The sequence below is a fragment of the Paenibacillus sp. FSL R5-0473 genome (assembly GCF_038004565.1).
Taxonomy (GTDB): domain Bacteria; phylum Bacillota; class Bacilli; order Paenibacillales; family Paenibacillaceae; genus Paenibacillus; species Paenibacillus amylolyticus.
The window spans coordinates 3,806,313-3,863,983 of sequence record NZ_JBBORL010000001.1; the positions used below are offsets into that span (position 1 = coordinate 3,806,313).

58 protein-coding genes (2 of these 58 cut by a window edge) are annotated in these 57,671 nt (G+C 43.5%); 13 read left to right on the top strand and 45 right to left on the bottom strand.

Annotation, left to right across the window (positions count from 1 at the left end):
* Positions 1–788: the 3' portion of a methyl-accepting chemotaxis protein gene (locus MKY28_RS16510; RefSeq protein WP_100529464.1), read on the top strand. 931 nt of this gene lie to the left of the window's left edge; only the last 788 of its 1,719 coding nucleotides appear in the window; the start codon falls outside the window, past its left edge; it ends in the stop codon at positions 786–788.
* 179 nt (positions 789–967) lie between these two features.
* Here the strand turns inward: MKY28_RS16510 and MKY28_RS16515 are convergent, their stop codons facing one another.
* On the bottom strand, positions 968–1,939 hold the full coding sequence (locus MKY28_RS16515; protein ID WP_340936414.1) for a Gfo/Idh/MocA family protein: 972 nt from the start codon (positions 1,937–1,939) through the stop codon (positions 968–970).
* Positions 1,940–2,350: 411 nt separating this feature from the next.
* Here MKY28_RS16515 and MKY28_RS16520 point away from each other — a divergent pair, with 411 nt between their 5' ends.
* The 4 genes from MKY28_RS16520 to MKY28_RS16535 all read left to right on the top strand — a co-directional run bounded on the left by MKY28_RS16520 (position 2,351) and on the right by MKY28_RS16535 (position 5,947).
* Positions 2,351–3,982 (top strand): thiamine pyrophosphate-binding protein, encoded by a 1,632-nt coding sequence (locus MKY28_RS16520; RefSeq protein WP_340936415.1) that lies wholly within the window; start codon positions 2,351–2,353, stop codon positions 3,980–3,982.
* A 12-nt stretch (positions 3,983–3,994) separates the two neighbouring features.
* Complete coding sequence (locus tag MKY28_RS16525) at positions 3,995–4,363, top strand: carboxymuconolactone decarboxylase family protein (RefSeq protein WP_340936416.1); 369 nt, start codon at positions 3,995–3,997, stop codon at positions 4,361–4,363.
* A gap of 186 nt (positions 4,364–4,549) precedes the next feature.
* A complete protein-coding gene (locus MKY28_RS16530) occupies positions 4,550–4,900 on the top strand; it encodes a hypothetical protein (RefSeq protein ID WP_036609902.1) in 351 nt (116 codons plus the stop codon).
* Between the two features lie 54 nt (positions 4,901–4,954).
* Positions 4,955–5,947: a 3-oxoacyl-[acyl-carrier-protein] synthase III C-terminal domain-containing protein gene (locus tag MKY28_RS16535; RefSeq protein ID WP_076252338.1), complete on the top strand. Its 993-nt coding sequence runs from the start codon at positions 4,955–4,957 to the stop codon at positions 5,945–5,947.
* A gap of 263 nt (positions 5,948–6,210) precedes the next feature.
* Here the strand turns inward: MKY28_RS16535 and MKY28_RS16540 are convergent, their stop codons facing one another.
* The 8 genes from MKY28_RS16540 to MKY28_RS16575 all read right to left on the bottom strand — a co-directional run bounded on the left by MKY28_RS16540 (position 6,211) and on the right by MKY28_RS16575 (position 13,544).
* Positions 6,211–6,519: a hypothetical protein gene (locus tag MKY28_RS16540; protein WP_076327012.1), complete on the bottom strand. Its 309-nt coding sequence runs from the start codon at positions 6,517–6,519 to the stop codon at positions 6,211–6,213.
* Between the two features lie 194 nt (positions 6,520–6,713).
* Complete coding sequence (locus MKY28_RS16545) at positions 6,714–7,283, bottom strand: manganese catalase family protein (protein WP_101313332.1); 570 nt, start codon at positions 7,281–7,283, stop codon at positions 6,714–6,716.
* A gap of 98 nt (positions 7,284–7,381) precedes the next feature.
* Positions 7,382–7,657 carry a spore coat protein CotJB gene (locus MKY28_RS16550; protein ID WP_036609910.1) on the bottom strand — a complete coding sequence of 92 codons (276 nt, stop codon included), beginning with the start codon at positions 7,655–7,657 and terminating at the stop codon, positions 7,382–7,384.
* On the bottom strand, positions 7,647–7,886 hold the full coding sequence (locus MKY28_RS16555) for a spore coat associated protein CotJA (protein WP_338708277.1): 240 nt from the start codon (positions 7,884–7,886) through the stop codon (positions 7,647–7,649). The genes MKY28_RS16550 and MKY28_RS16555 overlap by 11 nt, the downstream gene beginning before the upstream one ends.
* A gap of 277 nt (positions 7,887–8,163) precedes the next feature.
* The gene (locus MKY28_RS16560; protein WP_017689527.1) at positions 8,164–9,516 is read right to left on the bottom strand and encodes a hemolysin family protein; all 1,353 of its coding nucleotides are present in this window, start codon (positions 9,514–9,516) and stop codon (positions 8,164–8,166) included.
* A 46-nt stretch (positions 9,517–9,562) separates the two neighbouring features.
* Positions 9,563–10,699 carry a radical SAM/CxCxxxxC motif protein YfkAB gene (gene yfkAB, locus MKY28_RS16565; RefSeq protein ID WP_155985059.1) on the bottom strand — a complete coding sequence of 379 codons (1,137 nt, stop codon included), beginning with the start codon at positions 10,697–10,699 and terminating at the stop codon, positions 9,563–9,565.
* A gap of 219 nt (positions 10,700–10,918) precedes the next feature.
* Positions 10,919–12,040, bottom strand: coding sequence for an HD-GYP domain-containing protein (locus MKY28_RS16570; RefSeq protein ID WP_338708275.1), 1,122 nt, complete (start codon positions 12,038–12,040; stop codon positions 10,919–10,921).
* Between the two features lie 73 nt (positions 12,041–12,113).
* Positions 12,114–13,544, bottom strand: a complete 1,431-nt coding sequence (locus tag MKY28_RS16575) for a bifunctional metallophosphatase/5'-nucleotidase (protein WP_338708273.1) — start codon at positions 13,542–13,544, stop codon at positions 12,114–12,116.
* Positions 13,545–13,664: 120 nt separating this feature from the next.
* Between MKY28_RS16575 and MKY28_RS16580 the strand changes: the two genes are divergently transcribed.
* Together MKY28_RS16580 and MKY28_RS16585 are read left to right on the top strand one after the other, a co-directional pair.
* A complete protein-coding gene (locus MKY28_RS16580; protein ID WP_036609923.1) occupies positions 13,665–14,411 on the top strand; it encodes a molybdenum cofactor biosynthesis protein in 747 nt (248 codons plus the stop codon).
* A 124-nt stretch (positions 14,412–14,535) separates the two neighbouring features.
* Positions 14,536–15,585 (top strand): HD-GYP domain-containing protein, encoded by a 1,050-nt coding sequence (locus MKY28_RS16585; RefSeq protein WP_036609925.1) that lies wholly within the window; start codon positions 14,536–14,538, stop codon positions 15,583–15,585.
* Between the two features lie 132 nt (positions 15,586–15,717).
* Here the strand turns inward: MKY28_RS16585 and MKY28_RS16590 are convergent, their stop codons facing one another.
* From MKY28_RS16590 to MKY28_RS16635, 10 genes are all read right to left on the bottom strand, one after another.
* Entirely contained in the window at positions 15,718–15,858 is a 141-nt protein-coding gene (locus MKY28_RS16590) for a hypothetical protein (protein WP_017689533.1), read from the bottom strand.
* A 150-nt stretch (positions 15,859–16,008) separates the two neighbouring features.
* Positions 16,009–16,728, bottom strand: a complete 720-nt coding sequence (locus tag MKY28_RS16595; RefSeq protein ID WP_338708271.1) for a M23 family metallopeptidase — start codon at positions 16,726–16,728, stop codon at positions 16,009–16,011.
* A 209-nt stretch (positions 16,729–16,937) separates the two neighbouring features.
* A complete protein-coding gene (locus MKY28_RS16600) occupies positions 16,938–18,287 on the bottom strand; it encodes a jacalin-like lectin (protein WP_340936417.1) in 1,350 nt (449 codons plus the stop codon).
* A gap of 301 nt (positions 18,288–18,588) precedes the next feature.
* Complete coding sequence (sufB, locus tag MKY28_RS16605; protein WP_036669904.1) at positions 18,589–19,986, bottom strand: Fe-S cluster assembly protein SufB; 1,398 nt, start codon at positions 19,984–19,986, stop codon at positions 18,589–18,591.
* Between the two features lie 20 nt (positions 19,987–20,006).
* On the bottom strand, positions 20,007–20,438 hold the full coding sequence (gene sufU / locus MKY28_RS16610; protein ID WP_017689537.1) for a Fe-S cluster assembly sulfur transfer protein SufU: 432 nt from the start codon (positions 20,436–20,438) through the stop codon (positions 20,007–20,009).
* Positions 20,428–21,648: a cysteine desulfurase gene (locus MKY28_RS16615; RefSeq protein WP_047842300.1), complete on the bottom strand. Its 1,221-nt coding sequence runs from the start codon at positions 21,646–21,648 to the stop codon at positions 20,428–20,430. The genes sufU and MKY28_RS16615 overlap by 11 nt, the downstream gene beginning before the upstream one ends.
* On the bottom strand, positions 21,645–22,949 hold the full coding sequence (sufD, locus tag MKY28_RS16620) for a Fe-S cluster assembly protein SufD (protein WP_237176150.1): 1,305 nt from the start codon (positions 22,947–22,949) through the stop codon (positions 21,645–21,647). Before sufD ends, MKY28_RS16615 begins: the two co-directional genes overlap by 4 nt.
* 25 nt (positions 22,950–22,974) lie before the next feature.
* Complete coding sequence (sufC, locus tag MKY28_RS16625) at positions 22,975–23,757, bottom strand: Fe-S cluster assembly ATPase SufC (protein ID WP_036609931.1); 783 nt, start codon at positions 23,755–23,757, stop codon at positions 22,975–22,977.
* A gap of 378 nt (positions 23,758–24,135) precedes the next feature.
* On the bottom strand, positions 24,136–24,711 hold the full coding sequence (locus tag MKY28_RS16630) for a DUF1802 family protein (RefSeq protein ID WP_017689541.1): 576 nt from the start codon (positions 24,709–24,711) through the stop codon (positions 24,136–24,138).
* A gap of 123 nt (positions 24,712–24,834) precedes the next feature.
* The gene (locus tag MKY28_RS16635) at positions 24,835–25,296 is read right to left on the bottom strand and encodes a Dps family protein (protein ID WP_017689542.1); all 462 of its coding nucleotides are present in this window, start codon (positions 25,294–25,296) and stop codon (positions 24,835–24,837) included.
* Between the two features lie 296 nt (positions 25,297–25,592).
* Here MKY28_RS16635 and mtnK point away from each other — a divergent pair, with 296 nt between their 5' ends.
* Both mtnK and mtnA read left to right on the top strand, forming a co-directional pair.
* Entirely contained in the window at positions 25,593–26,810 is a 1,218-nt protein-coding gene (mtnK, locus tag MKY28_RS16640) for an S-methyl-5-thioribose kinase (protein WP_340937953.1), read from the top strand.
* 24 nt (positions 26,811–26,834) lie between these two features.
* The gene (gene mtnA, locus MKY28_RS16645; protein WP_100529473.1) at positions 26,835–27,908 is read left to right on the top strand and encodes an S-methyl-5-thioribose-1-phosphate isomerase; all 1,074 of its coding nucleotides are present in this window, start codon (positions 26,835–26,837) and stop codon (positions 27,906–27,908) included.
* Positions 27,909–28,014: 106 nt separating this feature from the next.
* Here mtnA and MKY28_RS16650 read toward each other — a convergent pair whose 3' ends face one another.
* The 15 genes from MKY28_RS16650 to MKY28_RS16720 all read right to left on the bottom strand — a co-directional run bounded on the left by MKY28_RS16650 (position 28,015) and on the right by MKY28_RS16720 (position 46,598).
* A complete protein-coding gene (locus tag MKY28_RS16650) occupies positions 28,015–28,317 on the bottom strand; it encodes a YunC family protein (RefSeq protein ID WP_017689545.1) in 303 nt (100 codons plus the stop codon).
* A gap of 325 nt (positions 28,318–28,642) precedes the next feature.
* Positions 28,643–29,404, bottom strand: coding sequence for a hypothetical protein (locus tag MKY28_RS16655; protein WP_101313324.1), 762 nt, complete (start codon positions 29,402–29,404; stop codon positions 28,643–28,645).
* A gap of 627 nt (positions 29,405–30,031) precedes the next feature.
* The gene (locus MKY28_RS16660) at positions 30,032–30,292 is read right to left on the bottom strand and encodes a hypothetical protein (RefSeq protein WP_076327017.1); all 261 of its coding nucleotides are present in this window, start codon (positions 30,290–30,292) and stop codon (positions 30,032–30,034) included.
* Between the two features lie 146 nt (positions 30,293–30,438).
* The gene (locus tag MKY28_RS16665; RefSeq protein ID WP_340936418.1) at positions 30,439–32,397 is read right to left on the bottom strand and encodes a CBM96 family carbohydrate-binding protein; all 1,959 of its coding nucleotides are present in this window, start codon (positions 32,395–32,397) and stop codon (positions 30,439–30,441) included.
* Between the two features lie 11 nt (positions 32,398–32,408).
* Positions 32,409–34,439 (bottom strand): hypothetical protein, encoded by a 2,031-nt coding sequence (locus tag MKY28_RS16670; RefSeq protein WP_340936419.1) that lies wholly within the window; start codon positions 34,437–34,439, stop codon positions 32,409–32,411.
* Between the two features lie 49 nt (positions 34,440–34,488).
* The gene (locus tag MKY28_RS16675; RefSeq protein WP_340936420.1) at positions 34,489–35,727 is read right to left on the bottom strand and encodes an SPRY domain-containing protein; all 1,239 of its coding nucleotides are present in this window, start codon (positions 35,725–35,727) and stop codon (positions 34,489–34,491) included.
* A 58-nt stretch (positions 35,728–35,785) separates the two neighbouring features.
* Positions 35,786–36,892, bottom strand: a complete 1,107-nt coding sequence (locus tag MKY28_RS16680; protein WP_340936421.1) for a discoidin domain-containing protein — start codon at positions 36,890–36,892, stop codon at positions 35,786–35,788.
* 82 nt (positions 36,893–36,974) lie between these two features.
* Positions 36,975–39,236: a hypothetical protein gene (locus tag MKY28_RS16685; RefSeq protein ID WP_076318341.1), complete on the bottom strand. Its 2,262-nt coding sequence runs from the start codon at positions 39,234–39,236 to the stop codon at positions 36,975–36,977.
* A gap of 2 nt (positions 39,237–39,238) precedes the next feature.
* Positions 39,239–40,357 (bottom strand): discoidin domain-containing protein, encoded by a 1,119-nt coding sequence (locus MKY28_RS16690; RefSeq protein WP_340936423.1) that lies wholly within the window; start codon positions 40,355–40,357, stop codon positions 39,239–39,241.
* Between the two features lie 4 nt (positions 40,358–40,361).
* Positions 40,362–40,934 carry a hypothetical protein gene (locus tag MKY28_RS16695; protein ID WP_340936424.1) on the bottom strand — a complete coding sequence of 191 codons (573 nt, stop codon included), beginning with the start codon at positions 40,932–40,934 and terminating at the stop codon, positions 40,362–40,364.
* Positions 40,935–40,967: 33 nt separating this feature from the next.
* On the bottom strand, positions 40,968–41,639 hold the full coding sequence (locus tag MKY28_RS16700; protein WP_340936425.1) for a hypothetical protein: 672 nt from the start codon (positions 41,637–41,639) through the stop codon (positions 40,968–40,970).
* Positions 41,640–41,653: 14 nt separating this feature from the next.
* A complete protein-coding gene (locus MKY28_RS16705; protein WP_340936426.1) occupies positions 41,654–42,196 on the bottom strand; it encodes a hypothetical protein in 543 nt (180 codons plus the stop codon).
* An 18-nt stretch (positions 42,197–42,214) separates the two neighbouring features.
* Positions 42,215–42,976 (bottom strand): hypothetical protein, encoded by a 762-nt coding sequence (locus MKY28_RS16710; protein WP_340936428.1) that lies wholly within the window; start codon positions 42,974–42,976, stop codon positions 42,215–42,217.
* A gap of 146 nt (positions 42,977–43,122) precedes the next feature.
* Entirely contained in the window at positions 43,123–43,881 is a 759-nt protein-coding gene (locus tag MKY28_RS16715) for a hypothetical protein (protein ID WP_340936429.1), read from the bottom strand.
* Positions 43,878–46,598, bottom strand: a complete 2,721-nt coding sequence (locus tag MKY28_RS16720; protein ID WP_340936430.1) for a hypothetical protein — start codon at positions 46,596–46,598, stop codon at positions 43,878–43,880. Before MKY28_RS16720 ends, MKY28_RS16715 begins: the two co-directional genes overlap by 4 nt.
* 269 nt (positions 46,599–46,867) lie before the next feature.
* Between MKY28_RS16720 and MKY28_RS16725 the strand changes: the two genes are divergently transcribed.
* Positions 46,868–47,440: a hypothetical protein gene (locus MKY28_RS16725; protein WP_036609959.1), complete on the top strand. Its 573-nt coding sequence runs from the start codon at positions 46,868–46,870 to the stop codon at positions 47,438–47,440.
* A gap of 124 nt (positions 47,441–47,564) precedes the next feature.
* On the opposite strand, the gene MKY28_RS16730 is transcribed toward MKY28_RS16725, so the two are convergent.
* Entirely contained in the window at positions 47,565–47,951 is a 387-nt protein-coding gene (locus MKY28_RS16730) for a DUF423 domain-containing protein (protein WP_017689551.1), read from the bottom strand.
* 287 nt (positions 47,952–48,238) lie between these two features.
* Between MKY28_RS16730 and MKY28_RS16735 the strand changes: the two genes are divergently transcribed.
* Positions 48,239–48,709, top strand: a complete 471-nt coding sequence (locus tag MKY28_RS16735) for a hypothetical protein (protein WP_340389877.1) — start codon at positions 48,239–48,241, stop codon at positions 48,707–48,709.
* Between the two features lie 105 nt (positions 48,710–48,814).
* On the top strand, positions 48,815–49,663 hold the full coding sequence (locus MKY28_RS16740; protein ID WP_036609970.1) for a DegV family protein: 849 nt from the start codon (positions 48,815–48,817) through the stop codon (positions 49,661–49,663).
* 194 nt (positions 49,664–49,857) lie between these two features.
* Here MKY28_RS16740 and pdaA read toward each other — a convergent pair whose 3' ends face one another.
* Together pdaA and MKY28_RS16750 are read right to left on the bottom strand one after the other, a co-directional pair.
* On the bottom strand, positions 49,858–50,637 hold the full coding sequence (gene pdaA, locus MKY28_RS16745; RefSeq protein ID WP_036669871.1) for a delta-lactam-biosynthetic de-N-acetylase: 780 nt from the start codon (positions 50,635–50,637) through the stop codon (positions 49,858–49,860).
* Between the two features lie 97 nt (positions 50,638–50,734).
* Positions 50,735–51,145: a hypothetical protein gene (locus tag MKY28_RS16750; protein ID WP_036609973.1), complete on the bottom strand. Its 411-nt coding sequence runs from the start codon at positions 51,143–51,145 to the stop codon at positions 50,735–50,737.
* A 207-nt stretch (positions 51,146–51,352) separates the two neighbouring features.
* Here MKY28_RS16750 and cysC point away from each other — a divergent pair, with 207 nt between their 5' ends.
* Complete coding sequence (gene cysC, locus MKY28_RS16755) at positions 51,353–51,991, top strand: adenylyl-sulfate kinase (protein ID WP_017689556.1); 639 nt, start codon at positions 51,353–51,355, stop codon at positions 51,989–51,991.
* Positions 51,992–52,161: 170 nt separating this feature from the next.
* On the opposite strand, the gene MKY28_RS16760 is transcribed toward cysC, so the two are convergent.
* The 8 genes from MKY28_RS16760 to MKY28_RS16795 form a co-directional block, all read right to left on the bottom strand.
* A complete protein-coding gene (locus tag MKY28_RS16760) occupies positions 52,162–53,979 on the bottom strand; it encodes an ABC transporter ATP-binding protein (RefSeq protein ID WP_340937955.1) in 1,818 nt (605 codons plus the stop codon).
* Positions 53,979–55,112, bottom strand: coding sequence for a nucleotidyltransferase domain-containing protein (locus tag MKY28_RS16765; protein ID WP_340937957.1), 1,134 nt, complete (start codon positions 55,110–55,112; stop codon positions 53,979–53,981). The genes MKY28_RS16760 and MKY28_RS16765 overlap by 1 nt, the downstream gene beginning before the upstream one ends.
* A 52-nt stretch (positions 55,113–55,164) precedes the next feature.
* Positions 55,165–55,647 carry a lasso peptide biosynthesis B2 protein gene (locus MKY28_RS16770; RefSeq protein WP_017689559.1) on the bottom strand — a complete coding sequence of 161 codons (483 nt, stop codon included), beginning with the start codon at positions 55,645–55,647 and terminating at the stop codon, positions 55,165–55,167.
* A gap of 4 nt (positions 55,648–55,651) precedes the next feature.
* Positions 55,652–55,951 (bottom strand): lasso peptide biosynthesis PqqD family chaperone, encoded by a 300-nt coding sequence (locus MKY28_RS16775; RefSeq protein ID WP_017689560.1) that lies wholly within the window; start codon positions 55,949–55,951, stop codon positions 55,652–55,654.
* A complete protein-coding gene (locus MKY28_RS16780) occupies positions 55,948–56,895 on the bottom strand; it encodes an aldolase (RefSeq protein ID WP_340936431.1) in 948 nt (315 codons plus the stop codon). The genes MKY28_RS16775 and MKY28_RS16780 overlap by 4 nt, the downstream gene beginning before the upstream one ends.
* A gap of 139 nt (positions 56,896–57,034) precedes the next feature.
* Positions 57,035–57,172, bottom strand: a complete 138-nt coding sequence (locus tag MKY28_RS16785) for a paeninodin family lasso peptide (protein WP_017689562.1) — start codon at positions 57,170–57,172, stop codon at positions 57,035–57,037.
* Positions 57,173–57,225: 53 nt separating this feature from the next.
* Positions 57,226–57,360: a paeninodin family lasso peptide gene (locus MKY28_RS16790; RefSeq protein ID WP_340936432.1), complete on the bottom strand. Its 135-nt coding sequence runs from the start codon at positions 57,358–57,360 to the stop codon at positions 57,226–57,228.
* 65 nt (positions 57,361–57,425) lie between these two features.
* Positions 57,426–57,671: the 3' portion of an asparagine synthase-related protein gene (locus MKY28_RS16795; protein ID WP_036609989.1), read on the bottom strand. 1,686 nt of this gene lie beyond the right edge of the window; the window shows 246 of its 1,932 coding nt (coding positions 1,687–1,932); its start codon lies off the right edge, out of view; its stop codon occupies positions 57,426–57,428.

Consider the following 57,671-nt stretch of genomic DNA (forward strand, 5'->3'; position numbering starts at 1 on the left):
TTGCTCTTACGCAAACCATGGTAGCTGCGATGCAGCAATCCCTCAACGGGCTTAATCGTGTCGCCTCCTCGGCAAGTGATGTGGCAGGCCGTGCAGTTCGTACCGAATCCATTGCTGTGGATGGGCAACAGCGCATTGATAATGCTGTAGGTAAAATGAGTTCCATTGAGCAATCCTTCCTCTCTGTACAGGAAGCCATTAATGAAATTTCGAAGATGTCTGATCAAGTGATCAACATTGCAGATTCAATGTCAGGTATTGCGAGACAAACCAATCTGCTTGCACTTAACGCCGGAATCGAAGCTGCCCGCGCTGGGGAAAATGGACGCGGATTCGCTGTCGTTGCTGCGGAAATCCGCAATCTTGCAGACCAAAGTGCAACATCAGCCAAAGAGATTACAAGTATATTGGAAACCGTGGTAGCAGGTGTTCAAAGTACGGTGCAGGTGGTTGATGAGAGCACTCTACATGTGAATGAAGGATTGCGGACCATTGAGGATGCAGGTAATGCTTTTTCAACCATTACTCAGCATATTCATAACCTCAGTGGTGAAGTTCTGGAGGTATCTGCTGTTGTCGAGGAGTTAACTTCCGGTAGTGAGGCTGTGATGAAGTCCATTAATGAAGTATCGGCTGTTGTGGAAGATACTGCATCAGCCACGGAAGAAGTATCTGCGATGACGGAGGAACAACTTGCTTCTCTGCAGGAAATGTCTGACACGTCCAAGCAGTTGAATGAAATGTCCGATGCACTTGATCAGCTGGTTAAGCAATTCAAGCTGGCTTGAACTGAATCAACATACTGATCGAGTATCTAAATAGCTGTATCATGAACATATATCAAAGGAAAGAAGCATCGCAGACAGACTCACCCGAGCCTCTGCGATGCTTCTTTGTGTTAAGGAGAACTGAATCAGGAAAAGGTGCACCGGGCACCTCATATGAAAAAACCTAAGTACTCCTTTTCTTATCTCGATTGTTCCGTGTTCCGTAGCGCTTCAAGTATCAATTGTGCCTGATACCCATCGTTAAAATCATATATCTTAGCTGGTTTGCCTTGTATACGGGCAATGACATGTTTAAGAACCGGCAATTCACTGGCGGATTCAAGCACTTCCACTGGAGAAAGTGGCTGTCCCACCAGGCCCGTCTTCAATTCTTCCCAATTTTCCAAGGCAATCGTGCCCTTCGCACCGTACACCACCATGGATACACGTTCTTCCCCGGCAAATTGAGAGATGCCGTTCAGCTGAATTCGGGTTCCGTCTTCCAGTTCCATTGCAGCCTGTACTTCTAGTTCACAGTCACCATTCTCAGGATATTGAACCTGAGTGCTAACAACCCGGATGGCACCAAACACCTTTTGAATCATATGAATCCAGTGAATCCCTACTTCAAGAATAAATCCACCCTGTTCCCGGCTCGTAATCCATGCATTCTGTTGCCATGATCGTGGCCACTGCAGGAATTGCAAAATGAGATCTATTTTGCGAATTGTCCCCACTGTACCCTGCTCAATCATCTCTTGCAACTTCAGCACGGAAGGTTCATGCGGCATCGAGAAGTGGATGGCATGAACAACGCCCGCCTGCTCTGCTGCCTCCAGCATCTTTTTGGCTTCTTCTACACTATTGGCAAGCGGTTTCTCACAGAACACATGAATTTTGCGCTCCAGTGCTTCCATGACAATCGGATAATGAAATTTCGGCGGAACTGCAATATACAGCAGATCAATCTGATGTTCATTCATCAATTGCTTGTAGTCCGTATACGTCCTAACTCCCCGATGAGAAGCTGCAAAAGACGCCAAACCTTCCTCATTCGCATCACACACCGCTACAATCTCAATCTCCGTGTCCATCTTTGTATTCTCGATTAGATGAACCATATGTAATCCCATTTTACCCAGCCCAATCAGAGCCATCTTGATGACTGTCATTCCATCCCCTCCCAATTCCTTTCCAGTATAGCAGAAAGCAAAGAATTGCGAATGCGATGCATTGATACGAAAAAAGATAAATCTCTAGCTTTCAAGTCGCTATTAGAGTCTGAAATTCATCATTTACAGTCATTATTTTACATTATTTGTAACTTTGTTGCGATTGGGTAATTCGTTGCAGGGATATATAACCAATTATTTTTACTTTATCCAGCAATACTTAAAGCGTTACCAACTTAAGAATCAGGAATTTAGACTCACAAAAACAGGTTGACAAAAAACCACAAAAAAAGATACTCTTCCTAATAACAATGAATATTTCCTCTTACAACCTTAGACTGTAACTTGCATTCAATAAATGGAATATGCGTATGGTTCTAATAACCTATTTCATGAAGCGAGGTGTCCCGCATGAGAACAGTTGCGGACTATTTGGCAGAAACTCTGCGTAATCTAGGCGTTACTCATGTCTTTGGTATTATTGGTAAATCCATCTGTCCTGCTGTACTGAAAATGGTGGATTACGGATTAGAGTTTATTCCAGGCCGTCATGAATCCAGCTCAGGTTTTGCCGCATCCGGTTATGCATTACAGACAGGTAAACTCGGCGTTGCCTTTGCCACATCCGGTCCAGGCGGAACCAATCTGCTTACTGCAGCAGCCCATGCAAAGGCTAACAATCTGCCTGTACTATTTATTACGGGTCATCAATCCATTCAGGAACTGGGGCTCCCCCAGTGTCAGGATTCTTCTTCTTATCTGGCTGATCTGGCCGAAATGTTCAGGCCTGCTACGCTATTCAGCAAACTGGTTGAGCGTGGAGACCACTTCGGCACACTGCTGAATCATGCCCTTTCCATTGCACTCGGCCCTAATAAAGGCCCTGTTCACCTCTGTATTCCTTTTGACGTACAGACCGAATTGTTATCCCAATGCCGGATTGTCATTCCCGAACCGGAACCTCTGCTTAGCGTATCTAATCTGAATCGCATTTTTCCTCTCATTCAACAATCCAATCGCCCTTTAATTATTGCTGGTAAAGGTGTAAGTCGCGCCAGAGCCCATGATGAATTGCTTCAATTGGCCGAATCGTTCAACATTCCCGTCATTACTACTCCTGGTGGAAAAGGAGCGATTGCGTGGGACCATCCCCTGTACCATGGACCTTGTGGTGTTGGAGGTTTCCCACATGCAGACGACATGTTGAACCAAAGTGACCTTTATATCGTACTCGGTTCACGTCTAAGTGACATGACCCTCTGCAATCTGAAGCCTGAACATCACACGGCACACCTCATTCAATTTGACGCTGATCCTACATTTGTAGGCAAGATTCTGAGCGCTCAAACCTTACACATCACCGGTGATTTGAAGGACAACCTGCAATATTGGCTGGGCACATTAGAAGACCTCCCTACTCCTGTGAGAACCACGGCACCGATGGATTACACTGTCCCTTTACCAGATCTCCCCCAACTGTCTCTGGCTTCTGTACTAGACGGAATGAGCGATCTGCTTCCGTACGATCATAAGTTGTTTGTTGATGATGGCAGCCATGGATTTCATGCGGTTCAGCGATATAAAGTCAAGAAACCAGGAAGCTTTGTGTTTGACGCTTACTTTGCCTGCATGGGGAACGCCATTGGTATGGCGATAGGTGCAAAGGCCGCTTCTCCTGAAGAGACCGTTGTATGTATCACCGGGGATGGATGTTTCATGATGCTGGGGACGGAGATCAATACCGCAGTATGCAACAATCTGAACGTCATCTTCATTGTCGTTAACAACAAACAACTGGACATGGCACTCAAAGGAATGGAAAAAACAACAGGCAGAATTGATGGCACGTTATATGAAGTTCCTATGGATGCTGCCAAATTTGCCGAATCTCTCGGTGCGGTTGCGTTTCGAGCAGAAACTCTTGCTGAATTCTCATCTGCGCTGAACACAGCCCAGACGTTGAATCAGGTAACTGTTATAGAGCTTCTGACCGATCGAGATGAAATTCCACCCACAGCTCACCGCACTGTAAATTTGAATTAGGAGGAGCATATCATGAGTGAAAATGTAGCTCAGGGACTAGACCGTTTCGCGAAACTATCTGGTGAGTACGGCGCAAGAGCTCTAGCACCCATCAAAGAACATTTTCCCGAATTATCGGAATTTATTATGGGGACGGCGTACGGGGATATTTTTCAGCGCACCACGATTACGGATCAATGGAAGGAAGTTGCTATCATCTCTTCGTTGATCACCCAAGGACAGTATGAACAATTGGGCGTACATTACACGATGGCTCTAAGCGTGGGAGTGACGGTGGACCAGCTCAAGGGAATATTGCTACATCTGGCGCCATGTGTGGGTGCTCCACGCATTATAAGTGCATTTAATATTTTGCTTGCCACCTTGGACGAAATACAGTAATTCACTTTTCTACATTTTTATACATGATTCGACTTTTTTATTGATCTTTTTACATTCCTACCTTTATAATATGGTTAAATTATCCTTCGAACCAGCTCGCATCTTAGAAGCTTTCGGCAGAGGCCCAATGGGCTGTGTATCCACTAACAGGATAGCCTTAACTCATTTAAAGGAGAGAGATCAAACATGGGAAATTTCATTCTGAAGACTGACGTTCCAAACAAGGTGTTAAACATTGAACTGGAGGGTTCTTTCTCTCAAGAAGACGGTTTGCGTTCCATCTCGGCCTATCAGGATACGATCGCTTCTATTAACACCAAGGAGTATGACCTGAACATCGATTGCAAAAAGTTGAATGTTACTGCTCCGGAGATTGTTCCTCTTCTGGAAGGCTGCCTTCAATTGTTCAAAAAAGATGAATATAAAAAAGTCGTGTTGACCCTCGAGAACAACGCGATTCTAAAAATGCAATTGTCCCGGCTCGGCCGGTCAGTCGGTCTGGACAATCTCGAAATCATATCTACCGTTACCACTTAATAAACCAGGCGGACAAGCTGTGAATTCACCCTTCCGCTCAAGAGGAGAATGAAGATGGCCGGAATTCGTATTGTAGATATCGATATCTATCATCCAGCAACCAAGGTGCACAATGATTTTTATATTGAACATTTTGATGCAAGAGGTGTAGATATTCGTGGATTGTTACAGGCACTTGGTCGTGATACACGTTATAAAATTGACAACGATGACGAAAATTCACTAAGCATGGCCTATGAGGCAGCCAGTAACCTACTGGAGAAAACCGGACTCACCGGTGCAGATATTGATCTGATTGCTTATGCAAGCCAAACGCCAGAATACATCTTTCCTACGAATTCCCTGATGATCCATCGCCTGATTAACGGAGCTTCTCACACGATCTGTATTGACAGTAACGCGAACTGTGCAGGCATGACCGCTGCTTTCGAACAGGTTAGCCGGCAGATGCTGGGCAATCCTCGAATTCGCCGGGCATTAATCATCGGCTCGGATTACGTAGCTCCTCACGCCAGTCCCGATGATCCTGTGTACTTCGCCAATTTCGGTGATGCAGCAGCGGCGGTTATTGTAGAGCGGGATGAACATGCTGTCGGTTTCATAGATTCAATCTATCAGACGGATACCTGTGTGTATGGTAATTCTCTTTTTCCTGCACAAGGCTTGGCAAAGCTGGGCAAAACGGGTGTAGATGCGGGTGCTTTTCATGTGAAATTCATCCCATTTGATGATTCCATCTGTGTGGATGCTGCTTCAGAGTCCATTCGTACCTTGCTGATACGTAACGAGATTGGACCAGACGAGATCAGAGCCGCCTGCTTCTCCCAGCTATCCATTAGTAACATTCGGGCTGTATCCGCGAACGTCGGCATTGGTGATGATATTGCCGTCTATATCGGAGATGAGTTCGGATACACCTCAACCAGCAGTCCATTTATCGCATTACATCGAGCGGTTACAACCGGTCAGATTCAGCGTGGTGACAAAGTTCTGTTCTGGACCGTTGGAGCCGGGTGGCAAAATGTTGCCATGGTAGTTGAATATTAGGTATACACTTCAAAATCCAATAAAACCATCCCAGTAGTATACCGGGGATGGTTTTATTTTTTCCTTTTTCTCCCCTATCATTGGAGATTAAACATCTATAATTGTGAAAAGCACCACTTACATATTATTACACAATAAATATGATTTAAAAATGAAAAGTAGCAGTCCAAATTATTTTATCTTGGAACTGCTACTTTCAATTTTATTATAAATGCGTTGTTATAAGAATTTAAATACTAGAAGGTTTAATCTACCATTTCTGATTATCTGTAAACGGTCCCTTCGTATCTTGCAGCAACAATTCCATCCACAGTATGATAACTAACCAACACCAAGGTTCCTACATAGCCATCTGGCGTAATATAGTCCGTAAGATATTTCGGTACTCCAAAACCTACAGGGTAATAATGCACTACAGAAAAAAATTTACTTTCAAGCATAGGAGATACTACGTCTGATACATTTGTACTGGTATTCGGTTGAACTTTTGCCGCAGACACGCCTCCACTTGAAATGGAAGTGGTCAGAATAAAGGAACATGCAGTCAACATAAGAACTTTACTAAGTCTCAAAATGATCATCTCCTAAATAGAGTTTTTAACTACAATTTCATTGTATAGTATGCGAGTACATTTAACAACAATATTTGTAAATTATATAATTATATGTAATTTTATTTTAAAATGAATTATTTAGTAATACTATCTTTTCATACAAAAAAAGCAGCCCTACTGGACTGCTGAACTTCTGCCTCGATATCAAATATTCAGAAAATTTTCTTCGTATCCCGATCGTCTTTCAGAATCTCCACGGCTTCGCGGAATCTTAGAGAATGCACAATCTCCCGTTCCCGCAGAAACTTCAGACTATCCTGCAGATCCACGTCATCGGTCAGGTCGATCAACCATTGATATGTAGCCCGGGCTTTCTCTTCTGCTGCAATGTCCTCGTACAGATCCGCAATTGGATCACCCTTCGCAGCAATGTAGGCAGCTGTAAAGGGTACACCGGAGGAATTGGTATAAAACAAGGCAGAATCGCGTTGAGCATAGTTCGGCCCAAGTCCCGCTTCTTCCAATTGATCCACCGACGCGTCCTTGGTCAACTTGTAGATCATGGTGGCAATCATCTCCAGATGAGAAAATTCCTCTGTAGCAATATCCGTCAGCAGACCGATAATCTTGTCTGGAATCGTATAACGCTGATTCAGATATCGAAGGGCAGCGGCCAACTCTCCATCGGCACCGCCATATTGTTCCATCAGCAATTTCGCCATACGAGGATCACATTTACTAACCCTTACGGGATATTGCAGTTTTTTCTCATACACCCACATGTAAGACGCCTCCCTCTACGTTATTAAAATACAGCCCTTCTTCTAACCCTCGGGCTTCCTGTCCCTAAAGTCCTGCAAGGAAGCCTGAGGCTGATGTGTCACACTTGCCATGGCCAGGGTGTCTGAGACCATTCCCAAGGATACTTGGAGAAAGCATGCCCAAAGTTCATCAACGGTCCGTACAACTGCTGAAATTCATGGGCTACCCTCATTCGCTCCTGGCTGAACTTGTTGTACTGCTCAATGCTTTGGAAGTCTCCCGGATGGGTGTCCAGGTACAGATTCAGTTCCACCAACACGAAATCCAGCGCCTGAAGTTCTTCAAGCAATTCGTAGTATTTAGCGTCACAGGGTTTCGGCACTTCAGGTTCCATCCACTTGCACCTTCCTTCCCTTCGATCTAGCTGGTGTATAAGGGCTGTATAATGCAGGCCATAAGGTTCCCAATCTCAACGCTTCCGCCGGGCTGTACTGCGGCCAGCCCATGGGCTGAAATGGAATAAATAACTGCGGAGGTACCAGATACGTCCGAATCGCTACCGGCGGACAAGGATCAAACGGCCCCACAAAAGGGGCGTAAGCACGAAGCTGCGGATCTTTCACAAAACAACGCCTCCTTATTACATCGTTGGTGCATATTGAATAACACTGAGTTCTTTCCCGCTTCCCGTCTCTATATCCATATGACGCTGTCCCCGAAGTTAATCCGAAATTCGTTTCAACTATGTGCAGAATTTCTCCAAATTTTCTCTAAAATAAAAAAAGACCTTCGGTTCGTTCCCCTTTCAGGTAACGTCCAAAGGTCTTACATCCTGGCAGATCTTCGTAATCTGCATCATTTCATACTTTTACTCGTCTTATCTTACTCCTGCAACGAGTTCTATTCTGCTGGTTTTTCTTCCGAATTCATGTCTTGAGGGACAGATTGCTTGTACACTCGAACACGGGTAATTCGCAAACGAGTCGATTCTTCCACTTCAAAAACGTACCCATTCAGCTCCTGCGTTTTCCCCTTAGTTGGATTGCCCCCAAGCTCTTTAAACAACCATCCGCCGATTGTATCCACTTCTTCATCCTCAATGATGGCTCCAGTCCACTTATGAACTTCTTCAATAAGCGAACGACCATCAACGGAAAATGAATCTCCACTCCGTTCCATATGCGGACGCTCATCCTCAAACTCGTCATACAAGTCTCCAACGATCTCTTCCAGAATTTCTTCCGCGGTCAGCAATCCAGCTGTGCCGCCATATTCATCCACAACCAGCGTCATCTGTGAATGTTTCTTCTGCATGAGACGCAGCACATGGCTGATTTCCATCGATTCAGGAACGTTTAAGATTGGACGGACAAGTGAAGCCAGATCATGTTGTTGCTCCGGTTTAGCCAGCAACAGATCGGTGATGTGTATAAATCCAATGATCTCATCCTTGTCTTCTACTGCTACGGGATAACGGGAATGTTTGGTTGCATTAATGATCTCCAGGTTCTCTTCCAAAGACATATGTGTGTACAGACAATCCATGTCTGTGCGTGGCAGCATCACTTCACGTGCCAACATATCGGAGAAATCAAAGATGTTGTCCATCAGTTTGATCTCATCTTTATCGATGACACCACTTTTGGCACTCTGCTTCATCAAAATACGAAGTTCATCTTCCGAGTGAGCTTCGCCTTCACTGGCAGGTTCGATACCCGCCAGACGCAGCAATGCATTGGCCGATACATTCAGTACCCAGATGAACGGGAAGAAGATTTTGTAGAACAACAGCAAGGGCGCAGATAAAAACAATGCCACTCCGTCTGTTTTTTGAATTGCCAACGATTTAGGTGCAAGCTCACCCAGCACAATATGCAGAAACGTAATGATACAAAAACCGATAATGACCGACACGGTCGAAATAAGCCCTGTATCTCCTACACCAAGTTTAAACATGAGTGGCTCAACGAGCAATTCGGAGATGGCCGGTTCTCCCAGCCACCCGAGTCCAAGCGATGTCAGCGTAATCCCGAACTGAGTTGCCGATAGATAGGAATCCAGTTTACTATTCACCTTCAGTGCATAACCCGCCATACGATTTCCTTCACTCTGCAATTGAGTTAAGCGTGTCTGCCTTACTTTCACAAGCGAAAATTCCGCTGCGACAAATACGCCATTCAAAAATACGAGCAAAAAGACACAGACCAGATTAAATACCAGCTGCCCAAGATGAAATTCGGTATGAATATCCAAGTTGAAACTCCCCTTTTCTATCTATTTCAGGAATACACCTGGAATATCAACGTGTGATTGCCTTTCTCGATTTGAAATCCACACCCTTGTAATACATATCTGCCACCAGCAGGTTTGGTCCGCAACAGGATGCGATATCGCAATGGCAATTGACCGTTTGATTCAACGGATGTTCAGCTGACCATTCATGGAACACATCATCCAGTTTACGATCACGAATGTTGCCAAACGCCGGGATGTCCGCAAAATCCGTCACATATACATTGCCCGTAAACATGTTCACGTTAACGCGGTTGCGTCCATCCGGATCATTACGCACCGTCACATTTGGTTCGCTGTATAGTCGATTGATCAGTTCTCGATCCTGCTCTGCAGCACTGCACGCGAAGAATGGAAGAGTACCAAAGAGCATCCACATATCTTTGTCACGTGCATCAAGCAAACGATGTATCGCTGCTCTCATATGGTCCAGTGATAACACGGGCAACGACGAAGCAAAGTTCGAATTATACATTGGATGCACTTCGTGACGAACACAGCCCATCTCACGAATCAATTGATGAATACCATCCAGCTTGTCGTGTGTACGGAAGTTAATCATGGACTCGGCAGAGATAAACATGCCTGCTTCACTTAATTTGCGGGAATTTTCAATCATTTTCTCATACATCTTCACCGCGACTTCACGTTTCACAGGTCTGCCACTATTCGCAAATCCGACTTGATGGAAATCGTCAGCATTCAGGTAGTTGAATGAGATATGCATAACGTCCAGATACGGCAAAAGTTGCTCATATCGGCTGATATCCAGCGTTAAGTTGGAATTGATCTGAGAACGGATTCCACGTTCCTTGGCATATTTGAGCAGTGGGATAATCATCTCATCCACTGTTTTCTGGCTAAAGCTTGGCTCGCCACCCGTCAGACTAATCGTCTGCAGATGCTCCACTTCATCCAATCGTTTCAGCATCAGCGGTAATGGAAGAGCCGGCGCTTCACGCATCGTAAGCATATCTCCTACGGCACAGTGCTCACACCGCATGTTGCACAGATGTGTCACAGTCATTTCTACACTGGTCAACACATGGCGTCCATATGTACGCAGAGAGCCAATCGGATCCCACGGATCATTCGTCGGAGATAAAGGCATCGGTTGTACCGATCCTGAGTTTAGCATGGTCATTGTTCTTCACCTTATTCCTTTTATTAACCTAAAAAGTTTTATTTACATCATACTTGTGTTTCTCTTTTTGGAGTTATCTTTTATCATAGCACAATTTTGAATGCTCCGGCATACGTAGACCCTGTCCATTACATGACAAAAAACACTCAGGTAACTCCGGGCCGAATCACGAAACGGCCCCGATATTACGACATGAGCGCTAATCATTTCTAAGCTTGTTCAGCTTTCCAACCGTTCCCTTTGGGCAGATGAAGGTGTATCCTCCAGACCCTCTACACCTGTGATCATAACAGACAGTGCTGTAGACAGGTTAATTTCGTAGGGCGAAGATAAGGTCTGGCCGTCGGCATCCTTGAGCACCCGGATAAGTGGACGTTGAGGAACACGTGGATGAATCGCTGCGACCACCCCAACCTCTCCCGTACTGAGCGTGACCGATAGACCCACGGGGTAGATCGCTACACAATCCCTGAATCTCTCCAGCATTCGTTGTTCATAAAGTGTTCCTGAGCCCGTATACAGCACCTCTACGGCCTGATGTGGCAGCAAGGCTTGCTTGTAGACTCGATTCGTTGTCATGGCATCATACGAATCAGCAAGCGCAATCCACTTGGCATACTCATGAATCTCTTTATCCTTCAGCCCAAAGGGATATCCGCTGCCATCAATTCGCTCATGGTGCTGCAATGCACAATGTGCAGATAGAAGCGGTATACCTGGTTCGTCTTTGAGAATACGATGTCCATATGTAGTGTGCTGCTGAATGATTTTAAATTCCTCGTCACTTAATCTGGAAGGCTTATGCAGAATTTCTGGTGCAATCTGTGTCTTGCCAATATCATGCAATAAGGCACCCAGACCAATCTCCATTAATTGCTGGCGTGTGTAACCCGAAGCGACACCAAGAACCAGTGTATACACACATACATTCAGCGAATGATTATACAGGTCAAAATCACTGGAGTTCATGTCCATCAGCATAATCATGGCTTCCTTCTGACTGCCGATGTCTTCCAGAATCGCATTCATCACACCACTAAGCGCTTTACCGAAATGAGGAATCCGATTCTTCGTTTTCATTCCCGACATGCTCTGAAATTGCTGCTTGATCTCTACCAGTGCCTTCCTTCGGGTCTCTTCCTGCAACATTTCAGGAACAATGATGTCCTCTGTCGCAGCATCTTTAATATACACATAACCGACTCCGAGATCCTTAAGGCGTCCAATCAATCGACTGGTTAGCTCTACATCCTCACTAAGTAATACAAGGCCTTCTTCACTATAAATACGTTTCCCCAGCTTCATGCCAGGCTGCAATAAGTTTATATGTACTAAACGCACAGCCTATCCTCTCCCGCTCCGTAGATGTAATTACCACTAGCCGCCGCTTCAGCAGAAGGCGAGCACTTTAAATTTAGCTTTGATGCCAGCGGGCTCGCAGGCTGTCGTCCAGAGCCCCTGGTCGTTTTATTTCCGTTTCCAGCAAATCGCGTATGAATTCCGGAAGATGATAGAGCGTACGGGTTCCATGAGCAAGAGGAGGATACCCCACATTGAACGTAAACATGTCCAGTGTTCCAACGATATACTCACATTGTTCGTCCATAGGCTCTCCATTGATGGATATGGTCTGGATCTTCTGATAGGCTGGCGCATCTGGATTGTATTGAACTTCCATTCCGTCCATACATAACGTGCCTAGAATATAACCACGAAAACCAAATCCCACAATGGGCTTACCTGAAAACTCGTCCAACAAGGACTGCTCAAGTGCTTCACGAATATGACTTCCACTCAAGCATATTGTACAAGCATTTATAGGAGATGGACATAGGGAATGCAACATTCCTTTTGTAATATTACCTTGTGGAAGATCTCCGAGAAGCTGACCTGCATTCACCAGAGACAGCTGTGCCCCCGTGAAATGACGAACAGCTTGTGCAAGCAAGGTAGCAAACGGGGATTCCCGGTCGTACGTGATGGGCAGCACCCGATCCGTTATCACTGCCGTCTGATTGAGTGTCCTTTCAGCCTCCGTACGATTCGTAGCGATTGCCAGCGCGACCTGATCATCCAGTAATATACTCTTGGCAGCCATACAACCGCTACTTACCAGTTGGAGAGGTTCTCCCACACTTGTTCGTTCCAGAACCACTTTCCCAAGCCATTGGCCAAATTTTCCAGCTGCACCCAGCACGGTCTGACCAATGACTAAGGGTTCTTCGAGAACATGATGGGTATGTCCACCGAGAATAACATCAATTCCCGTAATCTGCTCCGCCAGTCTCCGATCTGTCGAAAGCCCCAGATGAGAAAGAATAACCACAACATCTACTTCATCACGTAATGCTTCCACTTGAGCTCTTAATGACTCCACAGGGTCCAGAACATCCCACCCGAGCAATTCATAGAACGTGGTAAAAGGGGCCGTTGCCCCCAGCAGACCAACGCGAAATGGACCTTTCTCCACAATCAGAGAAGGTTTCATCCACACTGGCGCAAGTCCAGTATCTTGCTCCACAACATTGCTGCATACCACAGGACACAGAAGTCCAGCGTAGGACTGCGAGAGCTGATCTGGCGTAAAGGTTAGTCCTTCGTTGTTACCGATTGTAATGGCATCGTAGCCCGTCAGGTTAATAACATCAACATTAGCCGTACCCAGTGTTCCCTCTGTTTCAACGGCCATCCGGTCCATATGATCGCCGATATCTAATACAAGGAAGTTGCCACCTTGGTCACGTTCCTCATTGATCATAGCGGCGATGGTGCTCATGGAGCCGAAGTGGCTATGAATGTCGTTGGTGTGCAGAATCGTTAACGTTTGCTTCTCCCTGGTGCTCATCACACCGCCTCCCCTGCTCTTCAATAAACGTTCATTCTTCTAATGGATAAGCATAACATTTTCCGCGTCGTTATGATATATTTATAGGGTTTAGAGATCAAAAAGAGGTGAGTCATATCTATGAAATTGACAATTCAACTATTTGCAGGCATTGCAGAACGTTTAAATACATCCCTTCTGGAGTTTGAGTACATTGGAGATATTCCAACCGCTGCCGATTTAAAAGAAAAACTGAGTCTGGCCTACCCAGAGGCAGCTTCTCAGATAAGGACATCCTTTTTGGCAGTTAACCAGCAGTACGCTCCTGCCGATACTATACTTAGCTCAGAAGATGAACTTGCGTTGATCCCTCCCGTCTCTGGAGGCGATGGTACGGATATATCCGATGAACAACTTCGCTCTACCGTTCCAGAGCATCGGACTGAAGATGGCTTATTTCTAATTACAGAATCCACTTTGTCCGTGGAAGCAACAACGGCGCTAGTGATTACCCCGAATCACGGGGCAGCTCTTACTTTTGTAGGTACAACTCGTGAAATGACCGGTGAACAGCGCACCGTTCATCTTGAATACGAGGCCTATGTGCCGATGGCTCTTTCTCAGATGGCAGCCATTGGTGTGGAAATCTCCGATCGCTGGCCTGGTGTGTTATGTGCAATCAGTCACCGAATCGGCAAAGTAGATGTGGCAGAGATTAGTGTAGTCATTGCTGTTTCCTCGCCTCATCGCAACGACTGTTATGATGCAAGCCGTTACGCCATAGAGAGACTGAAACAGACCGTTCCGATCTGGAAAAAGGAAATTTGGGAAGATGGATCTGAATGGAAGGGGCATCAATTAGGACCATGGAACCCCATGGAGAACTAAACAATGAGCCTTTACACCTTTTTAGACAGAGTGGGTTAATAGTAAATAAGTCGTTGTCAACCCATTTTTTTCTTGTTATTATAATTATATGTGTCGATATTAGTCGAGAAAAGGTGGTTTATACGTGAGAGTGCATGTTACTGATCTTAAACCGGGTGACCTGTTACAAAATGATGTATACAACAGTTCGGGTCTCCACATGCTGATGAAAGGTTCCACCCTCAGTGAAGATGACCTATCCAAACTGTTGCAACATGGAATCGAGTACGCAGATGTAGAACACACACCATCCGACCTACACTCTGATGCACAAACCTTACCTTCCGATCAAACCCGTCTGTTAACTAATTTGTTTAACGATACGATCAAAGGTACTGAATCTCTATTTCAACAAGCGATGGAGAAGGGTTTTATTGATGAGACACAGGTCGATGAGATTTTGTTTACCCTAACAGAACAGTTGGAAAAACAAAAAGATGTTGTCTCCTTGTTGCTTATGCTGGACGGGGATAGCGATTATACGTACAACCATTCATTGCAAGTCGGAATGCTCGCTTTTTATATCGCCGGCTGGATGGGTTACAACCCCGAGGAATGTCTAACTGTAGCCAAAGCAGGATATCTTCATGATATCGGCAAGTCCAAGATTCCTTCTGAGATTTTACATAAACCTGGTAAATTGACCACGGAAGAATTTGACGAAATGAAGAAACACACATTCTATGGGTACGATATCATTAAAGAATCCACGCAGGATGAAATTCTGGCAATGGTTGCACTTCAACATCATGAGCGCGAGGATGGAAGTGGTTATCCTCATGGACTGCGAGGAGACGAGATCCACCCATATGCCCGTATAACTGCTGTAGCAGACGTTTACAGCGCCATGACGACGAATCGGGTATACCAGACCAAACAGGAACTGATCTCTGTTCTGTGTGAGCTGTACAGCCTCAGCTTTGGTCAGTTAAATGCTGAAGCAACACAGGAACTGATCAAGCACATGCTGCCTAATTTTATCGGTAAAAGGGTTCTGCTCACCACGGGTCAGACGGGACTCATTGTCATGAATAATCCTGCGGATTATTTCCGACCACTCGTTCAGACCTCTACGGCCTTTATCGATTTAGCGAAAGAAAGAGATATTGCTATCGTTGAGATTTATGTACAGTAACTATTCATTGTACACAGCATGTATACGAAGAACCCCATAGTAACTGAAATAACCAACTTATAGGTTGGCGTATGACAAAAGGGAAGCCGTAATCGGCTTCCCTTTTGTCTATTCCGATTCAATCATGTTGGATTAGACACAGAATGCTTTTGTGATGATAACCAACAGAATGAACAGTACCAAGATTGCACCAGTGTTTGTGAACATATTGTATCCACCAACGCCGCCTACTCCGCCTACATTGCCACCACAGCCATATCCTACTTCGCTCATGTGATTGCCTCCTCTTCATCAGGTATACCCTAACATATGACGTTTCCGGTGGAATGAACCGGGCGAACAGGCAACATTCGATAAATGGTTATCTGTCTGCATCTACCTGAGTGCATCAGCCTTTTGTTACTCCCTGTCCTATGCAGGGATCTATATGTCGGACTCCGAATGAACCTGGATGCCTTTTTCCTTGCGGTACATGATAACAAGTAATCTCCAAAATTCATAACTGCCTTTGTCGTTCATAATAAAGGGTCGATAATAATCAAATGCTTGCTTCGCCCATGCGGGACAATCCATATTGGAAAGTTGCTCCTGTTGCTGAATCCATCCCCCTTGAATCTCTAGCGTTTTCTGCATAGCTTCAAACATTTTCTTCTGCTCAGTGGTCATCGGCGGTGCCTCCTGTTCCTGAGATGCAGTTCCGTATTCAGCCTGTAGATACGCACCCGGTTCCATCACACCATCTTCGCTAGCTGTGTACCCGTACGATGGTGCACTTGTTTTACGAATCTCATAATGTACATGCGGGCCGGTACTCTGACCCGTGCTTCCCTGATTACCGATAAGCTGGCCTCTCTTCACCCGCTGCCCAACGGTTACGGCAATCCGCGAAAGGTGAGCATAACAATGCAAGTAGCCACGATGATCTTGAAGGGCAACTGTAAGCCCGTAACCGCCGAATCCGGAGCCTGTAACTCCTTCTGAAGCAAAACGTACCCTACCTTCCATAAAGGCATAGACGGGGCCATTCCAGGGCTCTGTCACGAGATCAATTCCGCGGTGAAATGTCTGTCCACCATGAATAGGATGAATTCGATAGCCGAATGAACTTGTAATCCGATATCCCTCGAAAGGGTTCACGCTCATACACTCACATCCTTTTCTATCATTAAATGCTTAAATCTATGAAATGGCTTGTGCTATTGGTCTTATTTTATTCCACAAAAATACCGCTCAGAATATCATTAGGGAAACCTTATGGTCTCTCTCCAACGTATATTCCAAGCGGCGATGTGCTAATATGAACACTCTATGAAATGTATATATTATTATTTCATTTTAACCACTACTCACTTCTAATTCAGAGGTCTGAATATGACGCCTAGCTGATCCAATTCCTGTCCTGCTCTTCCATAAAATCCGGCAATGTACCACCCCGCTGGTGCCTCAAGTTTGATTTGATCCGATATCTTTTGTCCGCCTTCAATTTTATTTCCAAGATTGGTGGACAACTCCACGTAAAAGATCCGTTTATCTCCATTTCGTGTCCCCTGACCAATTGTTGCCTCGGTTAAGTATTCTCCGTCAGCCAGGTTCAGTGTGACAATGTTGGATTGACCACCATGTACCAGGTTCGTTCCATCCTTGTACAGCGTTGAAATGCCGTCTACACGATTACCCGAGTTGAGCACAACGGAGCTGGGTCTGGCATCGGGAATCTGATTCAGATCATTAAACCCAGTTCCTCCGGATCCTCCGATTGTTGAACTTAATTGGTACTGAGAAGAGGTGCTGTACACAAATTCTGCTGTAATCGGATAATGATCGGAGAGTTGCTTCCCACTCGGGTCAACAAATGTTTGATTTTCTACCCGATAGCTCTGTGCATTAAGGGACAATGCTTTACTTCCGCGATACAAAATTTTGTCCACTATCTCGTAGTTGGGTCCATTTAAATTGGTTGTATCCATAAGGGCTTCTCCATCAGCGGGAATACTCCCACCTCGAATCAAATCGATCCACGGATCTCTTAAACCATTCTCAGACATGAGTAGCTCTATATTGTCAGCAGCACGGGTGTACCGTGTATTGGTATCCCCAAATACGATAACTGCGTTCCCGTCCGAGTGCTCCTTTATGTAATTGGAGAGTTGTCTGATATTATCTCGTCTGGCCTCAAGCGATTTATCATCGCTACCTGCGTCCGCATGCAAGTTGTACACGTCCAATTTTACCTGAGGTGTGATCTCATATGTAGCTGCTGTAAATCCTTTTGGAGTCAATTCATCACTTCCATTGTCAAAAAGACCAGATCGCTTATCCCAGGTAATACGTTTCAAGTCACGGAATGGATATTTGGACAGACTGTTCAACCCACTACCAAACCCCGCAATTCCGCTTGTTGTCGTCAAATACGGCAGAGTGACCTGAGATATCAGCTCATTATGATAATTAAAATCCTCTTGCACATTAATGATGTCATAGTCATTTAATTTTGGGGAAATCTGAACGGTGTACTCCTTGGGATTGGAGCTGGATACCAGGTCTGGAAGACCACCTACATTGTAACTAAGTACGTTGAATGAACCCGATACCGATCCATCTTCTGCTGCACTCGCCGTTGATAAAAATAACGGTGAGCTCGTAAAGGCAACAACAGCAGACAATACCAAGGCTGCTCCTTTTTTAACTATACTTCTTCGCATCATATCCCTCCTCATATTAGAATCAATTCAAATATATGTAATATTCGTCAATGGAAGAATAACGCTGGTCTATTCATTTGTAAATATACAATTTGATCTAAAGAATATTTACACTTGCCACTCCGATAACAGAACAACCTTCTGATCGCTGTTATCCCCAGATTTTTTGAATAAAAATACCCCCTAGAGAGACTTGTTAAAAAGTCTGCTCTAGAGGGTATTCGATCACATAAAACGATATCTACCGCTTAACATTAGCAACTAGCTTCAGCTTTACGGCTTCGAAAGGCGCTGCATTGGATTAACCAATGGAGCCCTCCATTTCGAATTTGATCAATCTATTCATCTCAACAGCGTATTCCATTGGCAATTCCTTCGTGAATGGCTCAATGAAGCCCATGATAATCATCTGTGTTGCTTCTGCATCAGTCAGACCACGGCTCATCAGGTAGAAGAGTTGATCCTCAGACACTTTGGATACTGTAGCTTCATGCTCCAGCATGATGTTATCATTCATGATTTCATTGTAAGGAATTGTATCCGATGTGGACTCATTATCGAGAATGAGTGTATCACACTTGATGTTGGATTTCGCGCCCTCAGCTTGACGCCCAAAGGAAGCCAAACCACGGTACGTTACTTTACCACCATGTTTACTGATGGATTTGGATACAATCGTAGATGTTGTATCCGGAGCCAAGTGGATCATTTTCGCACCTGCATCCTGATGCTGGTTTTTACCAGCTACAGCGATGGAGAGTACGGAACCTTTAGCTCCACGGCCTTTCAGTACAACCGCTGGATATTTCATCGTCAGTTTGGAACCGATGTTACCATCGACCCATTCCATCGTTGCATTTTCTTCAGCAACCGCACGTTTTGTAACGAGGTTGTAGATGTTTGGTGCCCAGTTTTGAATCGTTGTGTAACGAACACGAGCATTTTTCTTACAGATGATCTCAACAACCGCACTGTGCAGTGAGTTCGTGCTGTAGATTGGAGCTGTACATCCCTCTACATAGTGAACGAAGCTGTCTTCGTCCGCAATGATGAGTGTACGCTCGAATTGTCCCATATTCTCGGAGTTAATCCGGAAGTAGGCTTGCAGAGGTACTTCACATTTAACGCCCTTAGGCACGTAGATGAAGCTTCCTCCGGACCATACCGCACTATTCAATGCAGCAAATTTGTTATCTGCTGGTGGAATAACCGTTGCAAAATATTCACGCAGGATTTCCGGATGCTCTCTCAGAGCCGTGTCCGTATCCATGAAGATTACACCTTGGTCTTCCAATTCCTTTTGCATGTTGTGGTATACAACCTCGGACTCATACTGAGCCGATACACCTGCAAGGAACTTTTGCTCTGCTTCAGGGATACCCAATTTATCAAAGGTTTCCTTGATTTCAGAAGGAACTTCCTCCCATGTTTTACCTTGTTTTTCAGAAGCACGAACGTAGTACTGAATTTCATTGAAATCCAATCCGTCGAGATCTCCGCCCCATTTCGGCATTGGCATCTTTTCGAATTGTTTCAGAGATTTCAAACGGAATTCCAACATCCATTCCGGTTCATTCTTAATCTTGGAAATCTCGGTAACCACTTCTGCAGTCAGACCTTTACCGGTTTGAAAGATGGATTTGTGCTCGTCGCGAAAACCATATTTGTACTCTTCCATTTCTGGTGCTTTTTTAGCCATCTTGCTCTACCTCCCTATCGTTATTGTACTTTGTTCTCTTCGTCAATCCCTTTGCGTAATGCATTCCAGGCCAGAGTGGCACATTTGATGCGTGCAGGGAACTTGTTCACACCGGATAGGGCTTCGAGATCTTCATAATCGTCGAAATCGACTTCTTCACCTTTCATCAGTGAGGAAAAACGGTTAGCGATATCGAGTGCCTGTTCCATCGTTTTACCTTTGACGGCCTCTGTCATCATCGATGCAGAGGACATGCTGATGGAGCAGCCTTCACCCGTATATTTGGCTTCCTGGACGATTCCGTCTTTCAGCAAAATTTGCAGTGAAATCCGGTCGCCGCACGTTGGATTGTTCAAATTCACCGTGACAGCGTCATTATCAAATGTTCCGCGGTTACGCGGGTTTTTGTAGTGGTCCATTATAACACGTCTGTACAGATCATCAAGTTGCATCGCCAAAATACTCCTTTGTCTGGATTAAGGCGCTGACAAGCCGATCTACATCTTGTTCGTTATTGTATAGATAGAAGCTGGCACGAGCTGTTGAGCTAACTTCAAGCCAGCGCATTAGCGGTTGACAGCAATGGTGTCCGGCACGAATGGCTACGCCACTCGCATCCAGCACAGTTGCCACATCATGCGGATGAACATCCCCCAGATTAAAGGTAACAACACCCACATGCCGCTTGGCTGGGCCATAGATGGTTAACCCATCGATCTCGGCCAGTCGTTCTGTTGCATAAGCTGCCAGCACACTCTCATGATGTGCGATCTCATCCATACCAATCTGCTCCAGAAAATCAATGGCAGCTCCCAACCCTACCGCACCTGCGATAATCGGGGTTCCACCTTCGAACTTCCAGGGAAGCTCTTTCCAGTTGGATTCGTACAGACCCACATCATCAATCATTTCACCACCGAACTCAATGGGTTCCATGGACTCCAGCAGCGCCTTTTTGCCGTAGAGTGCACCGATTCCGGTTGGTCCGCACATTTTATGACCGGATAATGCATAGAAATCACAGTCCAGATCCTGAACGTCCACCTTCATGTGAGGTGTGCTTTGTGCGCCATCAACAACGATGACAGCACCATTGCGGTGTGCAATTTCAGCAATTTGTTTCACTGGATGGATCAGACCCATAACATTGGATACATAAGCGATTGCTACAATTTTAGTATTGTTCGTAATCGTCTTCTCAACATCAGCCAATTCAATATGACCGTCAGGCTGAAGCGGAATGTATTTCAATGTTGCACCTGTCTCCTTGGCAACTTGCTGCCAAGGAATCAGATTACTATGGTGCTCCATTTGCGTGATAACAATTTCATCGCCTTCTTTGCAATTGGCGCGGGCGTACGATGAAGCCACCAGATTCAGGGCTGTCGTTGTACCGCGAGTAAAGATAATCTCCTGTGTACTACGGGCATTGATAAACTTGGCTACCTTCTCCCGTGCGCCTTCGTAAGCGTCCGTTGCACGGCTTCCAAGGGTATGAACACCGCGATGTACGTTGGAGTTCTCATACTCATAATAATGTTTGACTGCTTCGATCACAGCATGAGGCTTCTGTGAAGTTGCAGCACTATCTAAATATACGAGCGGGTGTCCGTTAATTTCCTGGTGGAGGATCGGGAACTGCTCGCGAATGGACGGGTTCATTGTCCCAGCTTCTTCTCAATCAGGGACTGCAATTGGGTGCGCAGTGCTTCCAGAGGAATATCCGCCACCACCGGAGCCAGGAAGCCATAGATGATCAGGCGTTCGGCATCCGTACGGTTAATTCCGCGCGACATCAAGTAATGAATCTGCTCGGCATTGACTTGACCAACAGAAGCCGCGTGACCTGCTGTTACATCATCCTCGTCAATAAGAAGGATTGGGTTGGCGTCTCCACGTGCTTTAGGACTCAGCATCAATACTTTCTCTGTCTGCTGTCCATCAGCTTTGGTAGCGCCTTTCTCAATCTTCGTGATGCCGTTGATGATTGCAGAAGCTTCTTCACGCATAACTGCACGTGTAATCATCTGGCTTGGCGTATTCTTACCGAAGTGACGAGCTTCTGTGGTGTAGTTGATTTTTTGCGAACCGGAACCTACAGCGATGACTTTGGAATCAGAACTTGATCCATTGCCTTTCAGCACGGTCATCGTGTTGCTCGCTGTGTCGCCATTGTTCATTTCGCCTACAATCCACTCGATGGAAGCATCATTCTCCAACACTGCACGACGGAATGAAACATCAGTTACATTTACACTCAGTTGATGAACCGATGCAAAACGTACTTTAGCACCGGATTTTGCGAATACTTCCACAACACCATTATGGAAAACAGGTGCGGACAATTCGCCAGATACATAGTTATCCACATAAGTTACGGAGCTGTTTGCTTCTACAACAACAAGCACGTGAGGTGCAAACGTTGCAGATGCGTCATCCGTAAGCAACACTGCTTGCAGTGGTACTTCGATTTCGACATTTTTCGGAACATACAGGAAGACCCCGCCATTCCAAAGTGCCGCATGCAATGCAGCGAGGGAATGCTCATCCGCTTTAACTGCTGTGTTCAGATATTGTTTTACCAGATCGCCATGTTCGCGAACCGCTGTAGCCAGATCCGTGAAGATAACTCCTTTTGCTGCCAGATCAGCAGACACCTTGGAGTATACCGTACCGGAATTGCGCTGGATAACCAGACTGCCTTCAGCTTGATCCTGAACCAGATCTTTGATAGAAGCAGGTACTTCTGTCAAAGAAGAAATGGCTTCACTTGTTTTATATGTTCCGTACTCGCTGACATTCCAGCGTTCGATTTTTTGTTTTTCCAGTTTAGGAAGCGCAAGCCCGCTCGCAAGCTTTAAAGCTTCAAGCCGCTGTTCGGTCAACCAGCCGGGTTCATTGTTGCTTTCCGACAAGGCGCGAAGCGCTTCAGATTCAACCGGAAGAATTGTTTGTGTAGTCATTAATTAATCCTCCTCCGTTTTGTCTTTACGCTTCTTGGCCTACAGTTTCGTCTGTAATTCCCAGCTCTGCCTTTACCCAGTCATACCCTTCTGCTTCCAGACGGTGAGCCAATTCAGGTCCGCCGGATTTCACGATACGACCTTGCATCATTACGTGAACATAGTCAGGCGTAATGTAGTTCAACAGACGTTGGTAGTGAGTGATGATCAGGAAGCCACGGTCTTCGCTCTTCATAGCGTTCACACCGTCAGCCACGATTTTCAAAGCATCGATGTCCAGACCAGAGTCAATTTCATCAAGTACTACGATTTTCGGATCAAGCAGCATCATTTGCAGAATCTCGTTACGTTTTTTCTCACCACCGGAGAAACCTTCATTCAGGTAACGGTGAGCGAACTCAGGGTTCATGTCAAGTTCTTTCATTTTACCTTCCATTTGACGAATGAACTTGATCAGAGAGATCTCGTTACCTTCGCCACGACGTGCGTTAATTGCACTACGCAAGAAGTCGGAGTTAGTAACACCTGCAATTTCACTTGGGTATTGCATAGCCAGGAAGAGACCTGCACGTGCGCGCTCATCTACAGCCATATCCAATACATCTTCACCATCAAGTGTAATTTTACCGTCTGTTACTTCATATTTAGGGTGACCCATCAATGCAGAAGCCAGAGTGGATTTACCTGTTCCGTTTGGCCCCATGATTGCGTGGATTTCTCCACCTTTCATTTCCAGGTTGATGCCTTTCAGGATTTCCTTACCTTCGATCGTCGCTTTCAGACCTTCAATGACGAAATTCGTAGCCATGTGTATTGTTTCCCTCCATTGATTAAATTGATGTTAGTTGTCGAAAACGAAAAAGCGCCTATTATATCTGAACAGGGCTTCCCCTGAATTTCTCCTGTACTCGATTCTTAAAGCAAGAACACTTTAGAATAATTCTAAACTGATTCTCAATGATAATCAAGTCATTTCCTAAGAACCTTTGTCCCTTGCATGAAACCTTATTCTTTCTGATTCTATAGTAAAAGACAAATTGAATCAAATCAGAAAACATCTTAAGCACAAATGCACAGTGAGAAAAATCACAGCAATTCAAGCTTTTATGCCATCTGCTGTACACTAATCTAAAAAAAGGACTCATCCATATTATGGACAAGTCCCTCCGTTAAATAATGTTACCATTTACAATTTGAGCATCTCGTTAATCTTCTGTACCTGTTCGTCAAAATCCGCAACGTCCACCACCGGCGTCATTTCGCGCGGCACCGGACCATTCGGAATAGAAATCCATGAACGGCAACCATTATATTCAGGCAGTACGGGGATTTCCATCGGTTCTTTCAAAAGGTACACACGTAAAATCAATACATGGAGCGGATCTTTGCGTTTCCATTTCAAACGGTCTTCGGCAAAATCCGCTGTCCACATATGAAAGTCAAGAAGTCGATCCAGCATCTCCTGATCTCGTATCTCCAGATCCTGCGTTACTTCGGCATATGCAGTAATACGGATTGTCGAAGCTTCGGGCACCCATTCGGCCAGTGATTCTTCAACATAGGATTGATCCGAGGACTTAATCAGTTCTTTACGCTGATGTTCATAAGTCGGATACAGATAAAACGCTGGACTTTTCAGCTCAAAATGTCGGGTTTCCTCTACAATGCCACCTTTGCGCATCACCATAATCTGGCGACCCGTTTCCAGTGCTTTGATTGCAGAAGCCCATTCTTTTAAAGCCGGTATCGTTGGTTCTAACATAAGCGGTCCCCTCCCCTATCGTTCTTGTCAGCAGTATAGACGCTCAGGGCATTTCTGACAACCGATTGGGGAGCAGAAGGCTTACGTAAGAAACCATTTGTATTAAGCAAAATCTTGGCTATATTAACCCAGGAAAGAGCGAAGCATCCACATGTGTTTCTCCAGGTCAGCCTTAAAGCCTGTCAGCATATCGGATGTTGGTTGATCTTCAGCTGCATCTGCAACTTCGATACCTTCCTGATATTCATTCGAAAGTGTAGCGAAGTCCTCGATCAGGTTTTGCACCATTGTTTTTGCGTCTTCTCCGCCTGCTGCTTCCTGGATAGAGGAAAGCTCCAAATACTCTTTCATTGTAGCCGCCGGGCTACCTTTCAGCGTAAGGATACGCTCTGCGATTTCATCCATTTGTACTGTAACTTCGTTGTAGAACTCTTCGAATTTCACATGCAACGTGAAGAAGTTAGGTCCTTTGACGTACCAGTGATAGTTATGGATTTTAACATACAATACGTTCAGGTTAGCTACCTGACGATTAAGTACTTGTTCCACCGATTTTGCTTGATCTGTTTTGTTTTTTGTAGCCATATTAATCCCATCCTTTATTTAAAATTAGTCTGTCATGCCATGATAAGCAGGTTGTCCCGCAATACATAACAGAGAGTTAATAGTGTGTCACCACATGTAGTGGAGAGGCTTGTTAACGGTGTTTCTCTCAACCGTCCGACCTATTTGTTTTTACCCTTGAACCGGAAGTTCGAATCAGGATCAACTTGACTTGTCTCAAAAAAAAGTTCAAAAACCGCGTTATTTCCGATATACTGACATATACCAAGCAAAGAAGTGGGTTTTCCTGTTTCTTCATATATATGGAGGTGGCACCTTTGTCCCAATATCGCCCGTTTACCCCCCAGTATGCAATTGAACTGGCCAAAACATTACCGGGTCCATTTGCGGCAGATGCGAATCTGGATTGTCACGAGATCGGCGATGGCAATCTGAATTTGGTATTCCACATCACGGATCAGAACTCCGATAAAAGTATCATTATCAAACAGGCGCTTCCTTATGCGAAAGTGGTTGGAGAATCATGGCCGCTCTCTCTGGTACGTGCCCGCATTGAACGTGAGATTCTGCAGGAAGAGTATCGTCTGTGTCCAGGGATGGTACCCGAAGTGTATCATTACGATGATGACCTCGCGTTAACGGTTATGGAAGATCTGAGTGATCATGTGATCATGCGTAAAGGCCTGATCGAAGGTGTTTCCTATCCTCTTTTTGCACAGCATATCGGGGAATTCATGGCAAGAACGTTGTTCTTCACATCAGACTTGGGCATGGATCAGCAATTGAAGAAGGAACAACAGGGCAGATTCATTAATCCGGACCAATGCAAAATAACGGAGGATCTGATCTTTGATGAACCCTACCGGATCGCTGAGAAAAATAATTATGATGTTTCCATTGAGGACGAGGCTGAAGCCCTTCGCACAGATGGAGTGCTTCACCTTGAAGTGGCCTTGCTGCGGGAAAAATTCCTAACACATGGGCAGGCATTGCTTCATGGAGATCTGCATACAGGCAGTATTTTTGTTACACCTGAATCAACTAAAGTCATCGATCCCGAATTTGCATATTACGGCCCCATGGGATTTGATGTCGGTGCAGTCCTCGCAAACCTGCTCTTAAATTACGCATCCCTGCCAGGATGGATTCAGAATGAGACTGCTTTGCGTGAGCGTGAGACGCTTTTACTGAATATGGTTCGTGATGTATGGACTGAATTCGAATCTCGTTTCCGTGCCCTCTGGGTTAACGACCTCGTTGATCCGATGGCAAAAACGCCAGGGTATCAGGATCTGTATGTGCAACAATTGTTCAGAGATTCGATCGGCTTTGCAGGTGCCAAAATGGTTCGTCGTATCGTGGGGCTCGCTCACGTGGCGGATATAGATACCATTCCAAATGCAACTGAACGTGAACATGCTCAACGTAAAGCATTGTCCATTGGTAAAGCGTTGATCAAGAACAACCGTCGCTTGAATACCATCGGCGAAGTATTGGATATTGTATCCACAGCTGTTACTACTACTAAGGCTTAACATAAGGAACGGAGGGAACCACCCATGACAACCCCTGAATATCAGCCTCTGTCCTCTCTCATCTGGAAAAAGGACAAGCTTGAAATGCTTGACCAGCGTCTGCTGCCCGAAACGATCCTCATGTTGAAACTGTATACACCCGAGGAAGTATGGGAATCCATCCACTCCATGAAAGTACGCGGTGCTCCGGCGATTGGTATTGCTGCTGCATTTGGTGTTGTATTGGGTGCCAAATCATATGACGGAACAACTGTTCAAGGTTGGTTGGACCACGTAAAATCCATATGTGCTCATCTGGCTACTTCCCGTCCTACAGCGGTGAACCTGTTCTGGGCACTCGATCGCATGATGCAAAAAGCAAATGAGATCGTTGAATCCGGCCTGAGCCTGGATGAGGGCAATGATGCTCTTGAAGTAGAAGCTCTGTTGATTCAGAAAGAAGACGAAGAAGTATGCCGCATGATCGGCGAGAATGCACTGCCTTTATTCGAAGATGGTATGGGTGTACTCACTCACTGCAACGCAGGCGGACTAGCCACGGCGAAATACGGTACGGCAACTGCTCCAATGTATCTCGCACAGGAACGTGGCATTCACCTGAAAGTATTTGCAGACGAAACTCGTCCTGTACTTCAGGGTGCACGCCTGACTGCATTTGAGTTACAGCAAGCCGGCATTGACGTTACGCTGCTCTGTGATAACATGGCAGGCATGGTCATGTCCAAAGGCTGGATTCAAGCCGTTATCGTCGGAACAGATCGTGTTGCTGCCAATGGCGATGTAGCTAACAAAATCGGAACCTACAGTGTGGCCGTGCTTGCCAAGGCTCACAATATTCCGTTCTATGTAGCCAGCCCATTGTCGACTATCGACTTGTCCACTCCATCCGGGGACCTGATTCCGATTGAAGAACGCGCTGCGGAAGAAGTGACCGAAGGATTTGGTAAACGTACAGCACCGCAAGGTGTTAAAGTATACAACCCAGCATTTGACGTAACGCCTAACGAATATGTAACAGCTATTATCACGGAAAAAGGTGTTGTTCGCGCACCTTTCCAAGAAAATCTGGCTGCCTTGTTCGCGAAGGAAGAAGCTTAATTTAATAGAAAGCGTTCGTGTGTATAGAGGTGGAAGTTACGATGTGCCAGGCTCTGTATTACGGCGTTAAATAAGGGCTTCCCATAGGGAGCCCTTTTGTTAGTGCTTAGATCATTTTCAACAAAGCCTCTACACCCGTCATGCCAACCGTAATGCCCATGGCCTCGGCTTCTGTTGTCACCGACTCCATAGGTGCATGCAACAATTGCTCCAGTGTACGCACACCAACCGCCCGAGCTGCAATAATTTTGCGATCCCCGAGCTTCTCATTAAGTAATCCCACGTCGAGTGCTCCGCACATGATATATCCTTTGGATGTGTTAATCGTCAGCAAAGTTGTTTTGGGCAGCTTGACTTCTACCCCAACTAATACATGTTCTCCAACTACAATAGGCTCCATCGTCACCATAATTTCCCGATCCACCTCCTCTTCCACAGGTCACGATAATTGTATGCCTCATTCTGGATTGTCGTGTGGACACCTGCCGTGTTTGAGAAAATGTAGGTACTTACAGTTCAAATATACTGTTGGTAAATCTTTTCGCAGACTTAGATAGTAGAACTATGCTTTAGTTGAAATATAAAAAGCCACCTCAGAAATGAGGCAGCTTTCTAACAGGACAAAAAATGCGATATAGTACGAAGTGGATCTTTTTTTTATTGGTAAAATTAAATTCACAACAAAAAGAAAAAATGCCCTATAACGGGCATCTCATTCTTATTCTAATATTAAACTATTTTGAATCTACCTCTAATCCAACAGCAGTTTTCGCTTCCATTAATTTCAAAATACCCTTCATAACAAATGAATCTGCCATAGAGATTTCTTCTTTAAATTTGGACATATGACTGGGCTTCTGATCGTCCAAGAACTCAAGAACTGCATCGAATGCTTTACCTTTAGAATAATAGGCTGTACTCAAGTTCGAGGCCGTTGCATTCAACATTTGTTTCACATCTTTAGGGAGATTTTCTGGAACATCTAAATTATAGAATTTGCTCTGCAAGTGTTTGGCGGCCTTCTGTGCATTTTCTGTTGCTTCATAGACAGTATAGATGTCAACCGTACCATTTCCTAAGCCTGTCATAGCTTCTTGATATGTATTCATAATTGGAGACATAGTCTCTTCTAATGCATAAACAGATTTTTCAAATGCTAATACTTCTTTTTGATTGGCTTTTTTAGCTGCAGCGTCAGTTTCGTTTTTCAGCTTAGCCTCTTCTTTAGCCTTTTGATCATCTTTTTTCTCGGTTTTTGTATCAACCACAGCAACTGCCTTTTCCACTTTTGGTGCTTTTTCCTGTGAGGCCACTGCATCTGTTTCTACGGTTGCTGTCACGTTTGGCTTTTCCTCAGTTGGTATCACAATTATCAATAATATAAAGCCAGCCCATATAGCACCGCCGATTTTCGCAACCTTGCCAAGCTTCTTCCATGAGACAAAAATCATAATGAAAGGAACGAATAACCAAGCTAAAATTCTTAACAACTTCAAAATACTACCTCCTAATGTACTATTTACATTGCTAATTATATAGTAAATAATGACTAATGTCTTTAAATAATTGCCATTTCATCCTGCTTGAAATAGGCCTTAAATATCAGTATACAAACAGACTTTCATTTTAAATCTATTTGTTTCTTTACGTCTATCTCTTTTGAATCATATAACTATTATTATAAGATTCAGGTAGACTCTCCTCTAACAACTTTAAGTACGAACAAAAAGACAAATCCTAAACATGGTTATGGATGTAGAAAACAACAAAAGAAATCACCGAAAAAAGACTGTAGTAGCAATAGAGAACCTGTTGTTCGTTCCTCTCCACTTTCAGATAAAGCTATTAGAAATAATCAATACATCAATATATCGCAAGAAAATAAAAAACAGAGGGCGCAAGTATATAATCACCACCTATCATCAATCTCTGTTTCAGGAGGTGGAGATGGTTATTTTTGACCCTCACCCAATTAGATTCAAAAGCAACCACATCGGCGTCTATATCTTTTTCTACGTCTTTGCTATCATAAATTTAACTGGTTAAAATAGACTATAAATGGAATTCACACCATATGAAAACGGATTAAAGCGTCGTCTAAAGTGAGCCAAATTGGGCCTACCTTAAAACGTATGCTCATCATTCTTTAATCGTCTTATCTCCGTTAACTCTCTTCTAATTCCCAGTACACGTCTATGCAGTACACTGCGGTCTATTGATTCAGCTACCGACTTTTTAAACTGGACATCCAAATCACTTAATTGCTCCTGAGCTAGTTTCTTTTTATGTATTGGTTTAACTTGAACTTTTGTAGTTTCAGGCTTGATAGGCTTCAATCTTTTCTGCTTCATAATCTGTTCAAATACACTGTCCTCTTGATGCATGGTCTTCATTCCTTAATGTGTGATGAACACATTGTATCATAACGAGAAGACGACTGTTACACAATAAAGTACAGATGCTTAGGGATGGACATGAGCCTAAACGCAAAAAAAAGAGGGCCAACGCCCTCTTTGATGATGTACTCATTTTATAAAATGTAAAAATACGCTTGATTTCCTGGACTCTTCACAATTACTGTGGTCACTAAATCACCGGCATCCCGTTTACGGATACTTGTGATCGAATCTAACTCTACATTCGCAATAACTCTTGGTAAGACATACGCGGCCAGATCAGGCTTGGAAATTGTCACTTCAGTAGCCATATCGACAATCTGTCTCACATCTACTGTAGACTGCATATCCTTCCAATCTCGCACCTGAAGATAGCTATCCAAGTATTCTCTTTCCTTGATACTAATGTGGCCGTCCAAAACATCCATATACTTGACCTCAATGCTGGAAAGCACATCAGGTCTGGAGATATATAATTGCCCAAGCTGTTCTTCCAAATAAGGAATCTCAAGACTGCCTGCCCTCTCATCATGATCTATTGCTCTGACTTGAAGATCACTATTCAGATCAGGCTTATTAACCTTAATCTCAGAAATCACAGTCGAATCATCGTCGTACATGACCGTTAGCAAAGACCCCAACGATGAAGTTACTTTTGTATAATTGGAGACTTCCAATGAAGTATGAAGATCAGGTATGGATACAATTAAACTCGTATCCCGTCCATCATCGAGCAGCTGTGATATCGTTAACGTACTGACTAGAGACATTTGTCTATCTACCGTAATGACTGAAGGCAAGTCAGGATGAGACACTGCGATTTCTACAGTTTTTTCGTCGTCTAGACCTGTTCTAACGGCAAGATTACCGTCTGTATCCTTAGTTGTTCGTATAGCAGTAATGAACTGCGCATGAAGCTCGGGCTTAGAAATAGAAACCCATGTTTCCTTCTCTTCTGTCCTACTTTCAGCAATAGAAATGTTCGAACCTAGTTCTGCATCTATACGTTTAGCTATTGTCAGATCTACATCCAGGTACGGACGGCTGACCGCGATTACTTGAGGTATATCATGATGCATGTGATCCTCATAACGGTGGACGTACAACTGAGATTTGAGCCAGTCCAGCCCAATATCACTGTGTACAACTAACGTTGAAGCTATATCCTTGCGACCTACACCATAAATAAAAACTTCACTTTCAATTTCGGTTCGACCGATGGAATAGATTTGAGAAGTGATATATTTGATCTGCAAAACAGGTGGTTTGGAAGACTCACGAGTGTTGAAATAAATCGGCGTGTTGCCGCTAGACTGAATAATCATTCCAATATTCGAAAGAATACCTTCTCTCCACATTCGAAGCAATGCCATCATATCAAACTCAACATAACGTTCAGTCGTATCCAGGATATAACTGGACGATAAGAGCTGAATGGACTGAGGTCTGTTCGCATACGTAATCCCGTACTCACGCCACAACGTATCAGGCTGATGCAGCTCAATGTGTGCTCCAGGTGCCAGGGTTCCTGTGTAATATAACCTCAATTTAGCGTCTTCCAGATATAACAGATCAGGTATTCTAATATCCAAATCACCGAAATGTATAAACGATTCGAATTGCTCTATCTCGTCTCTACCGATCATCATACGCTGTGTATCACCAAAGTTGAGCGTCTGCAGGTGAGTTTGGCTTCGTGTGGTCGCATCAGCAACAGGCTTAAGATTAACAGTTACACGCGGTGCTTCCAGTAATTCATATTTGCCGTGTGCACGGTTATGTGGGCGAACGTACAACATGCCTTCAAGATCAACTTTGGATGCCGCTTGAATGGTTGCGCCCAGATCTCCTTGCGACCTGTACATCACCGATAGCGAATTGCTCAATTCCTGTGACCGTCTGACACGTACGGATACACTAGAGACGATCTCGGACACTTTTCTTGTAGCAGCTATTAGGGTTGAAGACAGTTCTTCATCCACCTGATTGTACAGAATATACTTTGCTGTAAAACGATTTTCCGGACTTTTAATATGTATATAACTATCTAATAGAGTCTCCCCGTTATTAATTCCACTCACTTCCTGTCTCATTGTATTGAGAGCTACACCCGGTCTGCTGTGACCTTCATTTCAAAATTACCATTAGGATTCGGCTTGGCATGAATATCCGTTGCGATACGAATATAAAAATCGATGCTATCCTCCGGTTGAATCAGACCATAGGTCAGATAATCGATCGGAAGAAACGGGTCGGCCTGTCTGGATAATTGGACTTCAACACCATCCGTTTCGAATTTCTTATCCATCTCCAGGTAAACATGATCCACAGCATAACCAAGCAAGTTTTTGATTCTGACTTTCTTTGTTAACGTCGTCTGTCCGGCAATGATCACCCCATAATCAAGTTGTTTCAAAATACCACCAAAGGTATCTGAAAGAAAATCTCCAGACTCGTCCATAAACATTAATCCTGAATACGATCCGATAAACTTGATTTCCCGGGAGTCTACGGCACCCCAATAATCCTGAAATTCAATCTTCAATGTATTCTCTACGCCAAAATTAACATTTCTCTCGTCAATATTGAGTTCAATATTGAATGGAGATGCTGCTAGTCGTGTAAAATTGCCATCCGCCGGATAATACGTTTTACCGTTCAACAAGAAGCGGTATTTAACCTTGCCCTGATCTGCATCATCCAGCACACCTGTAAGTTTGTTTCCAGAGAAGGTCAGGTCGATTGTGGCTGTGGTGTTTAACAGTTGCAGTGACATATCTCTAAACTCCACTGCATGTCGCGGTGCATCAACGACCATCTTCACTTCGTCAAGCGAATAGCTGTTTTCATAGTGCTTACTGCTATCGAAGTAGTAGGCAATTCGAGTTAAAGCTATTAGATCCTTTTCAGGGATGGCGTTGAGTGTGTCCAGGTTCATTCCTTTTCTTTTGAATAACGTTGTATCCTGGATATCCAGATCAAGCCACTTGCTGAAACGGTATGTCTTCCATGTGAGCCCTGAGTCGAACGAAGCAGCCATTCTTAATATACCTTCCGGACTGTTCTCCGTTACTTTCGTAGCGACAACCTTTTTCACGTCTCCATATAACGCTATGTCTGTTGGTTGCACAATTAATTGCTCAAACGGTAGCGCGTTATACGTTAGCATTATGTCCCGATTTCCGGCGATTACCTCTTCATCATTCGTCCACGTAACCAAGTCAAAATCTCCCTCAAGTTCATCCAATGGGGAGTAGTTAGCCGTAATATTCAGTTCCGCTGATGTTTTGGATGGATCATCCGTGTAGTATAGAACATCTACACTGTCACCCAACTCGTCGTAGAGGGTAAACGGTTCGGTTTCGATTGTAATCGTTGATTCGGTTTGATTTGGGTTATCGGTGTATTCGATGATTTTGATCTCTTTGTCTTCCCACTCTTCGGCTAAAGTGAAAGGATCAGTTTCGATATTGAAAGATGCTTCTGTTTTGGTTGGGTCGTCCGTGTAGTAACATAGTTCTACTTCACCTTGAAGTTGTGACCATGCGGATTCAGGTATGATGGAGATGTCGTCCATACCATAGTTTAAATAGTCCTGCTCGGTGGGTGAACCTGAAATCACTTGCCATTGTCCACTTGCGTAATACTTATAGGTTGAGCTATTTTGCACTAAATACTTATTGTCATAGACCCAATCCATAAATTCAATCTCATGGATATTGATTACTTCAGAGGTGTTATTTCTTGTTACCCGTACTCTATAGTTGAGATAGGCTTTAGTGGGAGCGATATTGAAAGTGACTTTTCTATTGTTTGTCCATGATGCGACTACATAATCATTTCTTGTGTCAATTAGATCCCATGTAACTGCATCATTACTTGCTTCCAGAACCCAAGATCGAGGTGGCGAGTTGTTTTCCAAGCAATATATCGAGTACCCTGCCAATTTTATAGAGGTTGGAAACCTGTAAGAAACCCATGTATTAGTGACACGATAGGTTCCGTAGAACGTACCTTGACTTCTATCAAAGGCTTTATAAGCGTGATATGCACCATTTTGACCATTGTAGCTTACTACCCCTGAAGGTGAAGTATACGATGTCATAGGTGGTACGATATTCACAAGCTTTGCCATAATCCCATCTCCTTTCTAAATATAAATAAAACAATTTCATCTAACTGATTTAAATAATTGATGCTTTTTTGATTGATACTTTGTTAGTATTAATCTTTTGTTTGAAGACTTTTCCTGAACCGATTTTTTCACTATCTTTAACCAATGACCTTCTTTCGCTGAATTCATCCTCCAAATCAATAATCATTCCTTTGTTCATCCCATGTTCTAGAATACTTACTTCCGAACATTCCACGGAAGTTATGTACCTTTCGGATTCATACATGCCAAAATCACCAATCGCCAAGAAGTCTCCAGCGCCTTGGTTGGCAGTAACATTAATTCTATATTTCTTGAACCCAACTTTATTCTTAAACCCGTAGAGACGGAACTCTTCTACAGTAAAGTTAGGCTCATTTATTCTGGTGTCAAGGATAATCCATTTCGTTCCTTCCCATCCCTCAAATGTCCAGGTTTTTGGAGGTCTGTTGACTGGGGTTGTTCCAGACTTAATAGAATACGCAGTTATTAATTTGGCCTGCGGAAACTCATAGCTTAACCATCCGACCAAAATTCCACTAGCTGCAACCCATCCATTTGGATCAACAATTCTATCAAATGCTTTCCAAGGATAAAATGTTGTGTAAGTCGAACTTGCATCAACAACACCTGATGGAGTAGTGTTAGATGTCATTGCAGGAATAGCATTATCTTTGTATTTATTTGTAATGCTATAGTGCTTGTCTTCTGATGAAAATAAAATTTTATTAGAGTACACTAAGTTGTAAGCTTTAAATCCAGAAGGAACATTATGTACAAAGGGTCTTACACCAAAGTTAATTGTGACTGTTTTACTGTTTGAACTAAATGAGCCTAGAGTAGGATAAACTTCTCCTAATTCCTTTACATTAGTGTGACTAATGCCCATACTAACACCATTCTTAAAAAACTCTAATGTTCCATTGTCAAGATCAAGTGCGACACCCACAACTGTCCCAATATCCCAGACTGTACTGTATGCTGTATTTTCCGGATACTTGTTCCCGCTATTACCATAATAAGTTCTCCACATTGAGCTATCTGCAACAATATTCCCTGTTAAAAAGAATGATTTGTTGGATACTCCAATATGAACGTTTTTTACTCCAGCATCATATTTAACCTCCCAATACCATTTTCCATTTGACTTACCGTGTGTAGCACGAATAGCACGATAATCAGTTGAGGTAACTACGGTAAGGTTACCATTAGAAAAAGTGAACCCTGAACCCATATCGTTTGGGTTTAATGTAACTGGGATTGTTTCCATAAACGGAGCATCTCCTTCCCAAAAATAAATAGAACACATCTTATAAAGGTGTTCTCGATTAACCGAGGGTAATTTTATCTACTCGGCGTTTTGACATATCAATTATGTGTTCAAAGGTTTTTCCTGATCCAAGCACAGTATTTCCTTTTATTAAATTTTTCATTGTTTCTAAAATTTGATTGAAATAGTTTATATCTCCAACACCTCGATCCAGAAAATCCGATTCGGTTGCGGATTCCATTTGAACTAGATAAGATGGTTTTATTTCGAACATTTCAAGTTCATATATAGCTGGTAAAGTTACACCTGAGCTTAATGAAGTTATATAGAGTCTATAATGAGTATAAGATTTTCTATTCGGAATAACATAATCTAATACACCACTAGTTCCTCCAACAATTGAATGAAGAGTGTCATAGTTAACACCATCATTACTTCCTTGGAATTCATAGTTGCGAGGATAATATGTTGCACTTGTAACATAAAGCTTGTACTTTGCTATCACTTTTGGTTTTGTAAATTTATAACCTAACCATCTTGGCAATGAACCTGGGAGAGTGTTACCACCCCAATTCGAACTTTTATTACCATCGAATGCTTCCCACCCCCAAGTCATATTTCCAGAAGGCGTGTTACTGACAAGCACCTCGCCTTCTGGAGTTGTATTACTCGTCATTTTAGGTATAGAGGTCGTTTCTTGAATGCCATCATTTAATAGAGAATAAAACTTATCACCTGATGAAAGTAATAATTTATTTTGAATTGTTATTCTATACGGCATTAAACTTTCACCCGTAAGTATGTCAACTGCATCTATTCTAAAAGTTACATTAAAATCCTTGAGTATGATAGAGTGCTCACTTTCCCTGAGTCCATCAATCTCAAAATATACTACCTTATTATTGTTATTAACTGGACATGTATATGTTTTTCCATCTTGTTCTGAGTCAATAAAAACTTTAAAAGAAAGTGCGCTTCCTATTAATCCACCAATTAATTTGAGAGAACTTCCTACAAAATTAAATCTAATTTCTGTATTAGTTTGAATTGTTGAATAGGTTCCTCCATGGTTATTTGAATTGGTTGATTGTGTACCTATATTAAAATAAGTAATGTTTGTGTCACGTTCATCAATACGCAAGAATCCTGTAGCTGGATTAGCCAATACATCCCCAACTGCCATTTAACCATCCCCTTTCTAATTAAAATTATTGTTCTATAAACAAAAAGAAGTAGAGCATTTTACTCTACTTCACATTTACACTTGTTACTTCATAATATTTTTTCAGTTCGATTCTTCCTTTGAAAAACTTACCTGATCCTAGTGATCCCTTTACAGTCATAATCTGAACGAAATTTTCGTTTTTTCTATCTACAACAGATAGATCATCCATTCCGTCATTAATAAATGTGTCTACTGATGGTAGAGTTTCGGAAATTGTATTCCACATTGAAGGAATTGCAGGAACAGCAGTTATTCTTTCCATCAATTCGATCTGCCAAATTGAAACGTATGAGGTGTCTCCACTATTTAATGTAATTCTTATGCGATAGGAAAGATAACTGTTAATATTGGAGCAGGTGAACTTTTTCTTCTTATTCATTTCCCAACCTGTAACACCTATTACAGTGTCAATTGTAACCCACGTTCCATCAGAACCGTTTGTGCTATCATTACTACCTTCTATAATCCAATCTTTTGGACTTCTTGTTAGGACAGACGTATTATCTGAAGGTGGTAATATAGTATATTTTGTTATGACTTTTGGTATATCAAATCTATAGCAGATCCAACCGGTCCTTGCAGTACATATCCACGCCATGTTACCCGAAGGTGCATCGCTAAAAGCTTGCCAAGCGTCATATGTACTAAAATACGCGCTTGCACTCGCGAATCCAGAAGGAGAAGATTTTGATATCATTGGTGGAACACTATCCGTGGTTGCATGCGTTTCAGGTATTTCAGGAGTTCCAGCGTCAAACCTTTTATACGCCCCTTTATGATTAATAAACGATCTGTTCATTGGAAGCACTTCAACTTCAAACAAAGGTCTATATCCAGTGTTTGAAGTTGCATTACTACTAGCAGGAGCATTGAACGCATTGACTGTACTTAAACCTTTCCTTGCCCTATAAGTTGAATTGGCTGATGCAGTTGTTGTTGTCCAACTATACGCACTACTACTGTTCCAATTCCAAACACTATTATCTCCTGGCGAAGTAGTGTTATTTAACGTAGATGTTACAATGTATTTATACCATTCACTATAATCATCATTAGATGTTATACTACCTGTCAAAAGACGTGCAACGAAATTAAATTCTACCATGCCCATATCAACTGGAATACCGAAAACTCTACCATAACTATTTAATTGATCCCACGAAACAAAGCTTTGGATGTGTCTATCCGCAATCAGAATATTCTTGTTGTTGAATTCATCTGCCATAATAAAGTAAAAGTCACCTTTATTGATTGCAGGGACAGTAGGAGAAGTTCTAATGAAGTCGTCTGTTTCTTTCCCAAGACCACTGAACACACCTTCTCCACCGTTTGAAGTCACAGCATAATTACACCTGATTCGCTTGCCAATAGTGAGCTTAGAGACATCTTCTACTTCCTCTGGATGAAATAAACGACCATCGGAATCGATGTCGATTGCATCAAGAGCCATAAAAGTTGTCGTTGATCGACTGGATTTATTAACCATTTCTACTCGATGTCTTGCTTCGGGTAATCCAACAATTTCAACCTGAAGTACTTGTGCAAGCTCCGACCCTAGTTGTGAATGAGTTCCATGCAACTTTCCATCAACGTAAATATCAATTAAATCACTTCGATTGGTATAACGTGCTCCAATAATTCTTAGCTTAGTTCCTTCAAAATCAAAGACAATTTTGTCGCCTATCATTGAAGTGTAATTAGAGTATCCGTTGTATGCACCTGTACCAGCACCATTAGTGAAACTTCCAACATATTTAATTGAGGAAATATTGTCATCATATCTCTTCCATCCTGATTCTGGCGCTGTTAATCGAGATCCTACCACTGGTCTTACCAATCCAAGATCCCTATCTTGATCGATATCAATGGAGTCAAACAAAAGTCTTGTCCTAGTTGCCCCTGAAACGGATGTATAGGGTAAGACTTTTATTTCAACGCTATGTTCACGATCTTCCAAATCGTCTTTTTCATAAACGACCACAGTAGATGGAGTTCCGTAAGCAGTCTTAATGTTCCCCTGATTCACTCCATCAAGTATTAGTACAAATCCACTTGTATCATTATTTCCATATGCTTTCAAAATAAGTTTTTTACCAGTAAAGTTAAATTTCATTGTATCGTTTGCTGTGATAGAGAACATACCAACATTATCAGTAAACTGATAGGAGCCTATAGTTGTTTCAAATCTCTCCCAAGTTCCTACATAAGAAATTGCTGAGGAAATTGCATTGGATCTTTTCCATCCTGTTTGGGGCGTTGGTAATTGCTGTCCTACAGTTGCCATCATTACACCTCCTTATACTCAAATACAGGACGATACCCATATATTGTATGGATTGATGCCGCAGATAATATTAAGGTACCTTGAGGTGTACTCGATCCTCTTGGCATTCTGTAATTAGAAACACTGAAAGATATATTCAACTCTGGAGTGTCCTGTGTAAATGAATAAACGTTTTTCCAGTGAAAAACATCGTCTAAAGTTTTGCCAGCTTGAATTTTACCCATAGGGAAATTAACAATGTACTTGTCCCATTCGTTGATTTTAGGCCAAGCGCCAAAATTCAAATCTGTTTTTGAAGCAGACTTTTTACCATCCGAATCAGCAAAAGCAATTCCACCTGTAAGACTTCGAAATGTTCCAACAATATTATCCATCAACTCTAATTCAGTTAGAGCAACATAGCCAGCCATACCATTATTCTTGGTTATATTTAAACGGTAGTGAGTAAATTTTTCGGTGTTATTAAAGGTGCATATTTTTTTCTCTAATGTTGTAAAACTTTCGTCAACTCTTGTATCCAAAACTGTCCAATTAGAACCATCATTTGAACCTTCAAGCGTCCAATCTTTAGGATTGATTTGTAAAGAGAATTGTCCTGTATCAATTCCAGTCAAACTATACTTAGACACTCTTTTTCCTTCTAAAAATTTATATTGAATCCACCCTGTAGCTGCATTTGCTTGCCAAAATTTATTTCCAGTATATACTTTGTCAAAAGCTTGGTAAGCTTGCCTTGTACTTATTTCTGAACTTGCACTTGCTTCCCCATGAGGAGCAATATTGCTAGTCATCTTTGGAGTTAAAACGAATGGATTCCAATTCGCATAACCTTCTATCAGCCCTCTTGCATTAAGCGAATCCCAACTTACCATATTAAAAACAACTCGGTCAGCCACAAGAGTGCCTTTATTAACTTTGACAAGATAAAAAACTCCAGTTTGTTGAGTGGTTGCATCAAATCCAGTCAAAGCTACTTCATTTGAATTGGGATAACCAAGATCATAAAATGCTGTTGATGCGCTTATTGTTCCTAAACGTATAGCACTACATGAAATATAATCGCCAATCTCCATATCTCCTATATTTGTTCTCAACTGCCCTGTAGTCGCTGGAGCTGTCATAAAATCACCCCTTACTTACTCTAATTCTATCTAATTTCTTGAATTTCGTATTTTCAACCTTCTGACGTAGCACTATCCCTGCTGGAGTGTCCGATGCTCGTTCCATGTTCAATTGATATATTTTCTTTAAGCCTAGTGAACCAGATTCACTTTCAATAAAGGGATTACTGTATTTCCCCTTCTGATTAAATTCGTCTATGTAGAAATTCGAATATTCTTTCTCAGCAACAATCTCAATTTTCACCTTCATATACTTTGCAGGAGCTTTAGTAGCAGTCACATCTGCTAAAATTTCCTCATACGCCCCCCACTCAAACCCATCCTCAGATGTACTCCAGTAGATCTTGTATGCTGCGCCACCCGCAATATCTACGCTTGTAGCCACACCTTTAAATGAAGCAATCTTATCCTGAATCCGAATGGGAGTGGACTCCCAAGACCCATTAGCTGGATAGATTGAATTCCCGTCCGCATCCTGGCTCAACTCTCTTAATTTCAACTTCTGGGCCTGATATATCGTATCTTTGAAAACACCTATAGATAGATCTATATCCAGTGCTATTTCTTGAATCGCCATACTCTCACCACCTATCTCATCTCAAAATCCAACTCAACGAATGTCCCAGTTTATGATCCCTGCATGATTTGCCTTCAGAGGGGCTACGATTTGATCTATGACAAAGCCATTTTTACGAATAACTAATTGCCCAGGCAGGTCCTGATCTGAGGTAATTTTAATTTGGAGAAACGCAGTTTCTTTCAACGGCAGGGAACACACACATTGAAAGTTAATCTGCACATCGTTCAAATTCATCATTTTTTTGTAACCGAAGTTAAAACATTCAATCGTATTATGGAAAGCCCCCGAACTCCCATTACCTGAATGTCCACTCATATTCACATCTGAAGAAACATTCTTAAATTGAATGATGTCACTGTATAGAAAGGTCCTACCCGTTAGCGGGTATTCTTGTTCTTCACATACGTATGATATAGAGTACCGATCCGCATTAATATGAAATACACCGTTGGCAACGTTGTGATACACGTGAGATCCTTGCCCAATCAATCCAAAAGAGACCAACTTTTCCTTGTTAATTTTATAAAAACTGTTTGATTGTTGTGTCTGCAAATCGAATTCGCTTAAATAAGTACCATCATAGTAATCAGCAATCCATACATAAGCTTGAGATACAGGTGAGCGCGTAAATTGTGTATTACCTAGAATCACAGGACTTCCCCCTTTTAATAAAAAGGACAGGCTGCAATAGCCTGTCCACATGACTGTTTCTTTTTTTACACGTAACGATAAGAGATACGTTTCTTGAACTGTTGCTTGCCACTTTTCGCGTTCAGCGGCACTACACATTGAATGGATAGAGTTACATAGTTACCTGCCGCATCTTGAGGATTTCCATTGTTACTAACGCCCAGGATTTCTTTCGGTCCCGGTGCAAATGGTGTTGCATAAGGGGTTCCTGTATGATCTTTGGTTGTCTTGCCTGTTGTTCCGATAGGTTTGGAAAAATTCTTACCAATACGTGAACTTTCTTCTTCCAGGTCTGTCTCCCCCAAGGAATCAACCTGAACGTGGAACCAGTTATTCTTCACCACTTCTACATCATGAGCCTCCGTGTCACCAGTACCACCAGTCATATCTCGCGTTGTAATCGTGCAATCTTCCATTTTAGATACGTCCGAAGCACCATTTTTATTGTTCCATACATTGAAAATAAAAATATCACTTTTGCTATCCGCATCAATAACCTTGTAGTCAAAAGGGGTAATAATCTCATTACTATGTGTAGCATCCATCCATGAAATAATTGGTTGTGTCATTATAATCCATCTCCTTTTTTATGTTCTGATCGTTAATTGAATCGTAAGATGCTGAATGTTTGAACCTGCTTCGATGATGTTGATTCTGAAGATATCTCCAGCCTCCACTTTTTTTGTCTCAAATGTAGCCTCACCGTCATCTTGATGTTGAAATGCTTCAAATTTCAGTGGACTCCCCATCACATCCTGCCAGTGAATGAGATCCTTGGATCGTTCAATTCTTATTTCAGTCGCGGTATCTCCAGAAACTCCACAGTAGCCCTTTACATGTAAAATCTCGCCATCGAATGGAAATGGGGCTAAAATCCCCAGTACTTCCGGGTACACCCGTGATTCTTTGCAAAAGACTATAACCCGATCCTGTACTTCCAACGGAATCTCATTTAATTTCAGGTGTTCAGCTGTACTCATGAGCCCATCCATATCGGAATTAACGACCTGAAGGTTTTGACCAAATACATCAATCTCTACCCATGTCTGTCCATCAAAACGATATCTTTTCCCATCCTTATACGTCTGTACCGTCCAGCCTATTTCAGGAGAAGGGTACTGCATACTTAACTCCTCAAAATCAGCAACAGGACTCTGGTACACAAGTCGAGTCGTCTGATAAGCCTCTTTTGCTTTTCCGGCGGCCTGTAAGGCTTCGCCAGCAGCCTCCAGTGCCCGCTTGATAGCGAGTTCAGTTTCGCCAGGATCTCCTGGCTGCCCGGGACCGCTATGTTTCACCGCTTCTCTAATTAAAGACTCTACATGTGCTAAAGTTATCCCATTTGACATAATTCACCTACCTAAGCGTTATGTAGCGTATTTTCTTTATAAGACTGTTTCCAAGTTGATACCTCCCCCATAACTAGGAAACCTGTCTCTGGCTTATCATTAAAGAAATTCTTGAACAACCATGCAAAGCATTGCTGTGTCTGGCTTTAGAGAGGTTTTCTAATGAGACTAATGCCAGCTTTTTTGCACTCCTTGCAGTATTTCATTCGGTTCGATTTTGCCAGCATCCGTTTTCCGCATACGGTACAATTTTTAATATTTTCTCCTTTCCAGCGAGAGTACTCCAACACAAAGTCATCGAAGCGAACTAACTGGAAGGCAACCTCACCATGCTCCGCAGCGAACAAAACCTGTACATTAGTTGAATCGACGCGTTTACTTTCTTTGAGATACCCTAACTGAATAAGTTTGTGCACCAATAACCCCTGATCTTTTTTGCTTACCGCCATTTGACTATCACCGTAGATTTCTTTCCATTCATGATTAATCCAATACGTATCATTTTCATTAATTCGATTATTAATCTTGCTGTAGACCAGTAAAACAAAGGCCAATTTCTCGAGCCGTTTACTTTTAAGTTGTTTGATCTTTTGAAGTTCTTCGTGCGTTACAGGTACATGATCAATCTCGATTAGCGTGCTCTTGCTTGCCTCCTCCCTTATCTTGATATACTTCTGAGACTGCTTAATGATACGATTGAGAAATGTATCCCACTGGACAGCATTGTAGTCTGGATAATACTTGGTCATAAACTGATTTAACAACGCATATGCATCTTCGGCGTTCTTCCCTTGTTGAAGCCCGTATTTAGCTAAACAAATCAACGTTTTGGTTGGCTTCTTATCCATTTTCCCATGTGCAATTGCTTGCTCGGCATGATGACGTTCATTCAGAATGATTTTCAAGGGCGCTGCTCCTTCACATACATTTGGGTCATTTTAAAGGTTCTTCCTGCATACTCAATATCGCCGTCCGGCTCTCTAACCGGATAATGGATGATGTGATCATTGCTGAGCAATAGATTGCGAATAATCTGATCTCCTGACACATCCCATACAAATTGCTTTGATTTCTCCGTATTTCGATAACACATGTCCACAATCATATTGCACAAATCTTCTTCGTTATTGCAGATCTCCAGCGCCTGTTCCTTGAAACGTGAAACAAACAACTGCCATCGGGCAGATCTTTCTTCCTTTTTCACCTTACTCTTGCGCAAGTTAGTCATATAGCTACGTAGCTCTTCGTTATGCATCTGATATAAACGTTGAATCTCTTTGTAACGAGCTTGTGAGTATTTTTTGGTACTCATCAATATCGTATGATCAAATGGACTCTCGGACTGTTTTAGCTTTAACTTGTTGAACTCATCTTCCACTTGATGGCATAACCGGTTCATCACGGAAGGGGCCGTGGATACAGGCATTCTCTGTTCATACTGTGCAAGGAACTGTTCCTGATCCGGAGACAGCTCCTTTTTCGAATACAATTCATCCACAGTCATGCCAAATAACTGCAAGCACTTCTGACTCGTTTTTTCTACATAGGTGGTATATTCTTTTTTCTGCTCCGGGTCATTGTATATGAAAAAATAAGGTTTCTTGTTTGCTACCATTTTCAAGGCAGACTCGTCCGTTACCGCAGCGTGAATATCATACCAGTGCTTAGGCATTTTTTTACATTCAATACCTTTAGCCTGATCAATGGCATTTTGTTGATAATGCTGACCACATTGAATTCGGTACATCATTTCCTGATATTCTGCACTATGCTCCTCATAATTGGCTAATACATCAAACATCGACGTGATTTTGTTCGTTGTAAAACCGATCAGATCACCAAAGCTGTCTTTGTTGGCCTGAATCAGATCCTTTTCATCCGGAATTTTATGGGCTGAGGTTTTCTGTACACATACAATCGCATCAAGCTCCTGAATAGCCCCAAGAATTGTGTGGTTGTCTGTAGTTAATACCTGATCACTATCCATATCTGCACCATTTAAAGAATGTGTCGTCGTATCCCATGAATTTAAGATCGTGACCGTGTTCATATAACGATACCAATGCTGCATCTCATCTGTATTTTGAAAACGAAGCACCTTGATATTGTTATGACAAGTCATCGGAGCTCTGAAGCAAGCTACACGGTCCACATGGCGTTCATTCCAATATCTGGAGTAGAACTCACCTGAACTCAGTAATCCTGTTAAAGGCAAGCCAAATATGCTCTGACACAATGTATAGGGATCGCCAGATATAATGCTGAAATTGCCTTTCACTCTTAGAACTCCAATCTTGGCTTCATTCATTCGTTTACGTATTAAGGTATGAATTTTGTTGCGCACAAAAGGATCATCTATAAGTCGCGGCTCTACCATCAGCCCTTTAATATAATCATCTGGACTATTTCTATAATCGTTCTCATGGATGTGAATTCCTTTGAGAAATAACAGTGCCTTGCGATAGTCTTCACCTAGCACATTTTTAATCGTGTCTACCGTAGGCCGAATAAGTTCACCAATCTCGGTATCATCCAATTGGAGTGACTGAATGAACTGGTAGTTTAAATGACGCTCATCCTCCAGTTCTTCGGGTGTAACCTTCGTTACGCTGAACGTGTAGCCATAATAACCGCAACATAACAGGTAATCGTCGATACTGTTGTATGAGCTCCATAGTTTGAGCATAGACGTTGTGATGATCAGGTCTACCTCTCGAATATCCACAGGATTACCCCAGGCATCGTCCACCATATACTTGCCTGCAACACGATCAGCAAACTTGTGATAATCAAATGTAAAGACCATCCCTTTACAGAAGCTATTACGAATACAAAATCCACTCGGGATATATGCATGTCCCAGCTCGGTTGCCCATCGTTCACTAAGTGCAGGAGAGATAAGACCAAACCCATCACTCATATTCATCTGAATAGGTTCATTTTTCCTACTCTCAATGTGAGGGTATTCTGTCTCGGTATCATCAATCTGAATTATGTCTGCACCAAATTCAGTTATACAATCATGAACAACCAATACCCGCTCGGGATGTGACACAGGCGTGCTTGTACTGCAAGCCAAGGCCTTATATGCCTCCAGTTTGGCAGGAACCAGCTCTTTATTGGGATCTCTGCCGTTATTCAATCTTTTCTCCAACAGCGAATGAATATCCTTACTCACATAGATGACCGTCGAACTTTTGGCTCCACCTGTCGTAGCCAATAACCGCTTGTATTTCTTGCCGTTGATGGAGAAAGCTTTCGATGAATTCAGCCGATCATAGTCTTTATTATTTTCAATGACCACCAGCAAGTAATCATCGGCAAATTTCAGGTTTTTCAGTTCTTCATGCAATTTCTTCATTGTTCTTTTATGTTCAGCATTGGTTTTCAAGGCTTTTAATCGCTCTATTTCCAGCTTGATTCTAGCCAGATCTTGTTCCCTCTCTTTGTAGCCTCGAATACGATCGATAAAACGAAACACCTGATGGTTTCCAATAGATGCCACTTCTCCATTTACTGTCGCTTCTTGATAAGTAAGATGCAGATCATAATCCGCTTTTCTAATTCTGGAAGATGTAATTTTATAAACGTATCTCAATCGATCCTGATATGCATTGCCCATTCCCGATTCCCCCTGTTGCTTCCTGTCCTGATTAAATAAATTATAGAGTAGACCCGCACGACTGGCGCAGGCAAACAGGACGATCAGGGGATGAAAAAAGAAGAATATTTGTTCTATTCTGGGGAGAAATTATGGGGCACTCCGGGACTAGATACATCTCGAATCGGCATATTTCTGCGTCTCTAGCACTATGATAATTTCCTTTTTAATGATATAGTGAATTGAAGCGTTTTTTTGAGCTGACATAATTTTTAACGGGGCTGGGATGAATGAAAGAAACCTTATCCAATCAAGAGGACATCGGCTTTTTATTTAATGTCGATATACTTATTAAGAGCCGCTCAAATGCATTGGCACTGCAGTCCCTGTTGGAGTTCATAAACAATGAAGAACAAATTGCGGACTTTCGGATTCAATCCGGCATAGAGCTAGGCAAAATTATTGAAGCGACACTCCAGTCCAAGAAGGACTCTTTCGTCACACTTCACAACGAACGCAAAAAAGCCAACGCAGCACAGAAGGCGTCCACTGCAGCTCAGACACCTGCCTCACCTGCTCCAGTCAAAACACAGAATCAACAAGAACAACCGGTTAGCGAGAAAAAGCCTGCCACCCAAACATCCAATGTATCCGATGGAAACTCGTTTGATGCGTGGATTGACACACTCATTAAAGAGAATAAACTCACCCGTATTGTTGTCAATAACAAGAACGGTAAACATCAGAGCATTCCTTGCCGTATTCTGAATTTTGATCGTGATACCAGTATTGTGAGCATCTACCATGTCGATGAAAAACAGGTGTATACGTTCCGAACCAATGAAATCGATGAGTTCCTGTAACTAACTTCATCGGATTAAAACAAAAAGCAACTTGCGTTAGAATGACGGTACATTCTAACGCAAGTTGCTTTTTTAGTTCTATGTTTCATGTAGGATTGAACCCTCCGAGATTTGTTTGGACCGATCAGGAGCGATCCTTACCTCGCTGCCATACATCTAATGCCAATAGCAACCATCCGGCAATGAAGGCTACCCCACCAATCGGTGTGATGGCACCCAGAATCTTGATGCCAGAAATACTAAGCACATACAAACTGCCCGAGAACACGATAATTCCGATAAACAACAGACGCGCTGCCCACTTCAGTTTTGTCGATGCTCCAAGTTGACCAGCCGTCAAACCAATAATGAGCAAAGCCAATGCATGAATCATGTGATATTGCACACCTGTCTCATATGTAGCGATGGCCGCCGGCCCAATCGTATCCTTGAGCATGTGAGCACCAAACGCACCAATCGCCACCGATAGCATGGTCATTACAGCTCCAAGCATCATCCATCTTCGTTGCATATAAGTTCTCTCCCTTAATTCAACTACACTTCACTCCTATTATTGTAGCGAATCCACTCCTCCTTTACCAGTCGGGGTGGAGCTTCATAGATCATATGTCTGTTTATACTTACTAAACCTATCCCTACCCTAAATATCGTAGAAAACTGGCGTAAATCCTTGATTTTTATCGATAATTATGGAAAAGTAAACAGGTATGTAATCGTTGTATTTTAAAAGGAGAATCATTACTCATCGATTAGGTTAATAACACTCAGTACGATGATTAAGGGAGGCAAGTCAACATTATGGATAATCGCGATTCCTATAATTCAGGTTATAACAACACGGATCAGAATCCTGGCCATGCAGATCCATACAATAACAATGGGTATGAAGCATACCCGCCAGATCATGAGAGGCAACCAATGGCACCACTGAAACATTCCGGACCTGGGATCGCCAGCTTTGTCATTGGGTTGGTTGCAATCTTGGGTTATATTCTGATATTCTTTATTGCCACCATGGCTGTAAACGAGTCCATCGGAGTTCTAACCCCGTTGCAGACAGAAGAGATCGCCTTGCATCCAGCAGTGGCTCTGGCTTCATTAGCCATCCTGGTCTGCCTGATTCTCAATCTGGCCGGAGGCATCGTCGGAATTATTGGTCTTGTCCTCAAGAATCGAAAGAAAGTTTTTGCCATTATCGGAACCCTATTAAATGGGATCATGATTCTGTTATTCGTTGGACTTATCTTGGTAGGCATGACGCTGATGTAACGCTTTGCATCAGCGTCATGTTTCCTTATAATTAAAATGAATGGGTTTACACATAAGGATAATCTATATTTTTTGCCAAAATTATTGTTTTCAAAGGAGATTGACATGTCACGAATCAAAATTTTTGCGGACAGCACAAGTGATCTGGCTCCAGAATGGATCCAGCAGCACGATATCGGTATCATCCCTTTATATGTCGTGTTCGGTGAAGAATCACTGAAAGACGGTGCTGAGATTAAGCCTGAACAGCTATATGAACGTGTTAGCCAAGATGGGCGTCTTCCCAAAACAGCTGCACCTTCCCCCGCTGATTTCATAACGGCATTTCAACCTTACATAGATCAAGGGGATGAGATTTTATATATCAGCTTATCTTCTGAACTTTCCTCTACCTATCAAAATGCACGACTAGCGAGTTCCGAGTTCCCGGAAGGTCGAATATCGGTCATTGACTCACAGAATCTCTCATCAGGAATTGCACTGATGGTGATGAAAGCTGTTCATGCTGCTGATAAAGGACAAAACCTGACTCAGATTACACACCTGATTGAGGCGATGAAATCAAATGTACGCACGGAGTTTGTTATCGATACACTAGAGTATCTGCATAAAGGCGGACGCTGTTCGGGCATGCAGAACCTGATTGGAAGCCTGTTGAAGATTCGTCCTGTCATCCGGGTAACAGATGGCAAGATGGCACCTGCCTATAAAGTGCGCGGCAAACGGGAGAAAGCTCTGGAACAAATGCTGAATAATACGCTCAGCCAGAAGGATCAGATCGATCCAGACCTGCTGATTGTTGTGCACACCATGGCTGAAGAGGATGCGCTTGACTTGCAGAAGTCTTTGCAGGAACAGACGGGTGCCCGAGTTGAACTAACCACTGCTGGTTGTGTAGTATGCAGTCATTGCGGCCCGAAAACGATTGGAATCATCTATAATACTGTTTTATAGTATTACACGTAACATCGTATCGTATTACCCAATCCTTTCTTCTAGATCTGTATGTGGTACATGCAATACTTGGACTGGCATACCGTTATAACTAAAAAGGGCATTCCGAGCTTAATCGCTCAGGATGCCCTTTAATATTTTTACTAAACTTTTGAATGACCTACACTTGGTCCATTGCTCATTATGATAACGGATCAATAACTTTTGGTCCGCAGATCATCCAGACTTTTGAATGCGTATCCTTGCTTGCGGGCCTCATCAATAATGGAACCAAGAGCCTCCGTGTTATCTTTGGATACCGAATGAAGCAAAATGACAGCGCCCGGATGGAGTTGTTTCAACACCTGTTGATGAGCATATTGTGCGCCACGCTGCACATTGGTATCCCAATCTTTATAAGCAACAGACCAGAACACATTCACATACCCTTGGGCATGACTCTCTGCAAGCGTACGATTGTTAAAAATTCCACGCGGTGGCCGTAAAAAGGTCGCTTGTTGACCGGTCAGCCGATTGACCTCCGTCTTGACCTTCTCAAGTTCCTCTCTAAGCTTTTCATTGGAGATGCGGGTCATATCCGGATGACTCCATGAATGATTACCGACAATATGACCTTCAGCCGCCATACGTTTGACCAACTCAGGCTGATCTTTCAGATAATGACCTGTCACAAAGAAAGCAGCTGGCACCTTCTTGGTACGCAAAACATCCAGTATGGCAGGTGTGAATCCATTCTCATACCCGTTATCAAACGTGAGATACAATTCCTTCTGTTTTGTATCCCCCAGGAAAATGGCATCGTTATGTTGTAAGATTGATTTAAAGCCTTCCTGATCAATGGAGGGCAGTTGACCGTTTTGACTTTTTTTGAAGCCAAAGTGATACGCTCCGGTAACCGGTGATGCTTCAGTCTGTGCCGGTACCATACTGATGGATAACAGTCCCAACAGTATATATAGAACCATTCGCTTCATTCTATCCGCTCCTGTTCCTGAAAAATTCGGTTAGTCGTTTGCACACACGAACACCTTCAGGTAATATGCCACAGGAACGGCTAATGTATGTAAATCATTAACGATCGAAACGTTTATTTTCAGGTTGTGGCGGAGATTGATGGAACAATTCAAGTAAGGTCTGAGGTTTGCCACTGGAAGCAAGCCATTCCCTCACGGTCTGTATGGCACGGGTCTGTCCATCTCCCCGATCACGCCATGTAAGCAACTCGATAACTTTGATAATCAAGGCCGACATATTGTGATTATCCAGTTCGGACCGCTCTGCCCTCAGCTTGTGATACAAAGCCTCCTGCTCCCAATCCAGTAGAATCTCATCACCGATGGTTGGCTTCAAAAGTGTATACGCTCTGTCACAACCTTTACAACGAACCGTGCTGACCTGTTCATCTATAAATTCCGCTCGGATATCTTGCTGGCAATCCGGGCATTTGAACCCAACTTGTATGTTTTGTATGTTTTTGTTCATGACATTGTTCCTCCTGCGATGTGAGCATTTTGCATCATTTGATTCAAAATACTCCTTGGATATATGCATAATGCTTATGTATGTACTACATCTATACCCGATATTTTGTCGATTCACGCTTATTTTGAAGAAATATGTAAGGTGCTATAATCTTGTAAATATGTTAAAATATTATACATATCATGGTAGGGAAAAGGCGGGATACTCATGTCGAAGGAAGAGCGCAACATAACCTGGCAATCATCCAGCATCAACAGGCAAGACCGGGAGAAGCATAATGGGCACCATAGTCGTGCCATATGGTTTACCGGGTTATCAGGTGCAGGAAAGTCATCCCTTGCATTTGCCCTGGAGCAGTATCTCTACGATCAAGGCGTACGCTGTTATGTTCTGGACGGGGATAATGTACGTCATGGACTGAACCGTGATCTCGGTTTTACAGCAGGGGATCGTCAAGAAAATCTGCGGCGAATTGGTGAAGTATCAAAGTTAATGGTAGATGCCGGGTTGTTTGTACTTTCGGCTTTTATCTCTCCTCATGAACAGGATCGGGAGATGGTTAGACAGTTATTTGAACCAGATGATTTCATTGAAATCTATGTGCGCTGTTCAATTCAAGAATGTGAGCGTCGTGATCCCAAGGGTCTATACAAAAAAGCACGCAATGGTGACATCCCGCATTTCACAGGTATTTCCGCCCCCTATGATGTACCCAAATCTCCTTCATTTATCATCGATACAGAGCAATGGTCCATTGAGGAAGCCGTGCAAGAGATCGTACAGCATTTGGAGCAGATCGGTGCTCTTCAACTGCCGCTTCCTACGAAAACAGCCCTCGTTCATTAATTCTTGCTCATTATACGAACTACTTACATGAAAGGCGCGCCCATCGTGGCGCGCCTCTTTACGTGATACCATTGCTGGGGTTATACCATCGATAAATGAATAAATAGAAGAAGATACACATGCTTTATCATCGCGTTTGAACGTCTTCTTATATCCACACACTCACTCACTTACTGCCCCACAACACCCGCTTGCATGTTAAGAAGCTTGCTGAACGTCCCTACCGGATCAGTTGATAACTGCTGGTACCCGCCCTCTTGAATCACCCGACCTTCATCAAGCACAATTACACGATCTGCCGTCCGAATCGTGGACAATCGGTGTGCAATCACGATAATGGTCACATGTCCTTTTAACCGTTCCAGCGCCTCATGAATGTACTGTTCATTCTCACTGTCCAGCGCACTCGTTGCTTCATCCAGTACCAATACAGAAGGATTACGTAGCATAGCCCGGGCAAGCACCAATCGCTGACGTTCGCCCCCGGATAGACGAATACCCCGATCACCAATAATCGTATCCAGACCCTGAGGCAGCTTCCGTACAAATGCTGCAGAGGAGGAAAATTGCAAAGCCTGCCACATCTGTTCTTCACTTGCATTTGGATCAACCAGACGCAGATTCTCACGAATACTTGTGTGAAACAGGAATGGGTCCTGGGAGACATATCCGATGGAACTTCGCCAGCTCAATAATCGTTCTTCTGACAGAGGCACACCGTCAATCAAAATACGACCAGTTTCAGGCCTCACAAGGCCCATAATCAGATCTATTAGCGTGCTTTTGCCTGCTCCGGATTTCCCCACAATTGCGGTCATACCCCTTGCTGGAATCGAAGCTTGCACATTTCTCAATGAGTAAGCATCACTTCCCTCATAGCGATAGCAGACATCCTCACAGGTAATAGATTCCTTCAGTTCCATAGGTTGAATCCCATCAGTTCCAACGTCTCCTGCCGAAGCAATCTCTTCACTAATCTCACGACTCTTCGCCGTCTGCGCTTGCAGTTCTCTGACTACCCGAAATGCAGGCAGCATGGAGCTGATGTACTCCAGATTGGACTGAATTGCCGTAAACCTTGGCCATAATCGGGAAAAGATTAGGATGATGAGCAGCAGACTTGCTGGAGGCACCGTCATTACACGGAGAGAAAGATAGATGAATGCCGCAATAATGATTGCCGCGGACATCCGGTGAATCAGCTGTGTTCCACTGTTCAATTGGCTAAACTGAATAACATTGCGTTCTATCTGTCTGCACATGCGCTCAAACCAGTTCATGTGTGAGCGCTCAAGCATGTTACTCTTAATATCCTTAATGCCGTTGAAATGCTCGGTAATGCCGTTATAATAACTTTGCGAGAATTCAGAGGTCTGATCCCCGATCTGCTTGGCGCGCTTGACGAATTTTCTCAAGACAAAAAATAATAACAATCCACAGACCAGCACAAGTGCCGTCAGCTTGGCGGATAACCAGAAAGCAAGACCGATCTGAATGCCCGTAAAGATCAGAGAGGCTGCCATTTGCAGCATAATGCTCGTTCCCTGGCTCACACGTGCAAGTTCAGTCGTTAATATATGGTTAAAATCGGATTTTCGTTTTTGGAGAAAAAATGACCATTGCGCCATAATAATAGCACCATAGGTTTCCATGCGCAGCGTTCGTACAAATTGCTGTTGGATTCGAGTATTACGGATCGTCTGGAGACGCTGCATCCAGGCCTGTCCGGAGACAATCAACACAAAGGTGAACAATACGAGTAACAATTGGCTATTTTCAGAAAAACGATTCAACACGTCGCCAATCCAGGGAATGTTTAAGCCTGTGGAGCCCATCTCAAATATGCCAATCAGACTCAGCATCGGAACAAGCATGTAGATACCGATCCCTTCCATGAGACTGATACAGATCATCCCTAGCAGATTCCAATATAAAATGGGCCCCGTGACATGATGCAACTTTCGCATGAAATACCTTAATTCCGAGATCATACTTTACCCCTTTCCGTCACCGTATACCTTTTAATTCGCCGCCAGAACCAGAGAAACGGACGTAACGGAAAGTACAGAAAAAACAAAGAACGCGGAAGCGGCAATTGATCCACATCCCATGTACTTGGATATAAACGTTCAATAAAGAAAAACCATTTCTGTTTTGTACTTCGAAGTTTAAACAAATACGATTGATAAGACTTCATATCAGCCGGACTTTCCAGCATGTCGTTCATGAACTTTGCGCCTTCGTTGGCTAATCGCTTGCCTGTACGGTCACTCAAGGACATCAAGGACCTGTACTCTACATCCAGCGGCGTATTCAGCAGCTCCGAGGCCAGATAAAGAGCCTGTGAACCAATGGATAAACGTCCCTCGGCTTTCAGACGTCTCTCTAATTTCTTCACATCAAGTGGCATGCTGCGGATCATCTGGTCGATATCCAGTAACCAGCGCAGTCTGAACCAGCCGTGTCGTGCACCATGGGTTACGAGATAGGCCCATAGGTCTTCTTGTTCGAGCATACGGACAGGTGTCTGTGTGTATGAACTGAACCGGCTGCGTTTCCACAGCAATTCAAAATCGGTTTCTTTGCCCGAATCCGGGTTCAAGCGCCAATGGATCTCCACTTGAGTCCTTTTGACCGGATGGGTGTAACAGATATGATGTTCCCGCCATTTCCAGCTGCGCACCGTAGGTGCCCGCTCCCCTTCCTTGGATACATATCCGAGGGTAGTTAGAATGCCTTCAGCCGCTTCCACATCATCAAACGGAATCAGGATATCCAGGTCTTTGGAGGTTCGCATCGATACATCGCCATAGAGATCATGGGCGAGCGCTGGTCCCTTTAGTGTAATATTGCGGATACCGCGTTCACGAAAAGCTCCACACACCTGCTCCATTTCAGCTGTCAGATGTAACATGCGGAACGTATTGACCGTATATTGTTGTCTCAGACTCTCCATAACATCTGCAGGAATGATTGCAGAGTTGAATTCTTTCATTTTCACATAAAGGACAGAGTATAAGCGGTGATGATAGACAAGCCGCAGAAAAAGCTGCCAATCGGTTCCTTGCAAACCCGCCTTGAGTTCTTCAGGGGATAGAGCCGTCAGATCACCTCTAATCATGCTCAAAATCAGCTTAAGCTCCTTCGGAAACCCTGATGAATAGAGTTCACTTTCATGTATCATAGACAATCTCCCCAGATCCCTTCTCCGGACACCGTTTGCCAAACACACCGACAACCGTATATTGGTCCATAGTATCAGCTCCGGTCACGATCAATTTACCACTTCGCAGCCAGGCATGAGCCATCATATGTCCTTGCTTATTCCGTGCAGTCCCCATGTATAACGTACTCTCTATCTTGCGTCGCTCAAGCATCTTCATCCCGGCAATCGCCATTACAAGGCAGCGGCTTTCCCATAACGTATATTTGCTGGCGAGCGAAATTGCTTTGGAAATATTCCGTATAGTGATGACCTCGCTGCGTTCGAGTCCTGTCATCGGTGTTTCTACCATAGGCGTACCCAGCCCTGGCGCGATTTTGGCAAATGGCATAGCCTTCTGTATGCGTGCCCAGCCAAGGAGGATATAGGCCTCCCATACCAGTCGACGCATCGACCGCGGGAGCGAGAGATAAGCCTTTATTTTTCGCAACATCATTCTACACTCCGCGAGTAACGTCGATTAAACCTTCACGGGACAGATGTTCCAGGAATTGTACTACCTGCTCACGACATACATCTGGCTCAATCTCATACTCCGCAGCAAGTACCTCAACAACTTCACCCAGCGTGCGTTCTTCTGCGATCAGATCCCAGATTCGTCCACCGGTACTCCCGAGATTATAGTATTTTCCAGAGCTAATGCTCATCATGACTTTCTCACTGCCCATATCACTGACCAGATTGCCTTCCTTCCGGGTTACCCGGTCTTCCACATTCATCGGCGTAGTCGCTGTCATTGTCCTGTATGCACTCCTTTACGTATATGATCTGTGATCCGATTCACCATCTCAAATGCTGTAAACTCAGCACCCGTTCTGACCAATCTGCCAATCTCCACACTTGCTGAAAGTCTTGAAGCCGTCTCAAACAACCATTGTGCCAGTCCCTGTCTTGCAACGAGCCCACCACGGAACGTATGCGAGCATAACAGATGCAGTCGTTCTAGCCCCGTCACTTCCACCAGTTGAACAGATGTATGGTTTGCCTCCGGTTGGGGAGCAAGTTCAAATATTCCACCTAGTGGTACGGCCATCTCATGAAAATAGTGCTGAACAGGTATCGCATACTTTGTAATCTCTGCGTGAACCGTTGCATAATCCTGTTCCTTCATGCCGAAGCCGTCCAGACTGGGCTGCCATAACTTCTGTTGCGGGTAACCAGGTGATACGATAGCTCTTCCTCCGGCATCCCAGGTCAGTGCAACAACATCATCGGTGAGAAGTGGATATCCGCGTGATGCCAGTGCGGCCGACAGTGTCGATTTGCCTGCTCCCGAATGTCCGACAAATGCGTAAGCCCAGCCATCAATAACCACTGCACTACCATGCAATGGAAGAATGCCACGCTGCATCATAATGACCGCCATACAGGTGCCCAGGATGAATAATCTGACCTTTTTCTCATCTGCACCCGGTATGGGGGATACAACAATGCGCTTTCCTTGTTCCATTAGAAACAGACCTGTATCTTCGATTTTGAAAAAAAGACTGCCCTCTCGTGCCACAAAGTTGTCGTTGCCTACATCCCAATCCTCCCACAATGGGGTCAGATCTGAAGACTCGATGTGCACTTCCACGACATCAAAATCAGTCCCCGCATCCTTGGGTGCGATCTGTAGTTCAGGCATTCGAATTTGGCTCGACCAGCGCAGACCATACGCCACATAATGCACAGGCAACAATGAACGACGCCTCCTTCGTAATAAAATGTAAAAAAAAGCCCTTATATTCATGTTGCTCAATATAAGGGCGGAGGCGAAAAGCTGGATTTGTTGCATTTCCGCCCTTTAAGTATGATGACACTTCATAAAACTAAACAACTTAGGAAGTTGGATCGTACAGATCCGCATCGTGAACCGTTACCCAGTCAATTTGTCTGTAGCCAGTACCGGCCATCGTTTGATTGACTTCCAACACTTCAAGAGCTGGTGCTTGCCATTCCTTTTTTTCCATTTGCATCGTATTCACCTCCTTTTCGCACTTCTAAGTATGATGGCATATGGTAAAGTTTTCTAACTAGTTCCGTAGAGATCCGCATCGTGAACCGTAACCCAGTCGATATGTTTGTAACCTGTGCCCGCCATTGTTTGGTTGACTTCCAATATTTCCAGTGCTGGTGCTTGCCATTCCTTTTTTTCCCCTTGCATCGTATTCACCTCCTATCATGAGTCAATTGTAAGAAAAATCCGGGCCCACAGTTCACCGGGCTATATCAGAATTTCCGGATGAACCGATAGACGATCAGACTATGCATCATCAATCGCAGATCTGGATGTGAAGCAAGCTCTGGTCTCGGACTTGGAAAGTTGGCCAGGGCGGATTTGATACGCTCCGTGTTTAATATGCCAGCGACCTTGCTGTCAGAACACAAAGCACGTAACTCAGCGGTAAAGGCATCCCAATTCGGAATGATACGATGTAACCAATCTGCAGGCTGCACACCCCGTACCCGCTGATT

Bases quoted from the DNA above. Each gene is read 5' to 3' on its own strand.
- MKY28_RS16575 (WP_338708273.1), bottom strand. From the start codon at position 13,544: ATGAGCACCAGGGAGAAGCAAACGTTAACGATTCTGCACACCAACGAC.
- yfkAB (WP_155985059.1), bottom strand. From the start codon at position 10,699: ATGACCATGCTAAACTCAGGATCGGTACAACCGATGCCTTTATCTCCG.
- MKY28_RS16630 (WP_017689541.1), bottom strand. From the start codon at position 24,711: ATGTTAGAACCAACGATACCGGCTTTAAAAGAATGGGCTTCTGCAATC.
- MKY28_RS16685 (WP_076318341.1), bottom strand. From the start codon at position 39,236: ATGGCAACTGTAGGACAGCAATTACCAACGCCCCAAACAGGATGGAAA.
- MKY28_RS16725 (WP_036609959.1), top strand. From the start codon at position 46,868: ATGAAAGAAACCTTATCCAATCAAGAGGACATCGGCTTTTTATTTAAT.
- MKY28_RS16595 (WP_338708271.1), bottom strand. From the start codon at position 16,728: ATGAGCGTGAACCCTTTCGAGGGATATCGGATTACAAGTTCATTCGGC.
- MKY28_RS16580 (WP_036609923.1), top strand. From the start codon at position 13,665: ATGAAATTGACAATTCAACTATTTGCAGGCATTGCAGAACGTTTAAAT.
- MKY28_RS16615 (WP_047842300.1), bottom strand. From the start codon at position 21,648: ATGAACCCGTCCATTCGCGAGCAGTTCCCGATCCTCCACCAGGAAATT.
- MKY28_RS16535 (WP_076252338.1), top strand. From the start codon at position 4,955: ATGGCCGGAATTCGTATTGTAGATATCGATATCTATCATCCAGCAACC.
- MKY28_RS16730 (WP_017689551.1), bottom strand. From the start codon at position 47,951: ATGCAACGAAGATGGATGATGCTTGGAGCTGTAATGACCATGCTATCG.
- MKY28_RS16515 (WP_340936414.1), bottom strand. From the start codon at position 1,939: ATGACAGTCATCAAGATGGCTCTGATTGGGCTGGGTAAAATGGGATTA.
- MKY28_RS16735 (WP_340389877.1), top strand. From the start codon at position 48,239: ATGGATAATCGCGATTCCTATAATTCAGGTTATAACAACACGGATCAG.
- MKY28_RS16770 (WP_017689559.1), bottom strand. From the start codon at position 55,647: ATGTTGCGAAAAATAAAGGCTTATCTCTCGCTCCCGCGGTCGATGCGT.
- MKY28_RS16635 (WP_017689542.1), bottom strand. From the start codon at position 25,296: ATGGCTACAAAAAACAAAACAGATCAAGCAAAATCGGTGGAACAAGTA.
- MKY28_RS16720 (WP_340936430.1), bottom strand. From the start codon at position 46,598: ATGGGCAATGCATATCAGGATCGATTGAGATACGTTTATAAAATTACA.
- cysC (WP_017689556.1), top strand. From the start codon at position 51,353: ATGTCGAAGGAAGAGCGCAACATAACCTGGCAATCATCCAGCATCAAC.
- MKY28_RS16675 (WP_340936420.1), bottom strand. From the start codon at position 35,727: ATGGAAACAATCCCAGTTACATTAAACCCAAACGATATGGGTTCAGGG.
- MKY28_RS16740 (WP_036609970.1), top strand. From the start codon at position 48,815: ATGTCACGAATCAAAATTTTTGCGGACAGCACAAGTGATCTGGCTCCA.
- MKY28_RS16710 (WP_340936428.1), bottom strand. From the start codon at position 42,976: ATGTCAAATGGGATAACTTTAGCACATGTAGAGTCTTTAATTAGAGAA.
- MKY28_RS16700 (WP_340936425.1), bottom strand. From the start codon at position 41,639: ATGTGGACAGGCTATTGCAGCCTGTCCTTTTTATTAAAAGGGGGAAGT.
- MKY28_RS16790 (WP_340936432.1), bottom strand. From the start codon at position 57,360: ATGCAAGGGGAAAAAAAGGAATGGCAAGCACCAGCACTGGAAATATTG.
- MKY28_RS16690 (WP_340936423.1), bottom strand. From the start codon at position 40,357: ATGACAGCTCCAGCGACTACAGGGCAGTTGAGAACAAATATAGGAGAT.
- MKY28_RS16750 (WP_036609973.1), bottom strand. From the start codon at position 51,145: ATGAACAAAAACATACAAAACATACAAGTTGGGTTCAAATGCCCGGAT.
- MKY28_RS16600 (WP_340936417.1), bottom strand. From the start codon at position 18,287: ATGCGAAGAAGTATAGTTAAAAAAGGAGCAGCCTTGGTATTGTCTGCT.
- sufC (WP_036609931.1), bottom strand. From the start codon at position 23,757: ATGGCTACGAATTTCGTCATTGAAGGTCTGAAAGCGACGATCGAAGGT.
- MKY28_RS16520 (WP_340936415.1), top strand. From the start codon at position 2,351: ATGAGAACAGTTGCGGACTATTTGGCAGAAACTCTGCGTAATCTAGGC.
- sufU (WP_017689537.1), bottom strand. From the start codon at position 20,438: ATGCAACTTGATGATCTGTACAGACGTGTTATAATGGACCACTACAAA.
- MKY28_RS16665 (WP_340936418.1), bottom strand. From the start codon at position 32,397: ATGAGACAGGAAGTGAGTGGAATTAATAACGGGGAGACTCTATTAGAT.
- MKY28_RS16660 (WP_076327017.1), bottom strand. From the start codon at position 30,292: ATGCATCAAGAGGACAGTGTATTTGAACAGATTATGAAGCAGAAAAGA.
- MKY28_RS16550 (WP_036609910.1), bottom strand. From the start codon at position 7,657: ATGGAACCTGAAGTGCCGAAACCCTGTGACGCTAAATACTACGAATTG.
- MKY28_RS16765 (WP_340937957.1), bottom strand. From the start codon at position 55,112: ATGATTAGAGGTGATCTGACGGCTCTATCCCCTGAAGAACTCAAGGCG.
- MKY28_RS16695 (WP_340936424.1), bottom strand. From the start codon at position 40,934: ATGGCGATTCAAGAAATAGCACTGGATATAGATCTATCTATAGGTGTT.
- sufD (WP_237176150.1), bottom strand. From the start codon at position 22,949: ATGACTACACAAACAATTCTTCCGGTTGAATCTGAAGCGCTTCGCGCC.
- MKY28_RS16530 (WP_036609902.1), top strand. From the start codon at position 4,550: ATGGGAAATTTCATTCTGAAGACTGACGTTCCAAACAAGGTGTTAAAC.
- MKY28_RS16775 (WP_017689560.1), bottom strand. From the start codon at position 55,951: ATGACAGCGACTACGCCGATGAATGTGGAAGACCGGGTAACCCGGAAG.
- MKY28_RS16590 (WP_017689533.1), bottom strand. From the start codon at position 15,858: ATGAGCGAAGTAGGATATGGCTGTGGTGGCAATGTAGGCGGAGTAGGC.
- MKY28_RS16525 (WP_340936416.1), top strand. From the start codon at position 3,995: ATGAGTGAAAATGTAGCTCAGGGACTAGACCGTTTCGCGAAACTATCT.
- MKY28_RS16545 (WP_101313332.1), bottom strand. From the start codon at position 7,283: ATGTGGGTGTATGAGAAAAAACTGCAATATCCCGTAAGGGTTAGTAAA.
- mtnA (WP_100529473.1), top strand. From the start codon at position 26,835: ATGACAACCCCTGAATATCAGCCTCTGTCCTCTCTCATCTGGAAAAAG.
- MKY28_RS16670 (WP_340936419.1), bottom strand. From the start codon at position 34,439: ATGGCAAAGCTTGTGAATATCGTACCACCTATGACATCGTATACTTCA.
- sufB (WP_036669904.1), bottom strand. From the start codon at position 19,986: ATGGCTAAAAAAGCACCAGAAATGGAAGAGTACAAATATGGTTTTCGC.
- pdaA (WP_036669871.1), bottom strand. From the start codon at position 50,637: ATGAAGCGAATGGTTCTATATATACTGTTGGGACTGTTATCCATCAGT.
- MKY28_RS16705 (WP_340936426.1), bottom strand. From the start codon at position 42,196: ATGACACAACCAATTATTTCATGGATGGATGCTACACATAGTAATGAG.
- MKY28_RS16650 (WP_017689545.1), bottom strand. From the start codon at position 28,317: ATGGTGACGATGGAGCCTATTGTAGTTGGAGAACATGTATTAGTTGGG.
- MKY28_RS16785 (WP_017689562.1), bottom strand. From the start codon at position 57,172: ATGCAAATGGAAAAAAAGGAATGGCAAGCACCAGCTCTTGAAGTGTTG.